We start from the raw sequence: 56,179 nt of genomic DNA on the forward strand, positions 1-56,179 counted from the left end.
GGTGACTGGATTACTTTCTACAACCATCAGAGGCCACATCAGGCCCTTGGTATGAAAACCCCAGCAGCAACCTTTAACAACTACCCGTTAGCAGCGTAACCTGTGCAACTTTCGGTGGGTCATTACACCACCAGAAAGTTGACTCATTTAGTTAAGCGCAGTTGCCCGTTGTGACTTAGCTCGCACATCCTCGTCAAAACTGCGCTCCAGACCGGGTGGCTGCTTTGCCCAGGGGTACCCATTCAGCGCACGAACGTATCCGTATTGGTAGAGTGCTTTCATGTAGTCAGGATCAAATTCAACCTGTCTCTTGGCCTTAAAGTCCGGGCCAATAAATGCCAGATTAAATCCGACATGGTCTTTTTGGGTTGTTTGGTAAATCTGGTAAATGTCGCCCAGCCCCTGTGCCTGAATCAATTGAGAAATTGATCTTTTGACGATGCTGATCGTATTGCGCTCGATATCTTCTTTGTCGGTATCCAGGCGTGAATTCCGAATAATGTAGGCTTCTTTCTTCTTATTTCTGACAAGCCCGACTGCATCAGCCTTTTTGGCAGCAGCGGTCGGGTAAAGAAATACTTGAGCGCTCACGCCGCCATCAACGTGCATCTCATGATAAGTCTTGTTTTCAACGGCGACATCAAACATTACCGGCGGAAATGCGCCGGGGATTGAGGCGGAGGCCAGCATGATCTTACGGAAAAGATCTAATGCTTCTGGTGTACCTATTGAGGCAATTTTTCCCATGTTCCACACAACAGGGATGCCTGCATCGATATTGGTTGTGCCAATTAATAACCATCGACCATTCGTCGTATGCTCGTAAGCGATTTTGCGCATCAACTCAGCATCAACGTACTTGGCAATCAGGTCATATAAGGGTCTGGTATCTGCGATGCCATCATCTGTAAGTACAGAGAGCAGCCATCGCATCTTGTAGATCTGTTCCGGGGTTGTTTCAGTATAGACATACGTAAGCACCGGGTCATATTCGGGGCCAAGATAAGCAAAGGGGGCAAGTAGTGCACCTGTACTAACGCCCGTGACCAAGTCAAATCGGGGGCGATCTCCTCTCTGGCTCCAGCCTACCAGTAGGCCGGCACCAAATGCGCCATTGTCTCCGCCACCAGATAAAGACAGATATTTGCCACTGCCAGGTTCTGTGCCTAAGCGCTTTTGATCTGCCATTAAATCGGCCACCATGTCAGCCACGCCGGCTTTGGTCGAAATGAGATACCGGATGTTGGGCCAATCAGGGATCTGGGCCTGCATGTACTGCTGAGTTGGTGCGGAGCTTTTTCGTTCAAGGGAGCTACAGCCAACGGCAAGCAATGCAATAGTAATTGCGAAGAGGTTTAGTGACTTCATTGGAAGGTAAATGTGGGTGTCATATCTGACTGATTTTAGCCGCAATAAGTAAAAAACCACTAAGGATTTTGACCTTAGTGGTTTTTGTTTTTGGTGGGCCCCCCGAGAGTCGAACTCGGCACCAACGGATTATGAGTCCGCTGCTCTAACCAGGCATGAGCTAGAGGCCCGGTAAGGCTTAGTTGTTGGTATCGACGAAACTGCGCAGCTTGTCAGAACGCGACGGATGGCGCAGCTTGCGCAGTGCCTTGGCTTCGATCTGGCGGATACGTTCGCGGGTGACATCGAACTGCTTGCCGACTTCTTCCAGCGTGTGGTCCGTGTTCATTTCGATACCGAAGCGCATGCGCAGCACCTTGGCTTCTCGCTGGGTGAGGCTATCGAGAATATCCTTGGTGACTTCGTGCAGGCTGGCATTCATCGCGGCTTCTAGCGGCGACAGGGTGGCCGTATCTTCGATGAAATCGCCCAGGTGCGAATCGTCGTCGTCGCCGATCGGTGTTTCCATCGAAATCGGTTCCTTGGCGATCTTCAGGATCTTGCGGATCTTGTCTTCGGGCATTTCCATCTTGATGGCCAGCGTTGCCGGATCCGGTTCGAAACCGGTTTCCTGCAGGATCTGACGCGAGATACGGTTCATCTTGTTGATGGTCTCGATCATGTGCACCGGGATACGGATGGTGCGGGCCTGGTCGGCGATCGAACGCGTGATGGCCTGACGGATCCACCAGGTGGCGTAGGTCGAGAACTTGTAACCTCGGCGGTATTCGAACTTGTCGACGGCCTTCATCAGACCGATGTTGCCTTCCTGAATCAGATCCAGGAATTGCAGACCACGGTTGGTGTACTTTTTGGCGATGGAAATCACCAGGCGTAGGTTCGCCTCGGTCATTTCCTTCTTGGCGGCACGTGCGTGTCGCTCGCCTTTTGTCATCTGCTTGTTGATCTCACGGACTTCGGCCAGGGTAATCCCCAGGCTCTCTTCCATGTCGATCAGTTTCTTTTGCCACTCGTGCACGGCTGGAATATTGCGTTCCAGAACACCCTGGATGTGCTTCGGCGCGTTGGCAACTTCCTTTTCGATCCACGTCAGGTTGACTATGTTCGGCGGGAAGGTCTTGATGAAGTGATCGCGCGGCATATTGCACTTGTCGACACAGATCGATAGCACGGTACGTTCGGCGCGGCGGATCTGATCCATCAGCGCGCGAACCCGATCACACAACTTTTCAATGGTGCGGGAGTTGAAGCGGATGTTGAGCAGTTCTTCAGAGATCTGCTTGCGGGCGCGCTGATACGAAGGATCTGTCGTGCCCTTGGCCTTCAGTGCCTTGATTTCCTTGCTGTGCAGGGCTTCAATTTTGGCGAAGCGCTCCAGCGCGGCATCCTTCAGTTTGGCGAGAGATGCCGCATTGGCTGCTGCCTTGGCTTCACCGCTATCGTCTTCCTCATCATCTTCGATATCGTCATCGTCGTCATTAGCACTGGCATTGGCGGCCATCATGGCCTCCTCGGCTTCGACATCGACCAGACCATCGACCAGTTCGTCAATTTTCATTTCATCGGTGGCGACTTTCTTGGCCATGTCGATGATTTCAGTGACCACTATCGGGCAGGCGCTAATGGCCTGAACCATGTCGCGCAAACCGCCTTCAATTTTTTTGGCGATAACGATTTCGCCTTCGCGAGTCAGCAGCTCGACCGTGCCCATTTCACGCATGTACATACGCACGGGGTCTGTGGTTCGGCCAAATTCAGAATCGACTGTTGCCAAGGCTTGTTCAGCTTGCTCTTCAACGACTTCGTCGTCGGCGACCGGTGCGGTGCCATCGGTCATGAGCATATCTTCAGCGGCCGGGGCTTCATCAAATACACGAATGCCCAGATCGTTGAAGGTGGTGATCATGGCTTCCACTTGCTCGGCTTCCATCACGGTATCCGGCAGGTGGTCATTGATTTCGGCGTGCGTCAGGTAGCCACGTTCCTTACCCATCTTGATAAGGGCGGTAATGCGCGCTTTGCGTTCTTCAGGCGAGATCTGCTGGACGGTGGTCGTACCGAGCAGACGCTTACTATCTTTAGCCTTCGCCTTGGTTTTGCCTTTGGCAGCTGCAGTCGTCTCTTCAACGACCGGTGCTGCTGGCACTAACGCTTCAACAGCCGGTGCCGGCTCAGGTTTTTTTGCCTGTGCCTTGGCGATGGGGGCGGGCGCCTGGGGGGCTGCCTGTTTGGCCGAGGCTTTTGCTACCGGAGTCTTGGCCGGGGCTTTGGCGGGCATCACCGGGGTCTTCGCTGCCCCTTTTTTGGCGGCTGGGGTGGTCGTAGGTTTTGCGGTTGGTTTTGCAGTTGATTTCGGAGCTGGTTTGGCAGCGGATTTGATAGCCGGTTTGGCAGTTGCTTTTGTTGTCGTCGCTTTGGTCACAGTTTTCTTGGATACAGAGGCTTTGACCGGCGCCTTGGCGGTTACCTTCTTGGCGGCCGCTTTGGCAGCTGGTGCAGCAGGTTTAGTTGTTTTTGTCGGTTTTACGGCCGCGGCTTTGGCAACCGGTTTTTTGGCCGATGCGGCAGGCGTGGCTACGGGTTTTTTTACGGTAGGCTTGGTAGCCGCTTTGCTAACGCTTTTGGTTGCAAGGCTCTTGGCCACAGGTTTGCTGGCCTTCACTGCAGGTTTTTTAGCTGGCGCACTCTTCAGAGGGGTCTTGGCAGCGGGTTTGGCAGTTTTCTTGGCAGCAGCAGTCTTGGGTTTGGTAGCCATGGCAGCATCCGTAGCGTCATTGCGGCGCGAAGGTTGAACATGAGGGCGGAGTGTCAGTTTCCAGTTGGACATGGTGCGCACCTCTTGAGTCAGTAGAAATACAGTAAACCTTTAATTATACACGAAAATTACCCAATCTTTTGGGCAAGAACCGTGCCAAATCAGCGTCGGCGACCAGTTCTGCCCAGTTGTTGCAGGCGCTGTAGCAGCCCGGCATAGCGGGTTTTTTCATCAGAATTCAGCGCCCCGCGTTGTGCAAGCTGTTGTAGCGAAGCCAGTTCGCTGTCGAGCTGGTCCCGCTCCATCTGCGCCACAATGCCTTCCAGTTCTGCGCCCAGGGCGTCTTTTTCAAGAGGCTCGGTGAGTAGACTAGCAAAAATTTCGGCGAGAAGGGTGGCATCTTCCGACCCTCGGAGTCGTTCCAGAAGCTCCGATGGTTGCGGGCAGGCGGTCAGGTGCGGCAACAAACGACGCAAACTGGCCGACAAAGGGTCGTTGGCCGGCAGGCTGTTCAGCAGGGAGGGCTGAATCGTGGGTATCAAATCCGGTGCTTGCACCAAGACACGAAGCAGGCGTCGTAATATCGATGGTGCCTGGCGCGGTGCTCTGGCCGGCGCTTCCTGCTGCGGCATGGCTTGGCGCTTCAGTTCACAGCCGCGCTCCACTTCCGCCGGTTGCAACCCGGTTTTTTCCGCCAGCTGCTTGACGATCTGCAGACGCAGCATGGCCGTGGGGATTTTCTGGAGCAGGGGTTTAGCCTCTGCCAGTAGTTTGGCCCGGCCTTCGGCGCTGGTCAGATCCACGTGACTGGTCAGCGTTTGCAGCAAGAATTCGGAAAGCGGGGTGGCGCGATCTATGGCTGCCTGAAACGCCTCTTTGCCCAGATCCCGAACGTAACTATCCGGGTCGTGCTCGGTCGGTAAAAAGGCGAAAGCCAGGACTTTCTGTTCGGCCAGCGCTTCCAGGCTGTTTTCCAGGGCGCGCCAGGCGGCCTTGCGACCCGCGGCATCGCCATCAAAGCAGAACACCACGCGGTCGACCACGCGCAGCAGTTTGCGGATGTGCGTGGTGGTGGTGGCGGTGCCCAGGGTGGCGACGGCGTTGCCAATGCCATGCTGGGCGAGCGCCACGACATCCATGTAACCTTCAACCACAATGACGGTATCTGTCTGGCGACAGGCTTCGCGGGCCTGCGGCAGGCCGAAGACTTCGCGGCCTTTTTCGAAAAGCGGTGTTTCCGGTGAGTTCAGATATTTGGGTTCGCCCTGGTCCAGAATGCGGCCACCAAAAGCAATGACCTGCCCCCTCTGATCCAGAATCGGGAACATGACCCGGTCACGGAATCGATCATAACGGCGCTTCTGCTCGTTTTCAATGACGAGACCGGCCTTAATCAGCGCCTGAAAAGCGGGGGTGTCATAGTCGGGAAAAAGCGGGCGCAGATTCTGCCAGCCTTCTGGAGCGTAGCCAATGCCAAAGCGGGCGGCGATTTCACCGGTGAGTCCACGGCCTTTAAGATAGGCAATGGCCCTCGGTGATTTCTTCAGCGCATCCCGATACAGCTTGTGGGCTTTGAGCATCACCTCATAGAGTGATGGGCCCTCGTCATTCTGGCTGGCCGGTTTACGGAAGGCGCGGTCGTTATCTTCTTGCGGGACCGTCAGGCCGCAATGTCGGGCCAGCTCCTCAATCGCATCGGGGAAGCTAAGCCCCTGGTGCTCCATCAGAAAGCCGATGGCCGTGCCATGGGCACCGCAGCCAAAGCAGTGATAAAACTGTTTGGCCGGGCTGACGGTGAAAGAAGGTGACTTCTCTTTGTGGAACGGGCAACACGCCGCGTAATTGGCGCCCGCCTTTTTGAGGGGCACCACGCGGTCGATGATTTCGATGATATCCGTCCGGGCTAACAGCTCCTGGATAAAGGATTCCGGAATCATGGTGGGGCCCGGTCGCTACGCAAGTCAGCCCTGTAGGGCGGCTTTGACCTGTTGCGACACCACGGCCAGGTCGGTTTTGCCGGCGAGTTGGGGTTTCAGAATGCCCATGACCTTGCCCATATCGGCCGGGCCGCTGGCACCCGTTTGGGCGATGGCGGTCTGCACAGCAGCAGCCACATCCGCTGCCGACATCTGGGCCGGTAGGTACGGGGTGAGCACGTCAATCTCGGCGCGCTCCAGTGCTGCCAGCTCTTCGCGGCCAGCCTGTTCGTATTGGGAGATGCTGTCGCGGCGCTGCTTGATCAGCTTGTCGACGACGGTTACGACGGCGGCATCATCGAGGCTGATGCGTTCATCGACCTCGCGCTGTTTGATGGCAGCCAGCAGCAGGCGGATCGCCGCCAGCCGTTCGGTCTCGCGCGCTTTCATGGCGGTTTTCATGTCTTCGGTGATGCGGTCTTTGAGGCTCATCGTCATGATGCATAAATCCGTGGCTGATAAAACGGCAAAAGCCGCCGGAGGCCGGCGGCTTTCGAGAATCGGCGCTAGGCGGCGATTAGTAGAGCTTGCGCGGCAGTTGCTGGCTGCGCAGACGCTTGTGCAGGCGCTTCACGGCAGCAGCCAGTTTGCGCTTACGCTCAGCCGTCGGCTTTTCGTAGAACTCACGGGCACGCAGCTCGGTCAGCAGACCGGTTTTTTCGACAGTGCGCTTGAAGCGGCGCATGGCGACTTCGAACGGCTCGTTTTCTTTTACGCGAACGCTAGGCATTCAATCAACTCCAATTGTTTGGTGTACTGAACCGGCAAAATCAGGTGCCAGGACAGGGAATGAAATCTTGAGAACTGACTATATTACGACAAAAACCAGAAAATTCCAAATATTCATTTGATGCCTTGGTTGGCGGTGGGGAGTCGTTACAATAGCGAGCTATGAACGACCATCTTTGCAGAGCCAATGCCTTAGGCCCGCCCGTTGTGCTTGGGGTGGAGTCCTCTTGCGACGAAACCGGCATCGCATTGGTGACGCTGGATTCGCTAACCGGTGCGCCCCGTCTGTTGGGTCAGGCGCTGCATACCCAGGTGGCCATGCATGCGGCCTATGGGGGCGTGGTACCGGAGCTGGCCTCAAGGGACCACATTCGCCGGGTGGTGCCCCTGTTGCGACAGACGCTGGCCGATGCCGACATGGCTCTGGCGGATGTGGATGCCATTGCCTATACCGCCGGGCCGGGCCTGGCCGGCGCCTTACTGGTTGGTAGTGCCTTTGCTGAATCGCTGGCCTTTGCACTGGAGAAGCCGGTATTGCCTGTCCACCATCTGGAAGGTCACTTGCTCTCGCCGCTGCTGGCGGAAGAACCCCCGGCCTTTCCGTTTGTGGCCTTGCTGGTCTCAGGCGGCCATACGCAGCTGATGCGGGTCACGCGCGTCGGGGAATACGAATTACTGGGCGAAACGCTGGATGACGCGGCCGGTGAGGCCTTCGATAAAACCGCCAAGCTGCTGGGCTTGGGCTACCCCGGGGGGCCGGCGCTTGCCAAATTGGCCGAAACCGCAGATCCGGCGCTCGTGGCCGAGATCAAGCTACCCCGTCCCATGCTGCATTCCGGCGATCTGGAGTTCAGCTTTGCCGGCCTGAAAACGGCCGTGTTAACGCGGGTCAAAGCGGCTGAAGCGGCCGGAGGTTTAAATGAGGCGATGCGTGCGGCATTGGCTGCCGCTGTCGAGCAGGCTATTACGGATGTGCTGGTCGCCAAGTCGGTGCAGGCGTTAAAAGCAACCGGGCTCAATCGGTTGGTCGTAGCCGGGGGGGTCGGTGCTAATCGGCATCTGCGCGAAACGCTGGTTACGACCTGCCGGCGACGTCAGGCGGACGTGTATTTTCCGGCGTTGAGTCTCTGTACCGATAACGGTGCCATGATCGCGCTGGCCGGGCTATTACGCTGGGTAGGCGGTTCCGAGAAGAAAACGGCCGGCGGTTTTGCGGTCAGGCCGCGTTGGCCCTTAATCGACGCCTAGTGTTTTTTTTTGCTGCCGATTTTGCTTTCCTGTCCCGCCAGTAAACGACGCAGGTTGCCGGCGTGCTTGATCAGCAGCATGGAGGCCATCAATGTCACCGGCACGATCACGGGAGTGGGTAAGCCCATCAGGACGGCATAGGCGGGCGCCAGCAGTGCCGCAGTGATGGCCGACAATGACGAATAGCGTAGTGTGAATGCCATGAACAGCCAGGTGGCCAGCGTGGCCAGGCCGAGGGGCCAGTACAGCGCTAGCAGGACGCCGGCCGAGGTCGAGACACCTTTACCACCCTTGAAGCCGAGGGTCGCTGGAAATACATGGCCCAGAAACGCCACCAGACCGATCCAGCCCAGCAAATCTGCGGGCAGTCCCATTAGCGCGGCAACGCCGATGGCGATGGCGCCCTTGGCGGCATCACCGAACAGCGTTAGAAAGGCCGCCAGCTTATTGCCGGTACGCAGCACATTGGTTGCGCCGGGATTGCCCGAGCCAAAGCTGCGCGGATCGGCCAGGCCAAAGGCCTTGGATACGACCACGGCAAAGGGAATACAGCCAATCAGATAGGCCAGAACGGCTGTGCCGATCAGTAACGACAGGTGGCCGTCTATCGGCAGAATCCGGGCAATCAAATCTGGTGTCATAGGGTTTGTGGGTATAGAGTCCATCTGTCAGCTACAATGCGGCCGCAGCGCAGGCATTGTAGCGTGCCCGCCCGTCAAAAACGACTGTGTGCCATGGACATCATTTTTATCGAATCCTTTCGTGTCGAGACTCTGATCGGTATTTATCCCCGTGAGCGGATTGTGCCGCAGCCGGTGGTCTTTGATCTCAGGATCGGCCATTCGACTGCAACGGCCGGTGCCAGTGACGACATCCATGACACCATTGATTACGCCGAAGTTGTGGCCCGTCTGCGTCAGGAACTGGCGATCAAGCACTTCCAGTTATTGGAAAAGCTGGCCGAGTATGTGGCGACGTTACTCCTGGAAGATTTTGGTGCCCAGTGGGTGCAGGTGTCCGTGGCCAAACTGGGCATGATGCCGGGCGTGGCGCGGGTTGGCGTGGTGATTGAACGCAGCGCATAGCGCATAGGGTCGGGGTACGGGCCAAGTCTGGTTCGATTTGCGACGAGGTTGTCGATGAGAGCCGGGCTTGGCCCGTATCTCGATTAGCCTCTGGGGTGATGTTTCTCGTGCAGCGACTTTAATCGCTCGCGGGCCACATGCGTGTAAATCTGTGTGGTGGTAATGCTGGCGTGGCCCAGCAAGAGCTGCACGACCCGCAAATCAGCGCCGTGGTTAATCAGATGTGTAGCGAAGGCATGGCGTAGCACGTGTGGGGATAAGCGTTCACGCGGAATGCCTGCTTTGACGCCATAGCGTTTGATAATCTGCCAGAAACCCTGGCGCGTCAGTGGCTTGGTTTTTTGCCCAATGAAGATGACATCCGCCGGTTGTCCTTCGGTCAGTTCCAGGCGGGCGCTTTCCATGTACCGTTGAACGGCATCGAGCGCAGCTTGGCCCATGGGGACGAGTCGCTCCTTATCGCCTTTCCCCATGACTCGCACGACACCCATGTCGCGGTTTAGATCCGTCAGACGCAGGTTGACCAGTTCCGAGACGCGCAATCCGGTCGCGTAAAGCACTTCCAGCATCGCCAGATCACGTAGTCCTCGTGGCGTATGCGTATCCGGCGCCTGCAGTAACGCATCGACATGCGCTTCACTCAGGGTCTTGGGTAAGCGTCCTGGCCGGATCGGCATGACCAGTGCTCGCGTCGGATCGTCTGCCCGTTCGCCGCGTGCCACAGACCATCGGTAGTAGCGGCGTAGGGTCGAGATAGCGCGGGCCTGCGAGCTCTGTTTGTGATGCTGGGACAGATGCGCGATGTAGCGGTTCAGATCCACCTCGCTGGCCGCCCGCAGGGTACTGTGATGTTTTATCAACCAGTGCGCCAGTGCAGTCAGATCTCGCCGGTAACTGGCGAGCGAGTTGGCGGAAAGCCCCGCTTCCAGCCAGAGGCTGTCGCAGAAGATATCGACGACCTGCTGGGTATCGGCCGGGAGCGGTGGATGCACCGGGGCTCTAGGCATGGCTAATGATGCTGGGGTTTTCCCGGTCGAGCAGCCAGGCTTTCAGTGTCAGCATGGGGCCGTCGCTGGCATGGTTAAAGCCAGTGAGTCGGTTTCTGCCGGCTGAGATGATGCGATGGCAAGGCACGATCAGTGGCAGCGTATTGCTGCCAAGCGCCTGGCCGACGGCGCGCGGGGCGCTCTGCAACTGCGTTGACAGTTCGGCGTATGTCAACAGATCGCCAGCTTGGGTGGCACACAGCGCTTGGCGTAAGCGTTTCTGAAACGCCGTGCGTGGCAAGCCTAATGGCAGCGTAAAGACATAGGCCGGATCGATAAACCAATGGGTTAACTGCCGACGAATGTCTTCCAGTAAGGGGTCTCGAATACCACAAACCGTCGCATATGCCGTACGCCTGGATGGCGGATCCGTCAGAAAGACCAGGGCATCCAGCGCATCACCTTCTGGTGTCAGTCGGATGCCCAGCTGGATGGTTTGGCGTAGGCTGGTCGGTGCCTGCAGCGCGACATCGCCGAGCGGCAGAATGGCGTCAAAGCCATCGGGTGTTTTAGCCGCGGACTTCACCGTGCCCCAGCACGATCCATTTCTGCGAAGTCAGGCCTTCCAGACCCACCGGCCCGCGGGCATGAATCTTGTCGGTGGAGATACCGATTTCGGCACCCAGACCGTACTCGAAACCATCCGCAAAGCGCGTTGAGGCATTGACCATCACCGAGCTGGAATCCACTTCACGCAAAAAGCGCATCGCGTTACCGTAGTGGTCAGTCACAATGGCTTCTGTGTGTTGCGACGAATACGTGTTGATATGGGTAATGGCTTCATCCAGACCGGCGACTACTTTGACGGCAATCAACGGCGCCAGGTATTCCGTGACCCAGTCTTCGGCAGTCGCTGCTTCGGCAAACGGCAACAGGGCCTGGGTTTCGGCACAACCGCGAACGACCACGTTTTTGTCTTTCAGCATGGCGCCAATACGCGGCAGCAGGCTGCCGGCAATGCTGCGAGCAATCAGCAAGGATTCGGTCGTGTTGCAGGTGCCGTAGCGCTGGGTCTTGGCATTCTCAACAATACGCAGGGCCATCTCCGGGTCGGCATTATCGTCGACATAGACGTGACAGTTGCCATCCAGGTGTTTGATCATCGGTACGCGGGATTCCCTGATCAGGCGCTCAATGAGGCCTTTGCCGCCACGCGGTACGATTACGTCGATATCGTCACGCAGAGTAATCAGAATGCCGACGGCGGCGCGATCGGTGGTGTCAATGCACTGCACGCCCTGGGCGGGCAGGCCGGACTCTGACAGGCTCTGTTGTAGCAGCGCGGCAATCGCCCGGTTGCTGTTCAGCGCTTCGGAACCACCCCGCAGAATGGTGGCGTTGCCGGATTTGATGCAAAGCGCTGCGGCATCCGCCGTTACGTTCGGGCGGGCTTCATAAATAATGCCGATCACGCCGAGCGGCACGCGCATCTTGCCCACCTGAATGCCAGAAGGCCGGGTGCTCATATCGGTGATGCTGCCCACCGGGTCAGGTAAGGCGGCAATTTGCTCGACCCCTTGCGCCATGGCTTCAATGCCCTTGTCGCTGAGTGTCAGGCGGTCCAGCATCGCGGCTTCCAGACCGTTCTTGCGGGCGGCGTCCAGGTCCAGCTCATTGGCGGTGCGCAAGGCGGATGCCTGGGCACGGATGAGGCGGGCCAGCGCGAACAGCGCATTATTTTTCTGTTCAGTCGAGGCGCGTGCCATGCCGCGGGACGCCGTGCGGGCGTCCTTGGCAAGTTGGCGGATGGCCTGATCCAGCGAGGTGTTGTTTTCTGTCGTCATGATGGAATGATGCGGTTAGCAGAGTTCTAAAGCAAGTGCGGCCAGTTCGGTCCAGGGATCACCCTGGCCGATGCCCTTGGAGAGCCGGTCAATCCGGGCGATGTGCTCCAGCGCCGTGCGCCAGGAAATTTTGGTGCTGCGGTTGGCCGCATTGCGAAGTTGCTGGGCACGTTGGGGTGCCAGCCGCATGGAACGTAGACGGTTATCGGGCGAATCACCGGGGGCGGTGAGCTGCACCAGTGCACGGGTATCTTCGGCCAGCCAGTACAGAATCAGCGGTAAGGCTTCACCCTGTTCCCGCAAACCGGCCAGTGTGCGCGAGAAGCGCGCCAGATCACCATCCAGCAACGCGCCGCGCAGCATATCCATATCCAGGCGAGCGACGTCGGCCACGGCACCCTTGATCTGGTCCAGCGTCAGCGGGCCAGCCGGGTAAAGCAGTGCCAGTTTTAGCACTTCCTGGTTGGCGGCTAGTAGGTTACCTTCGACGTGATGGGCAATGTATTCCAGCGCATCCGGCGGTGCGGATTGCTGTTGCCGGGCCAGACGTTCGCCTAGCCAGCGCGGCAAGGCTTTAATGCCGGGCGGTACACACGGGATGACGATGGTGTTTTTGCTACTCAGAAAGTTCTGGAACCAGCTGGCTTTCTGTTCGCGCCAACCGAATTCGTGCAAGGTCATCAGGATCAGCGCATCGCTGGCCGTCGGGCCAGATCGCTCCAGGAGTGCCTGTAGGGCCTCTGGGCCGCCGCGGCCCAGTTTGCCGGTGGGAACACGCAGTTCAACGATCTTGCTGCCGCCGAATAATGACCCGCCCTGGGTGGCATAGGCCAGTTGTTTCCAGTCGAAGGGATGGCTCACCGTGAGGACTTCCCGCTCATCAAAGCCTTTGGCACGCGCTGCCATGCGAATGGCGTCGGCGGCTTCAATGACCAGGAGCGGGTCATCGCCATGAATGGCGTAAATCGGCGCCAGTGGGCCATTCAGATGGGCAGCCAGACGACCTGTGCCATCCGTGCCGCCCAGATTCACTGCATGCCTCCTAGGGGTTGCATGCCGGTGGGGGTGGTCAGTACCTGGTTGGTGTTCACGGCGGGAGTTTTGTTGGCGTTGCCTGATTTTCTGGGCGCGGTGAGTACAGTGCCGGCTGGCACGCGAATCGTGGCCAGACGTTGCATCACCTGAATCGCCGCATCGTTCTGCATATCACGAATCAGCAGCGCATCTTCCTGCTCTTTCGACAGTACTTCCTGGGCTGTCTGCGGGTTGAAAGAAATCTCGCGGCTCAGTTCGATGGTCGTCGGCGGATAGAGCTCGATTCCGGAGCCGGAATCTACTTTAAAGCCCAGGCGGTAGTTCAGACGGTACTCACGGGCCAGACCGCTCGGGTTAACGGCAACAACGGTTTTGGTTTGCTGATCCCCTAGGACGCGCAGAATCACCTCGGTCCGGTCCTTGTACTCATCCGGCACGACGCCAATGCCGTTGGCACGCAGCTGTGCCTTTAGCACCTGGGCAAAAGGTGAGGTATCGGGCACGCCTGAAACGTAGACCGTCTTGAACGGCAGATCGACGCTGATGGCACCGCGTAGTTTGAAACCGCAGCCCACTAGAATGGCTAGCCCCAGAACGGCCAGCAACATGCTGCGCAGGGTGTGGCGCAAGGTCATAACTACGGTCAGGTGCATCATGAGCGGGCCTCGTTTCGATGGCATCACTTAGGCAACAATGTTAACCAGACGGCCAGGCACCACCACGACTTTTTTCGGTGCGGCACCGTTAAGCTGTTTCTGAGCAGCTTCACTGGCCAGCGCCGTGGCTTCAATCGTGGCTTTATCGGCTTCAGCCGCAACCTTAATGCTGCCACGGTGTTTGCCATTGATCTGCAGGACCAGCTCGATTTCCGACTGGATCAGGGCTGCCGGGTCACAGACGGGGAAGCGTTGCGTGGCGACGTTTTGACCTGGCTTCAATTCGGTATAGATCGCTTCGCCAATGTGCGGCACTATCGGGAACAGCATCAGCACGGCGGCTTCCAGCAGTTCCTGGCGCAACGCACGGCCAGCATCATCGTCCAGTGGTGTTTTGTCGGCGGCGTTGAGTAGCTCCATCACGGCAGCAATCACCGTATTGAACTGCTGCCGGCGACCGTAGTCGTCCGATACCTTCTGAATGGTCTGATGCAGTTTGCGGCGCAGATCCTTCTGCGCGTCACTCAGTGCCGTGGTGTTATCGGCAGCGGTCACGATGCCGGCCGAGACATGCTCAAAGGCCAGTTTCCACAAACGACGCAGGAAGCGGTGGGCCCCTTCCACGCCGGCATCCGACCACTCCAGTGACTGATCGGGCGGGCTCGCGAACATCATAAACAGACGCGCCGTATCGGCACCGTACTGATCAATCAGAATCTGCGGATCAACGCCGTTGTTCTTCGATTTCGACATCTTTTCCGTACCACCGATGATCACCGGCTGGCCGTCGGCTTTGAGCACGGCACCCGTGGGGCGGCCACGCTCATCGATGGCGACATCCACGTCGGCCGGGTTGAACCACAGCTTCTTACCGTTCTCAGCTTCGCGGTAGAAGGTAGGTGCCACCACCATGCCCTGCGTCAGCAGATTTTTGAACGGTTCGTTCAGTGTCAAGCCGTTGTCCTTGAACAGATCCACATCGCGCATCAGCTTGGTAAAGAAGCGGGCGTAGAGCAAATGCAGAATGGCGTGTTCGATGCCGCCGATGTACTGATCAACGCCACCCTGCAACCAGTAGGCCGCGCGTTCATCCACCATTTTCTGGGGGTTGTTGGCACAGGCGTAACGCACGAAGTACCACGACGACTCGACGAAGGTATCCATCGTGTCGGTTTCGCGTTTAGCCGCTTTGCCGCACTTCGGGCAGGTGGTTTCGTAAAATTCGGGCATGCGGGCTAGCGGTGAACCTGCGCCGGTGATTTCCACATTCTCAGGCAGCACGACCGGCAGCTGATCATCCGGCACCGGCACGTCGCCGCAATCGGCACAGTGGATGATCGGAATCGGGCAGCCCCAGTAGCGCTGACGGGAGATACCCCAGTCGCGCAAGCGGAACTGCGTTTTCTTCTCGCCCAGGTCTTTAGCCACAAGATCAGCAGCAATTTTGTCGACGGCCTGACTGTAGTTCAAGCCATCATAAACGCCGGAATTAATGCAAAGACCACGTTGCTTATCGCCATACCACTCCTGCCAGGCGGTGGTGTCGAAGGTCTCGCCTTCCACGGCAATGACTTGCGTCATCGGCAGATGGTATTTTTTGGCGAAAGCAAAGTCGCGTTCGTCATGGGCCGGCACGGCCATCACGGCGCCATCGCCATAGCCCATCAATACGTAGTTGCCTACCCACACCGGTACCTGAGCACCGGTGATCGGGTGGGTCACGGTGACACCGGTATCCACACCGGATTTCTCCATGGTGGCCAGATCCGCTTCGGCCACGCCGCCCTGCTTGCAGTCGGCAATAAAGGCGGCCACGGCCGGGTTTTGTGCGGCAGCTTTCTGAGACAGCGGGTGTTCCGGGGCAACGGCTACATAGGTCACGCCCATGATGGTGTCGGCGCGGGTCGTGAAGACCCACAGCTTTTCTTCCTGGCCATCCAGCGTGTACGGGAATGCGAAGCGCACACCCACACTCTTGCCGATCCAGTTTTTCTGCATCAGGCGCACCTGTTCGGGCCAACCGGTCAGCGTGTCCAGGTCGTTGAGCAGTTCGTCGGCGTATTTCGTAATCGCCATGTAGTACATGGGAATCTCGCGCTTCTCGATGAGCGCGCCGGAACGCCAGCCGCGGCCATCAATGACCTGTTCGTTCGCCAGCACGGTCTGGTCCACCGGATCCCAGTTTACCGTCCCCAGTTTTTTGTAGATCAGGCCTTTTTCATACAGACGGGTGAAGAGCCATTGTTCCCAGCGGTAGTACTCCGGGGTACAAGTGGCCAGTTCGCGTGACCAGTCAAAAGCAAAGCCCAGGCGCTGCAATTGTGCGCGCATGGCGTCGATGTTGGCATAAGTCCAGTTGGCGGGCGGGACATTGTTCTGTAGGGCAGCGTTTTCGGCAGGCATGCCGAAGGCATCCCAGCCCATCGGCTGCAGCACATTGAAACCCTGCATGCCGTGATAACGCGCCAGCACATCACCGATCGTGTAGTTGCGCACGTGTCCCATGTGCAGCTTGCCGCTGGGGTAGGGAAACATCGACAGGCAGTAATACTTGGGCCGGTCGGGGTTTTCCACGGCAAGATCGGTACGGGCGTTTTGCCAGTGGGTTTGTGCGGCCGTTTCAATGTCGGCGGGCAGATATTTTTCCTGCATGGCGTTTTGTCGTTCTGAATGCGTCAAAACGCCAGATTATACTGGGTGGCGAGCCGAAATCTGCCTGATTCTGCAGGCTATTGTGGCGTGCCGCCTCGTTCAGACGGCGCTGCGCGCCGATTCACTCCGCAGCGCACCACAACAGCCCAGGGGACTACCCATCGCTTTATCTGTGTTGCGGGTAGCACTGTAGAACGAATCGGCGCGTAGCGCCGTCTGAGTGACACACGCATACCCGCATCACAGGGAAAAGCCGTTTATTACGAGATCAGCGCGCCAGCTGTGGTGGCGTCATCGCCTGTTGCCAGAATTTGGCAATGGCACCGCTAGCAATCAGTGCCATATCTCCTAGGCGCGCCTGATGGCGGCACAGCCAGGCAAATTGGTCCGGCTGTTCGGTGTATTCCGGGGTCAGCGGCAGGCCGGCTTCCTGGCCGATACGCTCAATAAATAGCGCCATGCGGGCTTTGGCCAAGGCGGCGGCATCGCTACCGACTTCCGGGAGCTCTAGGCAGGTCAGATCCCAGAGCGCCTTGGCGCGGGTTTCGCTGATGCCGGACTTGCTGGCAAACCAAGGGAGTACCTCAGGATAAGGCGGTTTGTTGCTAACGTGATGATTATTCGTGTTTTTCATGCTTTTTTCTCCAGGGGCGGGCGCTGATGGCGACCGGGTTTTATGCAAACCGCCTTTTTGTGAAAGACGGTTTTGTTGCACTGCACAACATTATGGAGGGTATAACGATGAAATTCAAGAAAAGTTGACGATCAGTATAAAAATCTTTTGTTTCAGTGCGTTATAAAACGCAATCCTTTAGCCGGATAATACGGGTATGACTTTGCCGACCCAGCCCCCTTTGTCTGACAGTGTAATTCCGGATGCCTTTGGTGGGCCGGTGGGCTCGCCGCCGACAGGGCGTGCCGCTGCGAGCGGGCAGGAGAATCCGTTATTACAGGGTTTGAATGCGCCGCAACGGCAGGCGGTCTGTCTGCCGGCTGAGCATGGTCTGATTCTGGCCGGTGCCGGCTCGGGTAAAACCCGGGTGCTGACCACGCGCATTGCCTGGCTGATGCAGACGGGGCAGGTTTCGCCGCAGGGCATTCTGGCGGTGACCTTTACCAACAAAGCGGCGCGCGAGATGCTGACGCGGCTGTCGGCGATGGTGCCGATTAACGTGCGCAGTCTATGGGTGGGCACCTTTCACGGTTTGTGCCACCGCCTGTTGCGGACGCACTGGCGCGCCGCGCGTTTGCCGGAAACTTTTCAGATTCTCGATACGGGCGATCAGCAGGCAGCGCTCAAGCGCCTGATCAAGGCCATGGGCGTCGATGAAGAGCGCTTTCCTGCCCGCGACATGATGCATTACATCAATGCCCTCAAGGAGCAGGGTATTCGCGCTGGTCAGGCCGAGGCCCACGATGCGCATACGCGCCGCAAGGTGGAGATCTACGCCGAGTATGAGGCGCAGTGCCAGCGGGAAGGCGCGGTCGATTTTGCGGAGTTGCTGTTGCGTGCCTATGAGCTGCTGCAACAGGATGAAGGCTTGCGCACGCATTATCAGCTGCGCTTCCGCCATATTCTGGTGGATGAGTTTCAGGATACCAACCCGCTGCAGTACGCCTGGTTGCGGCTGTTGTGCGGGCCTCAGACCTGCATTTTTGCGGTGGGTGATGACGATCAGTCGATCTATGCCTTCCGTGGGGCCGATGTGGCCAATATGCGGGCTTTCGAGCGGGATTACGCCAAGGGCAATGTGATTCGTCTGGAGCAGAACTATCGTTCCCACGGCAACATTCTGTCGGCGGCCAATGCCTTGATTACGAACAATGCAGATCGTCTGGGCAAGAACCTGTGGACGGATGCCGGCGACGGCGAGTTGATCCGGGTGTTTCAGGGGGTGTCGGATCTGGATGAGGCCCGCTACATTGTTGAAGAAATTGGCGAGCTGAGCCGCGAAGGCATGCCGCGCCATCAGATGGCGTTGCTCTATCGCTCCAACGCGCAATCACGGGTGCTGGAACACGCGTTGTTCCAGGCGGGTATTGCGTATCGCGTGTACGGAGGATTGCGCTTCTTCGAACGACAGGAAGTGAAACATGCGCTGGCCTATCTGCGCCTGATTGCCAACCCGGAAGACGACACGGCCTTTTTGCGCGTGGTGAACTTCCCGACGCGCGGCATTGGTGCGCGCAGTCTGGAGGCCTTGCAGGTCGAGGCGCGTCAGCTCAACTGCAGCATGTACAACGCAGCGGCCAGCCTGACCGGTAAAGCCGGGACGGCCGTTGGCCAGTTCATTCGGCTGATGGAAGGGCTGCGAGCGGAAACCGCCGGCCTGACGCTGCCGGAAGTGATTGATCATCTGCTGGATCGTTCTGGCTTGCGTCAGCATTATCAGGCAGAGCGCGAAGGGCAGGATCGACTGGAGAACCTGGAAGAGCTGGTCAACGCGGCGGCCACCTTTGCCGAGGATCCCGAGGCGTCGCGCAATATCGATGCCGAGACCGGCGAAGCGACCAGTCTGTTGGCGGATTTTCTGGCGCATGCAGCGCTGGAAGCAGGGGAGCATCAGGCCGGCGATTCGGATGATGCCGTGCAGTTGATGACGGTGCATTCGGCCAAGGGCCTGGAGTTTTCGACGGTCTTTATTGTGGGGCTGGAGCAGGGGCTCTTCCCCCATGAAAACGCGATGATGGCGCGTGATGGGCTCGAAGAAGAGCGCCGCCTGATGTACGTGGCGATTACGCGGGCACGCCAGCGCCTCTACCTGTGTCATGCGCAAACGCGCATGTTGCATGGGCAGACCCGCTACTGTCTGCCGTCGTCGTTTCTGGATGAATTACCGGAGGCGCTGTTACAACGGCTGAATGCCGTGCCGGCCTGGGCCACAGGCATGGGGGCGAACAGCGGTGGTGGCAATGGCTCGTGGCGCAACGGCTCCTGGTCGAAAGCGCCGGAGGTAGATATGGGCACCCGCGTGGCCGCTCGTGCGGCAGCCGGCAGTTCCCGTGAGAGCGCGGGGGGCTTTCATGTGGGGCAGAGCGTGGTGCACGCCAAGTTTGGTGCCGGGGTGATTCTGGCCGCCGAAGGCCGCGGCGACGAAGCACGTGTGCAGGTTCGATTTGGTCAGGCGGGCACCAAGTGGCTGGCCCTTGCGTTCGCTAAACTGGAGGCAGCATGATGACCCCTCAGGAGCGCTGGCTCAAACTGCTGTCGCCGGAGCGCCTGGGTGCCCCCGCCGAACATGTGACCGGCCATTCGCCGGATCGAAGCCGTTTTCAGCAGGATTACGACCGCATTGTCTTTACCTCGGCGCTGCGTCGTCTGAAAGACAAGACCCAGGTTTTTCCGCTGGCGCAAAGTGATTATGTCCGTACGCGTCTGACGCATAGTCTGGAAGCCTCCTGTGTGGGGCGCTCGCTCGGTGCGATGGTGGGCCGGGCCATTGTGGATCGACACGGTCTGGCACCCGAGGTACACCCCTCCGATTTCGGTGCGGTAGTTGCGGCGGCTTGTCTGGCGCATGACATTGGTAACCCGCCGTTTGGCCACGCGGGTGAGGATGCTATGCGGGCCTGGTTTGCAACCCATGACGCCTATCTGCAAGGGCTGAACGCGCAGCAACAAGCCGATCTGCTCAACTACGAAGGTAATGCCCAGGGGTTTCGTATCCTCACGCATTTGCAGAACCCGACCAATCCGGGTGGGCTGCAACTGACCTGTGCCGTGCTTGCCACGTTTGCCAAATATCCGCGGGGCGCTTATCTGGCTGAACCGCTGTCAGGCAAGAGTGCCCGCAAGTTTGGTTACTTTGCTGCCGAGGCAGAACTGTTTGCCCAGGTGGCCGAAACCGTGGGCTTAATACCACGGGCACCCGGTGCCTGGTTCCGCCACCCGCTCACCTTTCTGGTCGAGGCGGCGGACGATACCTGCTATCTGGTGGTCGATATCGAAGACGGCGTCCAGCAGGGTTGCGTGACCGCAGAACAGGCCGAGTCGCTATTGCTGGATCTTGCCGGTGGTCCGGCGTCCGCCACGCGGCTGAAGCATCTGAATGATTCCAAGCGTCGCATCGAGTACCTGCGCGCGCGCGCGATTGGCCGTCTGGTCGATGAAGCCGCACGGATCTTTCTGGAGAACGAGGTCGCCATTCTCGACGGTAGTTTTGATCAGGCGCTGTTGGATGTGTCGCCGGTCAGCGCCAGTTTGCAGAAGGTGCGTCAGGTGGCTGAAGAGCAGATCTATAACGCCCGTCAGGTGATGGAAGTGATGGCGGCCGGTTACGAGGTGATCAGCGGCCTGCTCGATGGCTATGTGATTGGTGCGTGTGATCCGGCGAACAGTCGTTATCGTGTGTGGCGCAATCTGCTGCCTGCCGATTTCGATCAGACAGCCGGTGACGGCAACTATCTGCGTTTGCTGCAGGTAGCGGATATTGTGGCCGGGATGACGGATTCGTATGCCGTGTCGGCCTATCGTCGTTTGAAGGGTATTGAACTGCCGGGTTAACCGTGTGGTCGTGATGTATGTTGCCTGATTTTGTTCACCTCCGTCTTCATTCCGAATACTCCATTTCGGACGGTATTGTCCGACTCGACAAGGCCGTGGCGCGGGCGCGTGATGATGGCCAGCCGGCGCTGGCGCTGACGGATCTGGGTAACGCCTTCGGTTTGGTCAAGTTTTATCAGGCGGCGCGCAAAGCGGGTGTGAAGCCATTGCTGGGTGCCGATGTCTGGGTGGGGGATCCGCAGGCACCGGAGTCGGCCTCGCGCTTGCTGTTGCTCTGCCGTAACAACCTCGGTTATCGCCAGTTGTGTGAATTGCTGAGCCGTGGCGCCTTGCATCCGGGACGCCGGGAGCGGGTGGTGCTGGATCCTAACTGGTTCAGCGAGATTGGCTGTGACGGATTGATTGCCCTGTCCGGTGCGGCCGAGGGCGATGTGGGGCAGGCCATTCTGCAAGGTCGTCTGGATGAGGCGGCGCAACGTGCGACGTTCTGGAAGCGCCTGTTCGGCGATGGCTTTTATCTGGAGGTGCAGCGTTACGGGCACCCCGATGAAGACCTCTTGGTGACGCAGACCGCCATCCTGTCACTGGATGTGGATGTACCACTGGTGGCCACGCATCCGGTACAGTTTGTCGATCGTGATGATTTCCGGGCGCATGATGCGCGGGTTTGTATTGCTACGGGTTATACGCTGGCGGATAAACGCCGACCACGCGTATTTACAGAGCAGCAGTACTTCCAGACGCGCGCCGATATGGCCGAGCGTTTCTCCGATATGCCGCAAGCACTGACGAACGCGTACGAAGTGGCGCGTCGCTGTAATGTGACGTTGACACTGGGCAAGAGTTTTCTGCCGGATTTTCCGACGCCCCATGGCGAAGGGCTGGATGAGTTTCTGGTGGCAGAGGCGCGCCGTGGCCTCGCCGAACGCCTGAAACAGTTATACCCGGATGAGGCAGAGCGTGCCTCACGCCAGGCGGAATACGATGAGCGGCTCGACTTCGAATGCCAGACCATTGTTCAGATGGGCTTTCCCGGTTACTTCCTCATCGTGGCCGACTTCATCAACTGGGCCAAGAACAATGGCGTGCCGGTCGGTCCGGGGCGGGGTTCGGGGGCCGGTTCGCTGGTGGCGTATTCGCTGGGCATTACCGACCTGGATCCGCTGGCCTATGCACTGCTGTTCGAACGTTTTCTGAACCCGGAGCGGGTGTCGATGCCTGACTTCGATATCGACTTCTGTCAGGACAATCGCTGGAAGGTAATCGAGTACGTACGAGATAAATACGGCGCGGACGCGGTGTCGCAGATTGCGACCTTCGGCACGATGTCATCCAAGGCCGTGATCCGTGATGCGGGACGCGTGCTGGATCTGCCGTATAACTTCTGTGATCAGCTATCGAAGCTTATTCCGGTGGTGCAGAACCGACCGGTCTCGCTGGCGGAAGCCCTCTCTGCTGAGCCGCAGTTGCAGGAACGCTACGAACGCGAAGAAGAGGTGAAAGAACTCTTTACGCTGGCCAACAAGCTCGAAGATCTGACGCGTAACGTCGGTATGCATGCCGGGGGGGTGCTCATTGCCCCGGGCAAACTGACGGATTTCTGCCCGCTCTACGTGCAGCCGGGCAGTGAATCCGCGGTGAGTCAGTACGATAAGGACGACGTGGAAAAAATCGGCCTGGTGAAGTTTGACTTCCTGGGGCTGCGTAACCTGACGATTATCGAGCTGGCGCTGGATTACGTGCAGCGTCTGACCGGTGAGCGGCCGGATCTGAATGCCCTGGCGTTTGATGACCCGGCGGCTTACCAGATTCTGAAAGATGCCAATACAACGGCGATCTTCCAGGTGGAATCGGAGGGCATGAAGAAGCTGCTCAAGAAGCTGGCCCCCGACCGCTTTGAAGACATCATCGCGGTGCTCGCACTCTATCGACCGGGCCCGCTGGGATCGGGGATGGTGGACGATTTCATTCTGCGTAAGAAGGGCCTGCAGAAGATCGACTATTTCCACGAATCGCTTAAAGGTTGTTTGACACCGACCTATGGCGTGATTGTGTATCAGGAACAGGTGATGCAGATCTCGCAGCTGATTGGCGGCTATACGCTGGGTGCGGCCGATATGCTGCGCCGGGCGATGGGTAAGAAGAAACCCGAGGAGATGGCCGAGCACCGTGGCATCTTTAGCGAAGGTGCTAAAAAAGATGGCATCGACGAAAAGCTGGCCATGCAGCTCTTCGATCTGATGGAGAAGTTTGCCGAGTACGGCTTTAACAAATCCCACACGGCCGCCTATGCGGTGGTGACGTATCACACGGCCTGGTTGAAGGCGCATCATGCGGCTGCGTTTATGGCAGCGACTTTATCGTCGGATATGGACAACACCGATACGGTGAAGATTTTCCACGACGATGCCAAGGCGAATGGTCTGACGATTCTGGGGCCGGATGTGAATGCTTCCGAGTTCCGTTTTGCGCCGGTGGATGCGAAGACCATTCGTTATGGGCTGGGTGCGATCAAGGGCACAGGCGAGAACGCCGTGAATGCGATTGTGGCCGCCCGTCAGACGGGTGGGCCGTTCAAGGATATTTTTGATTTCTGCCATCGGGTTGATCGTAAGATCGTTAACCGTCGTGCGATGGAAGCGCTGGTGCGCGCCGGGGCCTTTGATGCGATCGATCCGGAACGCTCACGCGTGTTGTCGCAGGTCTCTCTGGCGGTGGAAACCGCCGATCAGGCGGCGGCGAATGCCCATCAGAACAGTCTGTTCGGGATGGATGATTTCGCAGCCCCCGCGCGAGCACCGGTCAGCCCGGAGGGAAATACGAGTTACCCGCGCTGGACAGACCGACAGCGCCTCATCGAAGAAAAAACGGCACTGGGCTTCTTTTTCTCTAGCCATCCTTTTGACATCGTGCGCGCCGAAGTGCGCCCCATGTGTTCGACACCGATTGGTCGGCTGGAGGCCGGCCGTGACGCCACGCTGGTGGCCGGCATTGTGACCGATGTGCGTACGCAGATGACGCGCCGGGGCAAGATGGCGTTCGTGACGCTGGACGATGGCGAGGGTCGAATTGAGGCGGCCGTGTTCAGCGAGTTGTTCGACGCGCAGCGTCACAAGCTGCGGATGGATGAATTGCTGCTCGTTGAGGGCAAGGTGAGTCGTGACGAATTTCGTGATGCATTGAAGCTGGGTGTTGATCGTCTGATGACTTTTAACGAAGCTCGAGCACAGTGGGCGCAAGGCTTAGAGCTGGATCTGCGCGGTGTCGATATTCGAGCGCTCGGCGGTGTTCGTCGCTTGTACGATTTGATGCAGCCGTTTGCCCAGTTAGCAGAATCGGCAACGGGTGGTCGTGGCTGCCCCGTGACGCTGCTGTATAGCAATGGCAAGGCCGAAGCCGTGCTGGAAATCGGCAACGGGCTGCGTGTGCGCCCTGATACCGATCTGATTGACAGCTTACGCAGCCTGCTCGGCTGCGACCGGGTCCGACTGGATTATCAGTTGGGCACGCAGCAGCGCGTCCGTCAGGCTATGACTGATGCCCCGTGGGCCTAAGGCCTCGGAGAAGCCCGAACGTTCGATCATCGATGCCGGCTGATCGTTCAGACTGCAGATGATGAGCTGACCGCCCTGTTTGTTCAGGGTGCGGTTCAGCGTTTGCAGAATATCGAGGCCGGTGGTGTCGAGCGATACGGTTTTCGACATGTCCAGAATCAGAATCTGGGTGTGGTGCGTCGGGTCGGCGATCAGCGCTTCCAGTTTGCCGATGGACGCAAAGAACAGGGAACCATAAATCTTGTAGGCCGCGATGCGGGAGACACCATCGTCGCCACTCAGCGCGCCAGACCCGTAGTAGGCTTCCAGCGGAATGCGTTCAATCTGAGTCAGGTCAGACATACGGTAGAGATAGAACAGACAGGCCAGAATCATGCCCAGTTCTACGGCCAGCGTCAGGTCAAAGACCACGGTGACGATGAAGGTCGAGACCAGGATGATGCGGTAGGGCATCGGATAGCGTTTCAGAATCACAAATTCGTGCCATTCGCCCATGTTCCAGGCCACCAGCATCAGAATGGCCGACAGGGCCGGTAGCGGCACGTACACGGCAGCCGGTGCAGCGACGACAACGACCAGCAGCAGGGTCAGCGCATGAAAGATACCGGAGAATGGGCTGCGCCCACCGGCGCGTACGTTCGTGGAGGTACGGGCGATGGCACCGGTGGCGGCAAAGCCACCAAACAACGGCGCGACGATGTTGGCCAGACCCTGCGCCATGAGCTCCTGATTCGGATCATGGCGATCGTCAATCGCCGCATCGGCGACGCGGGCCGAGAGGAGTGATTCAATAGCGCCGAGCAGCGCAATGGCAATCGCCGGTTGAATCAGCTGGTTCAGCGTCGAGAGCGACAGCGTCGGCAGCGCCAGGGCCGGAATGTCACGCGGGATGCCACCGAATTTTGAGCCAATGGTTTCAACGGGGAAAGAAAACGCTGCTTGCAGGCCGGTGGCCACCAGCAGCAGGGCGAGCGGCCCCGGGATTTTGCCGAGGGCCGGAATCCACCGGCCAGCCCGTTTGTTCCAGAGGATGAGGGCCACCAGTGAGATGGCCGACATGGTGACCGTGGGCATTTGCATGGTGCCGGCAAAATGCCAGAGCGTCTCCATGCGCTCGAAGAACTCGGCTGGCATGCTGGGAATCTGCAGACCGAAAAAGTCCTTGATCTGGCTCATGAAGATGACCACGGCAATACCGTTGGTGAAGCCGATGACCACACTGATCGGGATAAAGCGGATCAGCACGCCCATTTTGGTGATGCCCATGACAAAGAGCAGGACGCCGGCGATCATCGTGGCGACCATGAGATTCTGGAAACCGTAGATGCTGACAATCCCAAAGACAATGGGAATAAAGGCGCCGGTCGGGCCACCGATCTGAACGCGTGAGCCGCCGAGCAGCGAAATAATGAAGCCGGCAACGATGGCCGTCCAGATGCCTGCGGTAGGCGAACAACCGGAAGCAATGGCAAATGCAATGGCCAGAGGCAGGGCCAGCACACCGACGGTCACGCCGGCGGCCATATCCTTGGCCAGCAGTTCCGGCGTGTAATCCTTCAGGCAATCAAGGAGTTTGGGGCGAAAACGCGCCAGCGGTAATTTGCCGCTGGATTTGCCGGACATAGACGACGCCGGCGGAAAAGATCCATTGATCTCTGCCTCACTCATAACACCCTCCCCAGGTGCAGTGTTGACTGCTCCCGGGTTTTTATTTTTGGAGGGAGCCTGTTGATTCCCTATAGTGTAACCGGTTATTTAACGCGCATGCCAGCCTGAGCGCCAGAATCCGGGCTCAGAATGTAGAGGCCTGGCTGGTTGCCATCGGTATCCGAAGCTGCCAGTACCATACCCTCAGACATGCCGAACTTCATTTTGCGCGGTGCCAGGTTGGCTACCATCACGGTGAGGCGGCCGACCAGTAGTGCCGGGTCGTAGGCCGATTTGATACCGGCAAAGACCTGGCGATATTTGGGCTGGTCGTTATCTGTTTCGCCAATATCCAGCTGCAGACGGATGAGCTTGTCGGCACCATCGACGTGTTCGGCATTGACGATCTTGGCGATCCGCAGATCGACCTTGGCGAAGTCGTCAATGCTGATGGGTGCGTTATCTTCCGCGGGTGCGGCATCGGGTTTCTTGTCCATTTTTTTCTCGGTCTTCTGATCGGTCTTGCTGGCTGGGGTCGTGTCGGTGGCCTGCAGCGATTGCGCATTGGCGGCGATCAGCGCATCGACCATGGGTCGCTCAATCCGGTTCATCAGGTGCGCGTATTCGTTGATACGGTGACCAGCCGGCAACGGCTGACGGGCATCCGCCCAGGTGAGTGGTGCGCCGTTGAAAAAGCGTTCAACCTGGAGGGCTAATGCAGGCAGTACCGGTTTGAGCAAGACCGTCAGGCTGCGGAACAGATTCAGCGCGGTGGTGGCCACGATGTGGAGTTGATCACGCTGCTCGGGGTCTTTGGCCAGCAGCCAGGGCTGTTTATCGTTGACGTACAGGTTGGCTTCATCGGCCAGACACATGATCTGACGCATGGCGCGGGCGCTGTCGCGCGCCTCCATGGCTGCGGCAATTTCAGTCAGCGCTTCATCGGTCATGATGCGATCAAACACGGCACGATCGGTGTCGCCGAGTAAGCCATCGAACTGTTTCTTGATAAAGCCGGCGCAACGGCTGGCAATGTTGACGTATTTGCCGACCAGGTCGCTGTTCACCTTGGCGATGAAGTCGTCGAGGCTGAGGTCGATGTCTTCCATCGTGCCGTTGAGCTTGCTGGCGAAGTAGTAGCGCAGCCATTCCGGGTTTAGTTTCTGTTGCAGGTAACTTTCGGCGGTGATGAAGGTGCCGCGCGATTTCGACATCTTGGCGCCATCGACCGTCAGGAAGCCATGGGCGCAGATGCGGGTCGGGACGCGGAAGCCGCCTTCATGCAGCATCGCTGGCCAGAACAGCGCGTGGAAATAGAGGATGTCTTTGCCGATGAAGTGAATCAGCTCGGTCTTGGCATCCGGCTTCCAGTAGGCGTCGAAATCCAGCCCTTCTTTTTTAGCCAGGGCCTTGAAGGCGCCCATGTAGCCGATCGGGGCGTCGAGCCAGACATAGAAATACTTGCCCGGCGCATCGGGAATGGCGAAGCCGAAGTACGGCGCATCGCGCGAGATGTCCCAGTCGCTGAGCTTGTTCTCGCCGGCGGCACCGAGCCATTCCTGCATCTTGTTGGCGGCTTCATGCTGCAGCACCGGGATGCCATCCGGGGCGCTGCGCGTGAAATCGCGCAGAAACTGCTGGCAGCGCGGGTCCGAGAGTTTGAAGAAGTAGTGTTGCGAAGGACGCAGCACCGGGACGCTGCCCGACACGGCGGAACGCGGATTCTTCAGTTCGGCAGGCGTATAGGCCGCACCGCAGGATTCGCAGTTATCCCCGTACTGATCAGCGGCGCCACACTTTGGGCACTCGCCTTTGATAAAGCGGTCGGGTAGGAACATACCCTTTTCTTCATCGTAATACTGCTCGATTTCTCGGACTTCGATGAGGCCGGCATCACGCAGATTGCGGTATATGGTTTCGGCGCACTCACGGTTTTCATCGCTGTGTGTCGAATGATAGAGATCAAAAGCAATATTGAAGCCGGTGAAGTCGCGCAGGTGCTCCTGATGCACGCGGGCGATGAGCGCCTCGGGCGTGATGCCTTCCTTTTCGGCGCGCAGCATGATGGGCGTGCCGTGCGTGTCGTCGGCGCAGACATAGGTCGCGTTGTTGCCGATGAGTTTCTGGAAGCGGACCCACATATCGGTCTGGATGTATTCAACCAGATGGCCGAGATGGATGGCGCCGTTGGCGTAGGGCAGAGCGGAAGTGACGAGTAGCGTACGTTTCATGGCCGCAATTTTAGCCGATCAGGCGCTGTTGGCAGGTGTTTTTAAGGAATTAACCGGTTGATAGGGCGTAAAATTAGCGTAAACAAGTGTTTTCGTCCCAAGTAGGCGAAAGCCGAGTGTTCCCCTTAAACAACGGAGTTTTTATGAGCACTTCTGATCAACATGCATTGCTGGCCCGTGCCGGCGAAATTCTGACTGGCCTGGTGGATCCGGCCACGGCGCTGCCTTACTGGTCGGCAAATCAGGTGGCGAGTGCGCTGACGCTGGCGGATGACGTTTTGCAGGTGCGGGTGACGGTCGGTTATCCGGTGGCCTTGGCAGCTCAGGCGATTGAAGCGCGGGTGCGTAGCGCATTGGCGGTGTTGGGTTCTCAACCGGTGCAGGTTGATGTGCGTGCTCAGATTGAATCGCACGTCGTGCAGCGTAATCTACCGCTGCTCAAAGGCGTCAAGAATCTGATTGCCGTCGCTTCAGGCAAAGGGGGCGTTGGTAAAAGCAGCACGGCCGTGAATCTGGCCTTGGCGCTCTCGCGCCATGGAGCGAAAGTCGGTCTGCTCGATGCGGATATTTATGGCCCCTCCATCCCCCAGATGCTGGGCATTGGTGGAGAGCAGCCGCACTCACCGGATGGCAAACATATTGAAGCCCTGCGGGCGCATGGCATTGCGCTGATGTCGATCGGTTTCCTGGTGGACGCTGAGTCGCCGATGGTGTGGCGTGGCCCGATGGTGACCTCGGCGCTGGAGCAGCTGCTGCGCGATACGCTATGGGGTGAACTGGATTATCTGGTGGTGGATATGCCGCCGGGCACGGGGGATATCCAGTTGACGCTGGCGCAGAAGGTGCCTGTCACAGGGTCGGTGATTGTCACGACACCGCAGGATATTGCCTTGCTCGACGCGCGAAAAGGCATTCGTATGTTCGAAAAGGTCGGCGTGCCGATTCTGGGTGTTGTGGAGAATATGTCCATGCATATTTGCACGAACTGCGGTCATGCCGAGCCGATTTTCGGCGAAGGCGGTGGTGAGGCGCTGGGTGCCGATTATCACGTGCCGCTGCTAGGCAAGCTGCCGCTGGATCGGCGCATCCGGGCAGGTCTGGATGCTGGTCAGCCGATGGTGGCGACTGATCCCGAGTCGCCAATCAGCCAGGAATATCTGGCAATTGCCCTCAAAGTGGCCGGTGCTGTGGCGGCAAAAGCCCGCGATACCAGCCATAAATTCCCGAAAATTGTGATTGAGTAGAACTGGCCGACACTGAAACTATGGCGGTTAAGTTGTGATTTGCAACAAAGTGAGATCCATAGCCCTGCTTCGAATCGGCAGAAGCGCTTGATATTCCGGGCTGTTAGCCCAGCGATCCGCATCATATGATGTGGGGAATGTCAGTTCAACAAAGGCATTGCATTCGCCGCAGGGCAATTCGTTCCAGTAGGTTTTTGCATAGCTGCCCCGAGCCGTAACGGTGCCGTTATAGCGCTCGACCGTAATGCCAACTTGGCTACGATAAACCTCAAAAGCTGCAGGGTCTCTGAGTCGGATTAATCCGATGAGTTTTATGGTCATATGTCTTCCTTGTGAAAATCAATGTGATGCGTCTTACCAGTATTTCGGATAGCGTGCGGTGCGGGTGAGATTCAGATATATCAAGGCGACCAGCACGAGGATGGGGCTTCCTGTGAGCGTTGGAAATAGCAGAAAACTCCAGGAGGGTGCGGTGAGAAATACAATAACCGGATTAGATCCCGCGGGTGGGTGAACCGTTCGGGTCCACATCATGGCGGATATGGCGAGGCCGACGGCTAACGCGAGTGCCCACCAATGTGGACCCAAGAAGGTTAAGCAAGCAAGACCGATGACTGTGCTCAGGCAGTGGCCCAACACCACGTTTCGCGGTTGAGAAAATGGTACGTCCGGGAATCCGAATACGAGCACGCACGTCGCGCCAAAAGAGCCGAGTATCAAAACAGCTTCGAGTGATTGCGCGAGAAACGCAATGAGACCGATAGCGAGCATACCGCCCACCCCGGCAAGGCAAATGAGTTTTTTGTCCAGCGGTGGTGGTAGTGCTGCACCTTCCCCATAGAATTTGTGTAAAAACACGGCGACACTCCTAGGTTAAGTTTGGAGTAGACAGATCTGTCTACGTTCGAATATTAACAAAGTGGACAGATTTGTCTACACTTCCGAAATGGTCGATAAAAACTCCAAGCATTCCGCTCGTGATCGCATTCTGTTGACTGCGCACGATCTCTTTTATCGTGACGGTATCCGTGCGACGGGCATCGATCGGATTATTAAGGAAGCGGGCGTTACAAAAGTCACCTTTTATCGGCACTATCCCAGCAAAAACGAACTCATTCTTGCTTATCTTGAATACCGCCATGCATACTGGATGGATTGGTTTGAAACTGCTGTACAGCGACACGCAGAAAGCCCATCGCATACGCCTGGTTCCTTGATTGTTAGCGTGCTTCGGGAGTGGTTCGAGAGCCAGACTTTCCGCGGCTGCGCTTTTATTAATACAACGGCAGAATTTGATGGTGCTATAGCGGGGGTCGGTGACACCATTCGTCGTCATAAAGCGGGCATGAATGAAGCCTTGCGAAAGCTCTTTAAAGACACGAAGTTGGCGGGCAAGGAAATTGCCGTTGGCTTGGCTGTGGATGGTGCAATCGTTCGCGCACAGATTGACGGCATGCCGGATGCAGCATTGCAAGCACTGACAGAAATTCTGATAGTTTTGCAAAAATAACGCCGAAGTAGCGAATTCTTGTGTTTTTGCCCGATCATGGCCGGCTCGCGGTACAATTTCCGCCAATTTTGTTGATTTCGAGACCCCGCTGGGGCACCTGGAGCCGGTATGAGCATCAAGTCTGACAAGTGGATTCGCCGTATGGCCGAGCAGCACGGCATGATCGAGCCGTTTTCGCCCGAGCTCGTTCGTGAAGTGAATGGTCAGAAGATCGTTTCGTACGGTACGTCGAGCTACGGTTACGACATCCGCTGCGCTCGTGAGTTCAAGGTGTTCACCAATATCAACAGCACCGTGGTGGATCCGAAGGCGTTTGATCCCAAGTCCTTTGTTGAAGTTGAATCGGATGTCTGCATTATTCCCCCCAACTCGTTTGCGCTGGCCCGTACGGTGGAGTACTTCCGTATCCCCCGTAGTGTGCTGACGGTCTGTCTGGGCAAAAGCACGTATGCCCGCTGCGGCATCATCGTGAACGTGACGCCGTTCGAACCGGAGTGGGAAGGCTACGTGACGCTGGAGTTCTCGAATACAACGCCGTTACCTGCCAAGATCTATGCAGGCGAGGGCTGTGCCCAGGTGCTGTTCTTTGAATCGGATGAAGTGTGCGAAACCTCGTACAAAGATCGTGGTGGCAAATACCAGGGTCAGGTCGGTGTCACACTCCCGAAAATTTAAACCGTTAGACTCGTTGGGTCGGCAGTATTCGCGCCGCGTGTTCTGGCTTTGGCCGACACGCGGTGTTTCCTTTCTGGCTGAGGAGCCATTGCTATGAAGTTCCATTTTCCGATCATCATCATTGATGAAGACTTCCGTTCCGAGAACGCGTCTGGTTTAGGTATTCGCGCGTTGGCAGAAGCCATCGAGAAGGAAGGCATGGAAGTGCTGGGTGTCACCAGCTACGGTGACCTGAGCTCGTTTGCCCAACAGCAGAGCCGTGCCTCGGCATTTATTCTGTCGGTGGATGACGAAGAGTTGTTGAACGATGAAGAGCAGACCATTGCCGATCTGCGTGCATTCGTTGAAGAGATCCGTTACAAGAATGCGGATATCCCGATCTTCCTGCACGGTGAAACACGAACCTCGCGTCATATTCCGAATGACATCCTACGCGAGCTGCATGGCTTTATTCACATGTACGAAGATACGCCGGAGTTTATGGCGCGTAACGTCGTGCGTGAGTCCAAGGCCTACCTAGACTCGTTGCCACCGCCGTTCTTCCGTGCCCTGACGCACTATGCTGCTGATGGCTCTTATTCGTGGCACTGCCCGGGGCACTCCGGTGGCGTGGCCTTCCTGAAGAGCCCGGTCGGCCAGATGTTCCACCAGTTCTTTGGTGAAAACATGCTGCGTGCCGACGTCTGTAATGCCGTAGAAGAACTTGGTCAGCTGCTGGACCATACTGGGCCGGTGGCGGCTTCGGAGCGCAACGCTGCACGGATCTTCAACTGCGACCATCTGTACTTTGTTACGAACGGTACATCGACTTCGAACAAGATCGTCTGGCATTCGACCGTGGCGCCGGGAGATATCGTGGTGGTGGATCGTAACTGTCACAAGTCGATCCTGCACGCGATCATGATGACGGGTGCCATACCTGTATTCCTGATGCCGACGCGTAATAACTTCGGCATCATTGGGCCGATTCCGAAGAGCGAGTTTTCCTGGGAAAGTATCCAGAAGAAGATCGCGGCTAATCCGTTCATCACCGATAAGAACGCTAAGCCGCGCGTGCTGACGATTACGCAGTCGACTTATGACGGCATTCTCTACAACGTCGAAGAGATCAAAGAGATGCTCGACGGCAAGATTGATACGCTGCACTTTGACGAGGCCTGGCTACCGCACGCGGCCTTCCACGATTTCTATGGCGATTACCACGCCATCGGTGCAGATCGCCCACGTTGTAAAGAATCGATGGTGTTCTCGACGCAGTCGACACACAAGCTGTTGGCCGGCCTGAGCCAGGCCTCGCAGATTCTGGTGCAGGATTCGGATGATCGTAAGCTGGATCGCGATGTCTTCAACGAAGCCTATCTGATGCACACTTCGACGTCACCGCAGTACGCGATTATCGCATCGTGCGATGTGGCCGCGGCCATGATGGAAGAGCCGGGTGGCCCGGCGCTGGTGGAAGAATCTATTGCCGAAGCCCTTGATTTCCGCCGCGCCATGCGCAAGGTGGATGAAGAGTGGGGCGCTGACTGGTGGTTCAAGGTCTGGGGACCGGATGATCTCTCGGAAGAAGGTATTGAAGAGCGTGAAAGCTGGATGCTCAAGCCGGGCGAGCGCTGGCATGGTTTTGATCAGTTGGCCGAAGGTTTCAACATGCTGGATCCGATCAAAGCGACGATCATTACGCCGGGGCTGGATGTGGACGGCTCGTTCTCGGAAGATATTGGTATTCCGGCGGCCATTGTGACCAAGTATCTGGCCGAGCATGGGGTAATTGTCGAGAAGTGTGGTCTGTATTCCTTTTTCATCATGTTCACGATCGGTATTACCAAGGGCCGCTGGAACACGATGGTGACCGAGCTGCAGCAGTTCAAGGATGACTACGACAAGAACCAGCCGCTGTGGAAGGTATTGCCTGAGTTTTGCCAGAAGTACCCGCGCTACGAGCGGGTGGGGCTGCGCGATCTGTGTCAGCAGATCCATGACGTTTACAAAAAGAACAACGTTGCCCGTCTGACGACTGAGATGTATTTGTCGGATATGGTGCCTGCCATGCGCCCGGCCGATGCATTTGCCAAGATGGCCCACCGAGAAATCGAACGTGTGGCGATTGATGATCTGGAAGGCCGCATCACGGCGATGCTGGTGACGCCCTACCCACCGGGCATTCCGCTGCTGATTCCGGGTGAGCGGTTTAACAAATCGATCGTGAACTATCTGCAGTTCGCGCGCGAGTTCAACGAGCGCTTCCCGGGCTTTGAGACGGATGTCCATGGCCTGGTGAAGGGCGAAAAAGACGGTAAGACGGCCTACTACGTCGACTGCGTCCGTTAATCCGTGCCTCGGTCAGGAGTCTCATATGGGTGCTAAGCCAGATGCTCAGCCACCGACCAAGAGTCGTTTAACCCAGTTCATTCTCGGCGCCCTGGTGCTGGGTGTGGCATCTGGTGCTGCAGTCCATCATCTGGGTGCTGGCAGTGATTTTTCGCAGGCTTACGCGGATAATATTTCGCTGCTGACGGATGTGTTTCTGCGCATGATCAAGATGATCATCGCGCCGTTGGTGTTTGCGACGCTGGCGGTTGGTATTGCCAGCATGGGGGACAGCAAAACCATTGGTCGGGTCGGTGCCAAGACTTTTGGCTGGTTTCTGACGATGTCGTTTCTTTCGCTGCTGCTGGGGTTGTTCATGGTCCAGTTACTGCAACCCGGTGCGGGGGTGCATCTGGAGATGCCGGCCGCCTCTGCAGCCACTGGGCTGACGGCACCGGGTAACCCGCTGGCCAATTTTCTGCATCACGTGTTTCCGGTAAGCATTATAGATGCCATGGCCAAGAATGAAATTCTGCAGATCGTGGTGTTCGCGGTGTTCTTTGGGCTGGCAGGCGCAAATCTGGGGGCGCGGGCGGACGAGTTCTTCCGTAACCTGGATATGCTGTCGCACCTGATGCTACGCATCACCACGATGGTGATGAACTTCGCACCGGTCGCCGTATTTGCCGCGGTGTCGGCGGTGATTGCCAAGAGTGGCCTGGGCATCCTGATGACCTACGCGCAGTTCATGCTGTCGTTCTATGCCGCGATTGCCGTACTGTGGGTGGTGATTGTGCTGGCGGGTTTTCTGGTGCTCGGTAAGCCAGTGTTTACGCTCGTGGGCATGTTGCGCCAGCCCCTGGTGCTGGCCTTTACGACGGCGAGTTCCGAGGCGGCTTATCCGAAGACGCTGGAACAGGTGGAACGCTTCGGTGCACCGAACCGTATTGCGTCGTTTGTGCTGCCGGTGGGTTATTCATTTAATCTTGATGGCTCGATGATCTACTGCACCTTTGCCACGCTGTTCATTGCGCAGGTCTATGGTATTGAAATGAGCCTGGGACAGCAGTTCCTGATGCTGTTAATGCTGATGGTGACCTCCAAGGGCATTGCCGGTGTGCCACGGGCGTCCCTGGTGGTGATTGCTGCCACGCTGGCTCACTTCAATATTCCGGAAGCCGGCGTACTGCTCATTCTGGGCGTGGATCACTTCCTGGATATGGCCCGCTCAGCCACCAATGTGCTGGGCAATGGTGTGGCGACCGCCGTGATTGCCAAATGGGAAGGCGTGCTCAAGCACGACGGTAGCGAACCAGTGCATACGGAAGCGACGACGCACTGACGTGCTGGGTGCGGGCTTCTTCGGTCCAGTGGGTACCTATGGCGGGGAACGATGTGTCGCCCACGGCATCGATGCCGACCTCCGTGATGATCAGGGTCGACGCCAGCGGTAAGGCCTGGCGATAGAGCTCGGCCCCCCCGATGACAAAGGCCGCAGCGTCGCCAACGGCCGTCAGAGCCGCAGGCAGACTACCGAACACTTCGGCACCTGTTGCCGCATAGCCGGCCTGCCGCGTGATCACGATGTTGCGGCGATTGGGCAGCGGTCGACCTAAAGACTCCCAGGTTTTACGACCCATGATGATGGGGTGGCCACTGGTGGTGTCCTTGAAGTGCTTCAGATCTTCAGGCAGGTGCCAGGGGAGCGTGCCGACGCCGGCATCGTTCGTGGCACCAATGATCCCGTTGCGAGCGACGGCCACAATGATGGACAGATTCGGGTAGGGCGTGTCAGCCATGCGTTGTTTGCGTCCAGTTGATTAGGCCACAGGTGGAGGCATCCAGCGTCTCCTTCGTGGCATCACCGTTGAGTACAGGGAGCACGCGCGATGCCAGTTGTTTGCCCAGCTCCACGCCCCATTGGTCAAAGGAATTGATGCCCCAGATGACACCCTGCACGAAGACCTTGTGCTCATAGAGCGCTAGCAGCAGGCCGAGATGATACGGATCCAGTCGGGGCAGTAATAAGGTGGTCGATGGCTGGTTGCCAGCAAAGACCTTGTGCGGCAGCAGTGCGTCCCGTTGTGCGGCCGAGAGGCCGGCAGCTTCCAGTTCGCTGCGGGCTTCGGCTTCGGTTTTGCCGAAAGCCAGGGCTGCGCTCTGAGCGAAGCAGTTTGCCAACAAAGGCGCTTGGTGACCCGGCAATGGATAGTCGCTCAGCGCCGTGGCGATGAAATCGCAGGGGACCAGCCAGCCGCCCTGATGCAGCAGCTGGAAGAACGCGTGCTGACCATTGGCGCCGATTTCACCCCAGACAATGGGGTTAGCCGGACAGGTCAGTGGATGACCGTCACGGTTGACCGTTTTGCCGTTGGATTCCATCTCTAGTTGTTGCAGATAGCCTGGGAGATGGCGCAAGGATTCGTTGTAGGGCACGATGGCCGAGGTATGAGCGCCGAGGAAGTTGGTGTTCCAGATCCCGAGTAGCGCCAGCAGAACCGGTAGGTTGTCTTGTAGTGGTGTTGCGCGGAAGTGGCGATCCATCGCCTGTGCGCCGGCCAGCAGACGCTCGAATCCGCTCATGCCGATGCTGACCGCCAGCGGTAGACCCACGGCAGACCACAGTGAGTAACGCCCACCGACCCAGTCCCACATGGGTAACACCTGGGCTGGCGGGATACCGAACTCTGCAGCGCGTTCCGGATGCGCCGAAACGGCGACAAAATGTTTGGACAGCGTTTCTTCAGAGCCCGTGTGTGCGAGCATCCAGTTGCGGGCGCTGGCGGCGTTGATCATCGTTTCCTGTGTCGTGAAGGTCTTGCTGGCGATGATGAACAGGGTCGTGCGCGGATCCAGTGTTTCCAGTAGCGGTGCCAGATGGGCGCCGTCGAGGTTGGAGACGTAATGCACGTGCAGGCCGGGGTGCGCGAAGGCTGATAGCGCACGCGTTGCCATTTTGGGGCCGAGATCCGAGCCGCCGATACCGATGTTGACGACATGACGGATCGTTTCGCCGGTGTAACCCTTCCAGCTCCCGCTGCGGAGGCGCTCAACGATGCCGGCCATCTGTTCTCGTACCAGACGGACATCGGGCATGACATCGTTGTCGGTGGACGGGAAGGGCGTGTCATCCAGGTGGCGCAATGCCGGATGCAGTACGGCACGTTCTTCGCTGACGTTGATCTTCTCACCGGCGAACAGACGTTCGCGCCAGCCGGCCACATCGGCGGCTTCCGCCAGCGCAACGAGATGGTTCAGCGCATCCTGATCCAGGCGCTGTTTGGAAAAGTCCAGCAGCAGACCATCGGCCTGGCGCGAGAAATGTTGAAAGCGGTCGGCGTTTTCGGCAAACAGGGTGCGCAAATGGGTATCTGCCAGGCGCTGATGGGCCGCATTGAGACGCGACCAGGCCGGTGTCTGAGTGATATCGCGGGTCATGGCGATTTAGACGGCGACCGGGGCCGGGATGTGTGGGTGAGGATCGTAGCCTTCGAGGGTAAAGTCTTCGAAGCGGAAGGCAAACAGATCCTTGATCTCGGGGTTGATACGCATCACGGGCAGCGGTCGAGGCTCGCGGCTGAGCTGTAGTTTGGCCTGTGCCAGGTGGTTGCTGTAGAGGTGCGCGTCGCCGAGCGTATGAATGAATTCACCGGGGCGGTAGTTGCAGACCTGGGCAATCATCAGGGTCAGCAATGCGTAGGAGGCAATATTGAACGGCACGCCAAGAAAAATGTCGGCACTGCGCTGGTAGAGCTGGCACGACAGACGTGGCCGTTGATCAGCGTCCGCTGCGGCGGGCGGTGCCACGTAAAACTGAAACAGTGCGTGGCAGGGCGGCAGGGCCATGCGATCCACTTCGCCCGGGTTCCAGGCGCAAACCAGATGGCGGCGCGAATCCGGGTTGTTTTTCAGGCCGTCCACGAGTTGCGTGATCTGGTCGATGGTGCGGATCGTTGGCGGTTCACCTTCTTTACCCGGTGCCACGGTTTCCCAACGTCGCCATTGCTTGCCGTAGACGGGGCCCAGTTCACCGTGCTCGTCGGCCCAGTCATCCCAGATCGAAACGCCGTGTGCCTTGAGGTAGGCGATATTGGTACTGCCTTGGAGGAACCACAGCAGTTCATGAATGATCGAGCGCAGATGCAGCTTTTTGGTGGTGAGTACCGGGAACCCCTGTTCCAGATCAAAACGCATCTGCCAGCCGAAAACAGAACGGGTACCGGTACCGGTACGGTCAGTTTTGACGTGGCCGTGCTCGAGCACATGTTGCATCAGGTTCAGGTAGGTCTGCATACGGAAATCCGTTTTTTGTTTTTCAGTTGATTCCAACTTTATAATCATCGCATACCTTGTAAGAATCAGCCGAAAGCCTACGATCCTATGGTGACTCCGACCGTCTTAAACCGCACAACCCGTCCCCAAGCGAAACCCGCCTCTGCCCGCAAGGGGCGTGCGTTGAACCATCGCTCTTTGCCGCCCAATTGGCAGCCGGTGCTACCCAAGGTGAGCCTGGCCGATGGCAAGCTGAAGGATGGTCTATTCAATAACTTTTCGCATGTGCTGGTGCTCTTTCCTGCGTCACTGCTGGCCGGGGGTGTGCTGCCTTCGGGCTTGCCGGGCGGCGCTTTGCTGAAACAGGTGCTGGACCGCCAGAAGAAGAAAGCCACGAGCCTGCTGCGGACGCACGCGGCTAGCGGCAAAATGCCGACTGAACCGATGATGCCGGAAGCCATGTTGCCCGGTGGCGGTTTGGTGCGCTGGCTGGCTGTGGATCCGGATGCCGCGGTATTTCTGACCCAGCAGCAATTGCGGCAGGCGCTGTCTGGGTTGCTGGCAGAGCAGCCGGTGCAGCTGGATATCGTGTTTCATGGCTCGGCTGGCTTTGTGGCCAGTGTGCTGCCGGAGGCGGCCTATGTGGCAACGGTGAACCGTATTGCCCTGCCTAAAACCGTGGCACCGGAAAAACCCGCCAAAACGCTGGCCGCATCAAAGACCGCTAAACCGGCTGAGATTCGTCTGTGGGCCGGCACCCGGGATCAGGATTTTCTGAAGCAGCAATTGGCGGCGGCGCTGGTGCGGGCCGAGGCTAACATTCTGACGCGTGCCTTGTGCGTGTTGCCACCCAATCAGCTAACGCCGGTTTCGTTTCGTGAACTGATTCCCGGACAAATCAAGGGGCTGGGGATCCGAACTGCCGTCTATGACGTGGCCTGTTTGCAGGAAATGCAAGCAGGTGCCTTTCTGGCCGTTGCTCAGGGGAGCCCTGAGCAGGATGCCGCGATTGTGCATTTGAGCTATGTGCCCCGCGTTAAAGCGGCCAAAGCAAACCCGAAAGACCGGTCACCGGTCTTGCCTTTGCCGGCGGTCGCGCTGGTCGGTAAAGGCATCTGCTTTGATACCGGAGGCCATAATCTGAAACCTGCCCGATATATGGCCGGTATGCATGAAGATATGGCCGGTGCCGCGTTGGTGGTGTCGGTGATCCGGGCCGCAGCCCAGCTCAAGCTGCCTGTGCGTATTGATGCCTGGTTGGCGTTGTCGCGTAATGATATTGCCCCCGGGGCCTATTGCCAGGGGGATGTGGTGACCGCGCTCAATGGTCGAACCATTGAGATCGTGCATACGGATGCCGAAGGCCGCATGGTGTTGGCCGATACCCTGACGCTGGCGGCAGCAAAGAAGCCAGATGTCGTAATCGATTTCGCCACGCTGACAGGCAGTATGACCATGGCGCTGGGTAACCGCATGAGCGGATTTTTTGCATCCGAGCCCTGGTTGGCTGGCCGCCTCGAAGCCGTGGCGGCGACAGCGGGTGAGCGCCTGATGCCGTTTGCGATGCCGGATGACTACGATAGTGCGCTGGAGAGCCAGGTGGCCGATGTGAAGCAGTGCACGCTGGATGGTGAGGCAGACCACATTCTGGCCGCACGGTTCCTCCAGCTATTTGTCGGCGATGCGCCTTGGTTGCACCTAGATTTGTCGGCGGCCTCGTGTAAGGGCGGACTGGGTGCCGTGGGCACCGACACGACCGGTTTTGGTGCTGCACTCACGCTGGCGTTTCTTCAGTCGATTGCGGCCAAGGGGCTTCCTCGGCCGGGTCCCCGCTTTTAAATCTCACTGTCCTCGTCAGGGGTGACCTCAGGGATTGTCGGGTCTTGATCGGCCATGTCCTGATGGGTGCCCGGCTCGTCTAGTGCTTTGAGAAACTGGAAGATCGCCCGGTAGGATTTGGGCGGCTTCTGGGTGGCCTGTTCCTTGAGGGCATTGCGGCGTAACGTCCGCAGCGCAGAAACGTCCATATCGGGGTAGTCGTTCTTTAAGGTGGTGATGATGGCTTCATCCGCCAGGACCTTGTCACGCAGTTTTTCCAGCATGTGAAAGCGGGCGTTGGCTTTGTTCGAAATGCCGTCAATTTCGTCGAGCATTTCCTGAATGGGTGCCGTTTCCACGTCCCGCATCAGTTTGCCGATGTACTGCATCTGCCGGCGCAGGGCACCGTGTGAGGTGATGCGTTTGGCTTCCAGGACGGCATCACGCAGCGATTCCGGAATGTCCAGTTTTTTCAGGCGGTCATTGCCCACACCAACCAGACGATTGCCGAGCGCCTGCAGCGCATCGACTTCTTCCTTGGCTTTGGTTTTGCTGCGCCGGCGAGATTCCGTCAGGGGAGGGGGCTCGGCGTTAACGACGACCTGACCCTGGCGGGTATGAAAGTGACTGGGCGGCTTGCTGGCATGAAAAGGCATGATGACTCGTGACTCGGGTAAACATTACGTGCGGTTGGTTTGCCGCTATCATACCAACCGAGCACCAATCCCACGGATGAATATTTGAATGACCACGCATACACCCGCCCGCCAGGAACCCCTGTTTGCCCATAGCCGTGAGGCCTTGGAGCGCATTGCCGCCGATGTGCTGAGTTTTGCCCGCACGGGTGGGGCTTCAGCATCTGAAGTCGAGATTTCAGAGGGCTTCGGTCAGAGCGTTAATGTCCGGCAGGGCGAAGTCGAGACGATCGAGCATCATCGTGATAAGCAGGTTGGCGTTACGGTCTACCTCGGACAACGCAAAGGATATGCATCGACAAGCGATTTTTCAGGGGAAGCCTTGCAGGCCACGGTGCGTGCGGCACTGGATATTGCCCGTTTTACCGCAGAAGATCCCTGTGCGGGTTTACCTGAAGTCGAACAGCTCATGCTGGGCCCAGTGCCCGATCTGGATCTGTTTCACCCCTGGACGCCCTCAGTAGAAACTGCCGTGAATCTGGCGCGCGAATGTGAAGCCGCCGGATTGGCGTATTCGCCAGCGATTCAGAACTCGGAAGGCGCATCGGTCTCGACGCACCAGGGGCATTTTGTTATGGGGAATAGCCTTGGTTTTCTGGGAGGATACCCGACCAGTCGGCACAGTATCGGCTGCGCTTTAATCGCGGTCGATGCACAAGGGATGCAGCGTGATGATTGGTATGAATCCGTGCGTGCCGCGACACAGTTTCCGCCAGCCGCTGAAATTGGGTTAAAAGCGGCAAAGCGTGCCGTGGCAAGGCTTGGCGGCCGGCAGTGCCCCACCGGCGAAGTGCCGGTGATTTTTGAAGCACCGATAGCGTCAACCATTGTGGGCAGCCTGGTGCATGCGGCTTCTGGCGGCGCGCTCTATCGTAAGAGTTCGTTTCTGGAAGGGGCTTTGGGTACACAGATTCTGCCGGAGTTCGCGGTGCTGGAAGAGCGTCCGCTCTTACGTGGTGGCCAATCGAGTGCGCCGTTTGATGGTGACGGACTGGCAACGCATGACCGGGACGTGGTTCGCCGCGGTGTGCTCGAAGGTTATTTTCTATCGGTTTACAGTGCCCGCAAGCTCGGCATGGCGCCCACTGCCAATGGCGGCGGTAGCCACAATCTGTTCCTGCGCGATACCCGTGCAGCGCATCCGGATCTCCAGTCGCTGATGAAGAGCATGGGTCGCGGGTTATTGGTGACCGAATTGCTGGGGCAAGGGGTCAATTACGTGAACGGCGATTATTCGCGTGGCGCGGCCGGTTTCTGGATTGAAAATGGTGAGATTGCTTACCCCGTAGAAGAAATTACCATCGCAGGCAACCTTAAAGACATGATGCAGGGCATTGTGGCTATTGCCGAAGACCGGTTGAGCCGCAGCGCCAAGCAATCAGGGGCCATTTTGCTTGATCGGATGATGGTGGCGGGCGCTTGATGCGCTGTTGTATCGTCCGTCACGGAGAAACCCCCTGGAATGCGGATCGTCGTTTGCAGGGGCATCAGGATATTCCGTTGAACGCCTTAGGGTTGGTGCAGGCAAAAGCGGCTGGCCAGTATTTGCACCGAAGTCATCAGGCAACACCTTTCTCTGCTGTGGTGAGCAGTGATCTGTTGCGTGCCCGACAAACGGCGGATGCCGTGGCGACAGCTCTGGGGTTGGTGGTGCAGGACGCCCCGGCCTTGCGCGAGCGCCATTATGGACAGTTTGAGGGCAAGACGCCGGCTGAGGCTGAGATCTTTCAAGCAGATGCTTACGCAGCGCTGGTGAGCCGTGCGGATTTGGCGGCAGCCCCTGGGGCGTCCGAACCCTTACAAGCCATGCTTGAGCGCATAGAGCGGTGTTTGTTCGATCTTGCGCGGGTTTATGCCGATCAATCGGTTGTTATTGTTACTCACGGGGGCGTTCTGGATCTCTTGTACCGCCGCGCCATGGGGCGCGCTTTGACAGGGCCTAGAGATGCACCAATCCCCAATGCTGGCCTGAATTGGCTTGATATTGAGGCGGCAGAACAGGGTTTGCGCTGGACAATGGTGGCCTGGGGCCAAACGGAACATCTCACAGACGCCAGTCGCGACGAAATCCTGTAAAATCACGGCCTTGGCTAGAGTCGGCGTTGCCGAAGCCACCGATTTCCGTTTTGTCCGATTTTGATTGAATCCCGAGGTCTCTTATGTTCTCTGCCCGCGACACCCTCCAGCAAGTTGATCCCGAACTGTGGCAAGCCATTCAGGCGGAAGACCGCCGCCAGGAAGATCATATTGAACTGATCGCTTCGGAAAACTACGTTTCCTATGCCGTTATGCAGGCGCAGGGTTCGCAGTTGACCAACAAATATGCCGAAGGCTATCCGGGCAAGCGCTACTACGGCGGTTGTGAACACGTTGACGTGGTTGAGCAGATTGCGATTGATCGTCTGAAGGCATTATTCGGTGCCGATGCCGCCAACGTGCAGCCAAATTCGGGTTCGCAAGCCAACCAGGCTGTGCTGATGGCCTTTGCCAAGCCAGGCGACACCATTATGGGTATGAGCCTGGCCGAAGGTGGCCACCTCACTCATGGTATGCCACTGAATATGTCGGGTAAGTGGTTCAACGTCGTGTCCTACGGTCTGAACGAAAAAGAAGAGATCGATTACGACCAGGTTGAAAAGCTGGCGCGTGAACACAAGCCACGCATCATCGTGGCCGGTGCTTCGGCTTACGCACTGCGTATTGATTTCGAGCGCTTTGCCAAGATCGCCAAAGAAGTCGGCGCCATCATGTGGGTGGATATGGCGCATTACGCCGGTCTGATCGCAGCGGGTTACTATCCGAACCCGGTGCCGCATGCTGACGTCGTCACCACGACCACGCACAAGACGCTGCGCGGTCCGCGTGGTGGTGTGATCCTGATGAAGGCCGAGCACGAAAAGGCCATCAACTCGGCTATTTTCCCGGGCCTGCAGGGTGGTCCGCTGATGCATGTGATTGCTGCCAAGGCCACCGCGTTCAAAGAAGCAGCAACTCAGGGCTTCAAGGATTATCAGGAACAGGTGATCAACAATGCCCGCGTTATGGCGCGTGTGCTGGGTGAAGAGCGTGGTCTGCGTGTGGTGTCGGGTCGTACCGAGAGTCACGTATTCCTGCTCGATTTGCGCAACAAGAACATCACCGGTAAAGAAGCCGAAGCCGCTCTGGGCCGTGCACACATTACCGTGAACAAGAACGGCATCCCGAACGATCCACAGAAGCCGTTTGTCACCTCGGGTATCCGTATCGGTTCGCCAGCGATGACTACGCGTGGTTTCACCGAGATCGAAGCCGAGCAAATCGCGCATCTAATTGCCGATGTGCTCGACGCGCCAAACGACGAAGCCGTTTTGGCCAAGGTGCGTGAGCAAGTCTCGGCATTGTGCAAGCGTTTCCCGGTTTACGGCAAGTAAGCCAGTCTATTAGGACGCGGCGCGATGAAGTGCCCATTCTGTAGCGCGGCCGGTACTACCGTCGTAGAAACGCGCGAGTCGGAAGAGGGTCACATCGTCCGCCGTCGTCGGCGTTGTGGTCAGTGCGAGAAACGTTTTACCACGCATGAGCAGGCAGAGATCCAGTTTCCGTTTATCGTAAAGCGTAACGGATCGCGTACCGAGTTTAGCCATGATAAGTTGGCCGCATCACTGCAACTGGCGCTGCGTAAGCGTCCGGTAACTGCGGAAGCGATTGATGCTGCCATTTCACGTATCGAAGAAAAACTCCTCGCCCTGGGCGAGCGCGAAGTCACCTCGCAACAGGTCGGTGAGCTGGTGATGCGCGAACTTAAAAAGATCGACAAGGTGGCTTACGTGCGATTTGCATCGGTCTATCGCAACTTCACCGATATTGATGAATTCTCCGAAGTGATTCGCGAGATCTCGCCGGTCGCCTGACCGCGTATTCACGATACGGGTTCTCAGAATTGCCCGACACCACGATTCAAACCCCGATGGCCGCTGATGCGGCCTGGATGGCACGTGCATTGCAGCTAGCGGCCAACGGGCTTTACACCACGGGGGTTAACCCACGGGTGGGTTGTGTGCTGGTCAAAGATAGTCAGCTTATTGGTGAGGGTTGGCACGAACGCGCGGGTGAAGGCCACGCCGAAGTGATGGCGTTACGTGACGCCGCTGCGCGTGGACACAGCACGCAGGGTGCAACAGCGTATGTGACGCTAGAGCCTTGCTCGCATCAGGGTAAAACCCCGCCCTGTGCCGAGGCCTTGATTAAAGCCGGAGTCAGCCGCGTGGTTGCGGCGATGGAGGATCCGAACCCTTTAGTGGCAGGTAAGGGCTTTGCGTTATTGCAAGCGGTGGGCATTGCGGTTGCTGCACCGCTAGTGGCCGCTGAAGCAGAAGCCTTGAACGTCGGGTTCATAAAACGTATGCGCCAGCATTTGCCATGGGTGCGACTCAAGATGGCCGGCAGCCTGGATGGCCGCAGTGCGTTGGCCAATGGCCAGAGTCAGTGGATTACGAGCCCGGAGGCCCGGATAGATGGGCATCGTTATCGCGCCCGGGCACAGGCCATCATCACGGGTGTTGGCACACTGATCGCCGATGACCCGTTGCTCACCGTGCGAGATGTGCAGGCACCAATCAGCCAAGCCGGGCAGGTACTGCCGCTGGCATCAGCGTTGCGCGTAGTGGTCGATAGTCACCTGCGTACGCCCATCACGGCAAAAATTCTGCAGGGCGGCTGTTTGGTCGCTACCGCAGAAACTAATCCCGAAAAAACGGCGGCCTTGCAAGCGGCAGGCGCAGAGGTGGTTTGCCTTCCTGATGCCAACGGCCGTGTCGATTTGAAAGCCCTGCTGGAGTTTCTGGCGCAGCGTGGTGTTAATGAAGTCCACGTTGAGGCAGGTCCACGCCTGAGTGGTGTATTCCTCAAAGCTGGGCTCGTTGATGAGTTAGTGGTTTATATGGCACCCAGCATTCTTGGGAGCGACGCCCGCGGTTGGTTCGATGATCTGAATCTGAGTAGATTGGATCAGAAACGGGTGCTCAAATTCCAGGATGTGCGCATGATAGGTTCTAATCTCCGCATCATTGCAAGACCGCTCGATTAACTAAGCTGTTGTTTTAGTTGACGCTGCGGAGAATAAGCTCGATAATCTCCGCATGAATAGCGGAGATTATCGTTACGTTTGGCAACAGCCGGATTGGCCGCATTGGCGCTATGACGCCAAGCGCTTAATGCCGTTGCTTGCTCAAGTGCACCAGGCACAAGGCCGCCTGCAAGGTCGGCTTCAGGATCTAGGGTTGGATCAACAGGGTCAGGCCAACCTGCGCGTACTCACCGAAGACGTATTAAAAACTAGTGAAATCGAAGGAGAAAGCCTCAATCCAGAATCGGTGCGTTCATCCATCGCACGACGACTCGGGGTTGATATCGGCGCACTAGCGCCAGCAGATCGACATGTTGATGGTGTCGTTGATATGGTCTTGGATGCCACGGGTAATCATGAAGCGCCGCTAACGGTGCAACGGCTCTTCGCCTGGCATAGCGGCATGTTTCCCGCTGGACAAAGTGGGCTGCGCAAAATCCGTATCGGCGCATGGCGGGATGATGCGCACGGTCCCATGCAAGTGGTCTCCGGCCCCATGCATCGCCCTAAGGTGCATTTTGAAGCGCCACCTGCACAGCTCCTCAATGCCGAGGTAAATGACTTTTTGCTTTGGTTCAATGTCGATCAGCAAGACGACCTACTCATCAAAGCCGGTTTGGCACATCTCTGGTTTGTCACCATCCACCCGTTTGATGATGGTAACGGCCGCATTGCGCGCGCTGTGGGCGACATGGCCTTGGCTCATGCAGAGAAATCAACACATCGTTTTTATAGTGTGTCGGCACAGATTCAGCGTGAGCGCAAAGACTATTACGCACAGCTTGAACGTGCGCAGAAAGGTGACTTAGATGTTACCGCTTGGCTGGTCTGGTTTTTGGAATGCTTGCTGCGTGCTGTACAGGGCTCAGACGAAACCCTTTCGGCTGTGCTCAATAAAGCCAGCTTTTGGAAGCGTTGGGCTTCCACGCCCATGAACGAACGACAGATCAAATTACTCAACCGAATGTTAGATGGATTCGAGGGCAAGCTAACAACGAGCAAATGGGCAGCGATTGCGAAATGCTCTCAAGATACTGCGCATAGAGACATCAAAGATTTGGTCGAGAAACGTTTGCTGAAACAATCAGAGGCTAGCGGGCGTAGCACGAGCTATTTGTTTGATTAACAGACTAACGAGCGCTAACCGCCAAACGAATTGCGGCGATCCCAAATGCAGTAGCAAAAAGAACTCGCGCAATCTTTTGGCCGGTGTGTGAGCCCGAAAAATGATGAGCAATCTCAGATGAGGCAAGCACGTAAAACACATCGAAGATGGCGCCCACGGTAACGAGAATAGTGCCGAATAATAGATATTGCTCGAACAGGTTGCCCGTTGGTGTAATGAATTGCGGCAGCAGGAGCGCGCAAAACATTAATGCTTTGGGATTTAAAAGGTTGGTCAGGAATCCTTGCCTCAGGGCACGAATACCTATCTGGTGATGGGCCAATAGGGTTGTACTGTTTGCTTTTGGCGTGCGTAGAAGTCGCCAGGCAAGCCAGCATAGATAGGCAGCACCCACCCACCGGACGGCATCAAACAGCAGGGGATGTGCGATGAACAGGGCAGCCAAACCCAGGGCTGCCAGCGTTACGTGAAGTGCGCGCGACATCGCGAGACCAACAGCCACCATGAGTCCGTTATATCGACCTCCAAAAGCAGAGGTAGATAAAATGAGCGCCATATCGGGGCCGGGCAGCAGGTAGACGGCCACCAGCGCGGCGATGAAAATGTAAAGATCAGAAGACGATGCCATCATCTGTGATACCTATCAGGCTTTACAGGCAGGACATGCAGGGTCCGGTTGCACGCGAGCCGAAGACCAGATGCCAGATAAGGCATCGTATCGTTGCAGCAGCCCTGTAGCCGGGTATCCAAAGCCAGCGAGCAACTTGATGGCCTCAACGGCTTGCATGCAGCCGACAACACCGGTGACAGGCGCCAGAATGCCGGTGGTGGCACAACGTAGATCGTCGTCGGCAGTGTCTTCCGGGTAGAGACAAGCGTAGCAGGGGGCTTCAGCCTGCCGCGGATCCATCACAAACAGTTGTCCGGTGAGTTTGATCGCGGCACCTGAAACAAGCGGTGTTTTGGTGGCCAGGCAGGCGCGATTCAGCGCATAGCGCGTGGCGAAGTTGTCGCTGCAATCCAGCACGATATCGGCTGCGATAACCCTCTCCAGCAGTGCAGTCCCTTCGAGTCGGGGCAGGACGATGACGCGGCAGGCCGCGTTGACCTGATGCAGAGCTTCTTTGGCGCTCTGCGCTTTGGGCTGGCCAATACGGGCGTCGGTATGCAGAATCTGCCGTTGCAGGTTGCTGAGGTCAACGGTATCGCCATCGGCGATGCTTAATGTGCCGATGCCGGCGCTGGCCAGATAGATAGCCGCCGGGGAGCCCAGGCCACCCGCGCCAATGATCAGCGCATGGCTGGCCAGGAGTTTTTCCTGGCCTTCGATGCCGATTTCATCAACCAGAATGTGCCGGCTATAGCGCAGCAGCTGCTGGTCATCCATGGGACGCGTTACTGAGCAGGTTTTGCCGTGTTGTCGGTCGCGGGGACGTTCTCTGCCGCTGACTTGGTGTCTTTACTCACCGGTGCCGGCGGTTTGCCACCGAGACGTTTGATGGCTTCGACAAACTGGCGATCCTTGGCGGTGGTGTAGTCGGCAATGGCCAGACCCGAGAACTCGTCGTCCTTGTTGTCCTTATCCTTGCCGTTCGTTTTGCCGTTGGTCTTATCGCTCTTGCGCTCGGCAGTTTCTTTATCCTTCTCCTGATTGTTCACCAGGTGACCACCGAGGTCCGCCTCACGCAGGCCGTTCTTTTTGCTGCCCGGTGTTTCTTCGACTTCGATATCCGGCTCGATGCCCTTGGCCTGGATCGATCGACCCTTCGGTGTGAAGTAACGCGCCGTGGTCAGTTTGATGGCGGTGTTGCCTGGTAGCGGCAATACAGTCTGTACCGACCCCTTGCCGAAGGTTTGTGTACCCAGGATGGTGGCGCGTTTGTAGTCCTGCAGGGCACCAGCCACGATTTCCGAAGCGGAGGCCGAGCCGCCATTGACCAGCACGATGAGCGGCACGGTTTTGATGCCGGCCGGTAGATTGCGTAGTTCATCGTCGCGGCCCGTCTGGTAATCCTCGGGCTTGGCGTAGAGCTTGTTCTTGGCATCTGGTGCTCGGCCATCCGTCGAAACCACCAGTTCGTTCGGCGGCAGGAACACGGCCGATACACCCACGGCACCGTTGAGCAAGCCGCCCGGATCGTTGCGCAGATCCAGAATCAGGCCCTTGAGCGGTCCGTTCTTGTAGAGCTGGTTCACGGCGTTGGCGAGCGCGGCTGTGGTGTTTTCCTGGAACTGGGTAATGCGGATGTAGCCGTAACCCGGCTCGATCATTTTGAACTTGACCGACTGCACCTTGATCACTTCACGGGTGAGGGTGACGATCAGTGGCTTGTTCATGCCTTTGCGGGCAATGGTCAGCGTGACCTGAGTCTTCGGTTTGCCGCGCAGCTTCTTGACGGCTTCGTTCAGTGTCAGCCCTTTGACCGCGGTGTCATCGATTTTGACGATGAGGTCACCGGTTTTCAGCCCGGCACGTGCGGCTGGCGTATCTTCGATCGGCGCGATGACTTTGACGAAGCCATCTTCCATGCCCACTTCGATGCCCAGCCCGCCAAACTCGCCGTGGGTACCGACCTGCAGTTCCTTGAACGCCTCCGCGTCCAGATAGGTCGAGTGCGGATCCAGGTTGGACACCATGCCCGAGATGGCATTGTTGATCAGTTTCTTGTCTTCGACCGGCTCAACATAGCCCTGTTTGATGGCGTTGAAAACTTCGGCGAAGGTCCGCAGGTCCTGGATCGGCAGGCCGGTGGTCTGGCTTTGAGTGGTTGACGCCGGTGCGGAAGCTTTCTCGGCAAATGCCGGGAGCTGAAGAGCAATCAGGACACCGGCCACCACGCCGGCCACACCAACGCCCGTCGTTCGTACCCAGCCATATAGGGCTTTGTGGGTTGGGTGATCGTTTGGCGGTAATGGGGTCGGCATAATGAGGGTCCTGTCGTCCTTGCGTACGATGCAGTGGTTATTTTTTTGCGGCTTGCTGGGCCACGGCGGCGGCAGCAGCGGCGGCGGCATCCTGGTCACCCAGGTAGTAACTGCGGATGGGTTTCAGTGTCTCGTCGTCCAGTTCGTAGACGAGTGGGATGCCCGTCGGAATATTGAGTTCGACGATGTCGGCATCCGAAATGTTATCGAGGTATTTGACCAGCGCACGGATCGAGTTGCCGTGGGCCGCCACGATGACGCTCTTGCCCGACTTGACGGCCGGGGCAATGGTGTCTTCCCAGAACGGGACGAAGCGGGCCACCGTGTCTTTCAGACACTCGGTGAGCGGCAGTTCTTTTTCAGCAAGACCCGAGAATTTTTCGGCATAGCGGGCATCAAAACGCGGGTGACGCGGATCATCAAATTCCAGCGCAGGTGGCGGGGTGTCATAGCTGCGGCGCCAGACCAGTACTTGGTCGTCGCCGTACTTGGCAGCGGTTTCAGCCTTGTTCAGCCCTTGCAGGGCGCCGTAGTGACGTTCGTTGAGACGCCAGTTCCGCTGGATCGGAATCCACAGGCGGTCCATTTCTTCCAGCGCCAGCCACAGAGTGCGCATGGCGCGCTTGAGTACCGACGAGAAGGCCTGGTCGAATTCGAAGCCGGCTTCCTTCATCAGGCGGCCGGCCTGCTTGGCTTCTTCGATGCCTTTTTCGGTCAGATCAACGTCGGTCCAACCCGTGAAGCGGTTTTCCTTGTTCCAGGAGGATTCGCCGTGGCGCAGCAGCACAATTTTTTTCATGGTGAGATTTCCGTTCATCCGATATAAATGAATCAATCCGCTATTCTATAATGCCGGAGGCGCTGACTCTAGCGGCCAAGCCCCTGACTTTGTATTTTCTGGAAAAAACATGGATTTCTTCTTGCAGCCCCTCAATATCGGTTTGTTGCTGATTGCGCTGGTCTCCGGCGCCCTACTGGTGCGCCAGACCATCAATCCCGGTGGTAAAAGCGTGTCGCCGCAGGTGGCTATTGCCCTGAAGGACAAAGAGGGAGGCATCCTTGTGGATGTGCGGGAGGAGCACGAAGTCGCTGTAGAACACATTCAGGGTAGCCTGTTTATTCCGCTCAAGACGCTGCCATCCCAGCTGGCTAAACTGGAAAAATACCGTAAGAAGCCCGTGGTGGTCGTATGCGCAGCGGGTCGCCGTTCGGCCGCCGGTTGCCAGATTCTGAGTAAGGCGGGTTTTGAAGATGTGTCGCAGATTGACGGTGGTATCCAGGCCTGGGAAAAGGCCGGTTTGCCGCTAAAGCGGGGCAAAGCTCCGGTCAAGGCTTAAGGAGTCGTCATGCCCAAGGTTCTGATGTACAGCACCGCCGTCTGCCCGTATTGCGTGCGTGCAGAACAGTTGTTAAATAGCAAAGGGGTGACCGAGATTGAAAAAATCCGCGTTGACCTGAATCCAGAAGCGCGCGAGACGATGATGGTGCGCACAGGTCGTCGCACCGTGCCACAGATTTATATCGGCGATACCCATATCGGCGGGTTTGATGATTTGGCAGCACTAGACCGTGCGGGTGGTCTTGACCCGCTGTTGAAGTAGTTTTGATTGTTTTTTTAAGGGTAAACCATGGCTGACAATGAACAAATGACCGACCAATCTGCTGCTGCCGACCAGGTGCCGGCGCAACCGATGTTCGCAATCGAAAAACTGTACGTTCGCGATATGTCGCTGGAAGTACCGGCGGGTGCCGAAGTATTTCTGCAGCAGCAGGCCCCGGAAGTGGGCGTGCAGTTCAAGACCGGTTTCAACCAGCTCGCCCCGGATGCTTTTGAAGGCATTCTGCAGGTCACCGTGACGGCCAAGGCCGACAACAAGGTGTATTTCCTGATTGAAGTGCAGCAGGCCGGTATTTTCCGTGTGTCCGGTATTCCGGAAGAAGCTCTGCAACCGTTCCTCGGTTCAGCCATTCCGAATGTGCTCTTCCCGTATGCCCGTGAAGCGGTTTCTGACGCTTCGACCCGTGCCGGTTTTCCGCCGGTAGTGTTGCAGCCAGTCAATTTCGATGCCATGGCGCAACAGTCGGCAGAAGCCACGGCCAACGAGGTGAGTGAAGTCGAAGCACCGGCGACGGTGCAGTAATTTTCCGCATCGGTGATTGAGAGTTTCCGCATGAGTCAGACGATGCTAACCGGCCAGAAACTGGCTGTCCTGGCGGCGGGTGCCTGGGGTACGGCGCTGGCCGCCAACTGGGCGCAGCGCCATCAGGTGACGATCTGGGCGCGTGAGCCCGAGGTCGTTGCGGATATCAATACCGATCACATCAATCATCGCTTCCTGCCTAATATTCCGTTGCCGCTGGCGTTACGCGCTACGGGCGATCTGGCAGAGGTGCAGGGAGCCGATGTGCTGGTGCTGGCAACCCCGGTGGCTGGGTTGCGCGTGACACTCGAAGCGCTGAAAGCACGCTACGGTGCGATGCCGTTGCCCCCGCTGGTCTGGGTGTGCAAAGGTTTCGAACCCCGGACCGGCTTGTTGCCGCATCAGGTGGTGCGCGATGTTCTGGGGGGTGTACCGGCCGCCGCCTTATCCGGCCCCAGTTTTGCCCAGGAAGTGGCCAAGGGCTTGCCAGCGGCAGTGACGCTGGGCTCTGCGGATCTGGCATTGGCCGAGCGACTCGCCGAGAGTCTGCACACACCGAGCCTGCGCTTGTATGCGTCCGGCGATGTGGTGGGGGTCGAAGTCGGTGGCGCGGTAAAGAATGTGCTGGCCATTGCGACCGGCATTGCCGATGGCCTGGGCTTGGGGCATAACGCCCGTGCGGCGCTCATGACCCGGGGTCTGGCCGAGATTGGTCGTTTGTGCGAACGGCTCGGTGGTCAGCGTGAAACCTTGATGGGTCTGGCCGGGTTGGGCGATCTGATTTTGACCTGCACCGGGGATTTATCGCGCAATCGTCAGGTAGGTCTGGCGCTGGGTTCGGGCAAAACGCTGGAAGAAACCCTGGAGTCGCTCGGTCATGTTGCCGAAGGCGTGGGTACGGCCAGAGAAGTGGCGCGGCTTGCTACCGAATTGCAGGTGGACATGCCGATTGCCCAAGCCGTGGCAGCCGTGATTCGGGGCGACCTCAAAGCACGCGATGCCGTCGGCCAGCTGATGAACCGGGCCCAACGCGCCGAGTGATTGAACCGCCGAAGGCGGCGGTGCCCCGCGGCTTCAGCCGGCTTTGTCCTACTGCGCGCCGCAGAAGCCGTTCTGCCGCCAGATTTCGAAGGCCACGATGGATGCCGAGTTGGCGAGGTTCAGGCTGCGAATACCTGGCCGCATCGGGATGCGTAGCCGGTGATTCTGGTCAAAGGTCGCCAGTAATTCTGCCGGCAAGCCTTTGGTTTCGCAGCCCATGACGATGACGTCATCCGGTCGAAAGCAGACTTCATGGTACGGCCGACTGCCTTTGGTGGTCATGGCGAAGAAGCGGCGTGGGTGGGTGGCATCGGCCAGGGCCGTCATGCAGGCCGTCCAGTCATTGTGAACGTGCATAAAGGCCTGGTCGTGATAATCCAGACCGGCGCGACGTAATGATCGATCATCCACATCAAATCCGAGCGGTCGTACCAGATGCAACTCAAAGCCGGTTGCGGCAGACACGCGAATCAGATTACCCGTGTTGGGGGGGATTTCCGGGTTGACCAGGATGATGGCAGGGCGGCGAGTTGGTGGTGTCATGGGATAGGCGTCTCAGGATTCGGGCGTGCGGGCCAGTACGGCAACATCAATCTGGCGTGCGCCAGCGTAACGCAGTGCGTCGGCACAGGCCGACAGACTGGCACCGGTGGTCAGCACATCGTCGATCAGCAGAATGCGCTGACCGTTCAATGCGCGGGTGCAAGCAAAGGCACCCCGTAAATTGGCCCAGCGGGCTTCCCGCCCCAGACCGGCCTGGGATGGGGTGTCGTGAATCCGCATCAGATGCGCCGCGGACCACGGGCGCCGGAGCGCTTTTGCTGTGTGTCGTGCAATTTCTGCTGCCTGGTTGAAGCCGCGTGCCTTGAGCCGGCTAGGATGCAGCGGCATAGGGAGTATCAGATCCGGTATGCCATCCCCCGTTGCTTCCCAGCGGGCTTGCAGGGTTGCCGCAAGATGGTTGCCGAAGAAGGCACCAAGGTACAGATGGTGTCCGTATTTGAAATCACGAATCAGGCTATCAATGGGAAACGCATAAGACCAGACTGCCGTGGCGGTATCAAAACGTGGTTGGTGATGCTGGCAATCGGGGCATTTCGAGGGGACTGGGGCGTGAGCGCGCTCTGTGTCACGAGGCTCGAGCGGGAGCGCGCAGCGCGGACATGTTTGACCGGTTAGCCGGGGAAGCCCGGCTGCACAGGCCTGACAGACCGGAGCGTTACCGCTGGGCAGACTGCACAGCACACAATTCTGGGGCAGTACGGTGTTTGCCAGATGACGGCCGGCTAAGCGCAGCCATTCCCACAGGCCGCGGGGCGGTTGGGTATTCTGGTCTGGCGCGAAGGCATTCATGGGGTGGCGTCGGTTAGTCAGGCGAGGATTAAAGGCTTCGGGCATAATTATGCCTTTACAAAGCAATTAACCTCCATGTGTGGGGTCCCCTATGCAAACTGAGCAAACAGAGACGATTCCCCTGAATTTTGTACCGCCGCGCCAAAAAAATCATAATACAGCGGCCGCTTCAGGTACGGGCCGCTGGTCCACCGACGCGGTACTCGAACTGATCGAGCTGCCTTTCATGAGCCTGCTGGCCAAGGCGCATGCCGTTCATGCCGAACACTTTGACGAAAATGCCGTACAGCGTTCGACCCTATTGTCGATCAAGACGGGTGGCTGTTCCGAAGACTGCGGTTACTGTTCGCAGTCGGCACGGTACGACACAGAGGTTGGCCGTGAAGCGCTGATGTCCAAAGAGGATGTGATGACTGCCGCCAGAGCGGCCAAAGCGGCCGGTTCGTCGCGCTTCTGTATGGGCGCTGCCTGGCGTGGTCCGAAAGACAAGGATCTCGATCAGGTCGTCGATATGGTGCAGGAAGTCAAATCCCTGGGCCTGGAAACCTGCGTCACGCTCGGCATGCTGAAGCCGGGACAGGCTGAAAAGCTGGCGACTGCCGGGCTAGACTATTACAACCACAATCTGGATACGGACTCAGCCTACTATAGCGAAGTGATCAGCACGCATACGCATGAAGATCGGCTGGATACGCTGGATCGTGTGCGCCAGGCAGGGATTCATGTGTGTTCCGGTGGCATCGTTGGCATGGGTGAGAACCGTAAGAATCGCGCGGCACTCATTGCCCAGTTGGCCAATCTAGACCCGGTGCCGGATTCGGTGCCGATCAATAATCTGGTGCCGATTCCCGGAACGCCCATGGCGGGCGTGGATCCCGTCGATGGTATCGAGTTTGTGCGCATGATTGCCGCTGCCCGCATTACGATGCCGACGTCTTGGGTGCGTTTGTCGGCCGGCCGTCAGGAAATGTCGGATGAGTTGCAGGCACTGTGCTTCTTCGCTGGTGCCAATTCCATTTTCTACGGGGAACAACTGCTGACAACAGGCAACCCTGACACCTCGCGCGATCAGATGCTGTTCGCCACCTTGGGTCTGAAAGGCGTCTGATGCCAATGGGGGCTGCTCCCCCTGCTTTGTCTGCCGCCCGGTTCCGCAAAAACCGGATCAGACACGCCTTTGACCGGGTGGCACCCGCGCTGCCCGGCAATGACTTTCTCTACCGGGAAATGGCCCGGCGGATGTCGGAACGCCTGGATATGGTGCGGCTAGAGCCGCAATGCATTCTGGATGCCGGCTGCGGTCTGGGCGCGGATCGCCTGACGCTCGCCCAGCGTTACCCGGATGCCCTCTGGCTGGGCGTGGATCATAGCCTGGGCATGCTGCATGCCGGGGCGGCAACGGATCGGGCAGCGACAGGTTTCCTGCAGCGCTTGCTCAGTCCGGTGCGTCCATCCAGAGCGCTGCGGGTTGCCGGTGATCTGAATGCCTTGCCGCTGGCGGCACAGCAGGTAGATCTGGTCTGGTCCAATGCCGCGTTGCACTGGCTGGATGATCTCCCGGGTGCCATGCAGGAATTCAATCGTGTCCTGCGTGTGGGTGGGCTGCTCATGTTCAGCCTATTCGGTCCGGATACCCTGAAGGAATTACGGGTTGCCGTGCAGGCGACCGCGGCGGCGGCTGATGCAGGACGCGTG

General features: G+C 57.9%; 52 protein-coding genes and 1 tRNA gene (1 of these 53 cut by a window edge). 25 read left to right on the plus strand and 28 right to left on the minus strand.

The genetic code is table 11. The features are described 5' to 3' along the window. Positions 1–99 (plus strand): integrase core domain-containing protein (locus AC3GOJ_RS05290; RefSeq protein ID WP_488236505.1); only part of this gene is annotated, 99 nt, incomplete at its 5' end. Between the two features lie 48 nt (positions 100–147). Here the strand turns inward: AC3GOJ_RS05290 and AC3GOJ_RS05295 are convergent. The 3 genes from AC3GOJ_RS05295 to rpoD all read right to left on the minus strand — a co-directional run bounded on the left by AC3GOJ_RS05295 (position 148) and on the right by rpoD (position 3,646). Next, positions 148–1,272 (minus strand): patatin-like phospholipase family protein, encoded by a 1,125-nt coding sequence (locus AC3GOJ_RS05295; RefSeq protein WP_488236425.1) that lies wholly within the window; start codon positions 1,270–1,272, stop codon positions 148–150. 187 nt (positions 1,273–1,459) lie between these two features. Further along, positions 1,460–1,538, minus strand: a tRNA-Ile gene (locus tag AC3GOJ_RS05300). 8 nt (positions 1,539–1,546) lie between these two features. Further along, positions 1,547–3,646, minus strand: coding sequence for an RNA polymerase sigma factor RpoD (rpoD, locus tag AC3GOJ_RS05305; RefSeq protein ID WP_488236426.1), 2,100 nt, complete (start codon positions 3,644–3,646; stop codon positions 1,547–1,549). On the opposite strand from rpoD, the gene AC3GOJ_RS05310 reads away from it, so the two are divergent. Next, on the plus strand, positions 3,636–4,160 hold the full coding sequence (locus AC3GOJ_RS05310) for a hypothetical protein (protein WP_488236427.1): 525 nt from the start codon (positions 3,636–3,638) through the stop codon (positions 4,158–4,160). The genes rpoD and AC3GOJ_RS05310 overlap by 11 nt on opposite strands. 124 nt (positions 4,161–4,284) lie before the next feature. Here AC3GOJ_RS05310 and dnaG read toward each other — a convergent pair whose 3' ends face one another. The 3 genes from dnaG to rpsU form a co-directional block, all read right to left on the minus strand. Then, positions 4,285–6,060, minus strand: a complete 1,776-nt coding sequence (gene dnaG / locus AC3GOJ_RS05315) for a DNA primase (RefSeq protein ID WP_488236428.1) — start codon at positions 6,058–6,060, stop codon at positions 4,285–4,287. 24 nt (positions 6,061–6,084) lie between these two features. Beyond that, complete coding sequence (locus AC3GOJ_RS05320; RefSeq protein ID WP_488236429.1) at positions 6,085–6,537, minus strand: GatB/YqeY domain-containing protein; 453 nt, start codon at positions 6,535–6,537, stop codon at positions 6,085–6,087. A 79-nt stretch (positions 6,538–6,616) separates the two neighbouring features. Then, a complete protein-coding gene (gene rpsU, locus AC3GOJ_RS05325; RefSeq protein ID WP_162050624.1) occupies positions 6,617–6,829 on the minus strand; it encodes a 30S ribosomal protein S21 in 213 nt (70 codons plus the stop codon). 161 nt (positions 6,830–6,990) lie between these two features. Here rpsU and tsaD point away from each other — a divergent pair, with 161 nt between their 5' ends. After that, positions 6,991–8,076, plus strand: coding sequence for a tRNA (adenosine(37)-N6)-threonylcarbamoyltransferase complex transferase subunit TsaD (gene tsaD, locus AC3GOJ_RS05330; RefSeq protein ID WP_488236430.1), 1,086 nt, complete (start codon positions 6,991–6,993; stop codon positions 8,074–8,076). Here tsaD and plsY read toward each other — a convergent pair. Beyond that, entirely contained in the window at positions 8,073–8,717 is a 645-nt protein-coding gene (gene plsY, locus AC3GOJ_RS05335; RefSeq protein WP_488236431.1) for a glycerol-3-phosphate 1-O-acyltransferase PlsY, read from the minus strand. The two genes, tsaD and plsY, sit on opposite strands and share 4 nt — an antisense overlap. A gap of 63 nt (positions 8,718–8,780) precedes the next feature. On the opposite strand from plsY, the gene AC3GOJ_RS05340 reads away from it, so the two are divergent. Continuing rightward, a complete protein-coding gene (locus AC3GOJ_RS05340) occupies positions 8,781–9,161 on the plus strand; it encodes a dihydroneopterin aldolase (RefSeq protein ID WP_488236432.1) in 381 nt (126 codons plus the stop codon). Between the two features lie 83 nt (positions 9,162–9,244). On the opposite strand, the gene xerD is transcribed toward AC3GOJ_RS05340, so the two are convergent. From xerD to AC3GOJ_RS05375, 7 genes are all read right to left on the minus strand, one after another. After that, a complete protein-coding gene (gene xerD, locus AC3GOJ_RS05345; RefSeq protein ID WP_488236433.1) occupies positions 9,245–10,168 on the minus strand; it encodes a site-specific tyrosine recombinase XerD in 924 nt (307 codons plus the stop codon). After that, positions 10,161–10,733, minus strand: a complete 573-nt coding sequence (locus AC3GOJ_RS05350) for a methylated-DNA--[protein]-cysteine S-methyltransferase (protein ID WP_488236434.1) — start codon at positions 10,731–10,733, stop codon at positions 10,161–10,163. The genes xerD and AC3GOJ_RS05350 overlap by 8 nt, the downstream gene beginning before the upstream one ends. Next, positions 10,717–11,991 (minus strand): glutamate-5-semialdehyde dehydrogenase, encoded by a 1,275-nt coding sequence (locus AC3GOJ_RS05355; RefSeq protein WP_488236435.1) that lies wholly within the window; start codon positions 11,989–11,991, stop codon positions 10,717–10,719. Before AC3GOJ_RS05355 ends, AC3GOJ_RS05350 begins: the two co-directional genes overlap by 17 nt. A gap of 15 nt (positions 11,992–12,006) precedes the next feature. Then, positions 12,007–13,023: a DNA polymerase III subunit delta gene (holA, locus tag AC3GOJ_RS05360; protein WP_488236436.1), complete on the minus strand. Its 1,017-nt coding sequence runs from the start codon at positions 13,021–13,023 to the stop codon at positions 12,007–12,009. Then, positions 13,020–13,682 carry an LPS-assembly lipoprotein LptE gene (locus tag AC3GOJ_RS05365; protein WP_488236437.1) on the minus strand — a complete coding sequence of 221 codons (663 nt, stop codon included), beginning with the start codon at positions 13,680–13,682 and terminating at the stop codon, positions 13,020–13,022. The genes holA and AC3GOJ_RS05365 overlap by 4 nt, the downstream gene beginning before the upstream one ends. Before the next feature lie 27 nt (positions 13,683–13,709). Next, complete coding sequence (gene leuS, locus AC3GOJ_RS05370) at positions 13,710–16,334, minus strand: leucine--tRNA ligase (RefSeq protein WP_488236438.1); 2,625 nt, start codon at positions 16,332–16,334, stop codon at positions 13,710–13,712. Positions 16,335–16,602: 268 nt separating this feature from the next. Beyond that, positions 16,603–16,968 carry a hypothetical protein gene (locus tag AC3GOJ_RS05375; protein ID WP_488236439.1) on the minus strand — a complete coding sequence of 122 codons (366 nt, stop codon included), beginning with the start codon at positions 16,966–16,968 and terminating at the stop codon, positions 16,603–16,605. 196 nt (positions 16,969–17,164) lie between these two features. Between AC3GOJ_RS05375 and AC3GOJ_RS05380 the strand changes: the two genes are divergently transcribed. The 3 genes from AC3GOJ_RS05380 to dnaE are packed head-to-tail and all read left to right on the plus strand — an operon-like array spanning position 17,165 to position 24,392. Then, positions 17,165–19,510 (plus strand): UvrD-helicase domain-containing protein, encoded by a 2,346-nt coding sequence (locus AC3GOJ_RS05380; protein WP_488236440.1) that lies wholly within the window; start codon positions 17,165–17,167, stop codon positions 19,508–19,510. Continuing rightward, positions 19,507–20,838 carry a deoxyguanosinetriphosphate triphosphohydrolase gene (locus AC3GOJ_RS05385; RefSeq protein WP_488236441.1) on the plus strand — a complete coding sequence of 444 codons (1,332 nt, stop codon included), beginning with the start codon at positions 19,507–19,509 and terminating at the stop codon, positions 20,836–20,838. The genes AC3GOJ_RS05380 and AC3GOJ_RS05385 overlap by 4 nt, the downstream gene beginning before the upstream one ends. A gap of 17 nt (positions 20,839–20,855) precedes the next feature. After that, positions 20,856–24,392 carry a DNA polymerase III subunit alpha gene (dnaE, locus tag AC3GOJ_RS05390; protein WP_488236442.1) on the plus strand — a complete coding sequence of 1,179 codons (3,537 nt, stop codon included), beginning with the start codon at positions 20,856–20,858 and terminating at the stop codon, positions 24,390–24,392. On the opposite strand, the gene AC3GOJ_RS05395 is transcribed toward dnaE, so the two are convergent. Both AC3GOJ_RS05395 and metG read right to left on the minus strand, forming a co-directional pair. Further along, a complete protein-coding gene (locus AC3GOJ_RS05395; protein ID WP_488236443.1) occupies positions 24,294–26,015 on the minus strand; it encodes a SulP family inorganic anion transporter in 1,722 nt (573 codons plus the stop codon). The two genes, dnaE and AC3GOJ_RS05395, sit on opposite strands and share 99 nt — an antisense overlap. A gap of 128 nt (positions 26,016–26,143) precedes the next feature. Then, positions 26,144–28,270, minus strand: a complete 2,127-nt coding sequence (metG, locus tag AC3GOJ_RS05400; protein WP_488236444.1) for a methionine--tRNA ligase — start codon at positions 28,268–28,270, stop codon at positions 26,144–26,146. A 143-nt stretch (positions 28,271–28,413) separates the two neighbouring features. On the opposite strand from metG, the gene apbC reads away from it, so the two are divergent. Then, positions 28,414–29,514, plus strand: a complete 1,101-nt coding sequence (apbC, locus tag AC3GOJ_RS05405) for an iron-sulfur cluster carrier protein ApbC (RefSeq protein ID WP_488236445.1) — start codon at positions 28,414–28,416, stop codon at positions 29,512–29,514. A gap of 27 nt (positions 29,515–29,541) precedes the next feature. Here apbC and AC3GOJ_RS05410 read toward each other — a convergent pair whose 3' ends face one another. Continuing rightward, positions 29,542–29,835 (minus strand): DUF1330 domain-containing protein, encoded by a 294-nt coding sequence (locus tag AC3GOJ_RS05410; RefSeq protein WP_488236446.1) that lies wholly within the window; start codon positions 29,833–29,835, stop codon positions 29,542–29,544. Positions 29,836–29,868: 33 nt separating this feature from the next. After that, positions 29,869–30,372, minus strand: a complete 504-nt coding sequence (locus AC3GOJ_RS05415) for an HPP family protein (RefSeq protein WP_488236447.1) — start codon at positions 30,370–30,372, stop codon at positions 29,869–29,871. Positions 30,373–30,433: 61 nt separating this feature from the next. Between AC3GOJ_RS05415 and AC3GOJ_RS05420 the strand changes: the two genes are divergently transcribed. From AC3GOJ_RS05420 to AC3GOJ_RS05435, 4 genes are all read left to right on the plus strand, one after another. Further along, a complete protein-coding gene (locus tag AC3GOJ_RS05420) occupies positions 30,434–31,024 on the plus strand; it encodes a TetR/AcrR family transcriptional regulator (RefSeq protein WP_488236448.1) in 591 nt (196 codons plus the stop codon). A gap of 108 nt (positions 31,025–31,132) precedes the next feature. Then, positions 31,133–31,699 carry a dCTP deaminase gene (gene dcd / locus AC3GOJ_RS05425; protein WP_488236449.1) on the plus strand — a complete coding sequence of 189 codons (567 nt, stop codon included), beginning with the start codon at positions 31,133–31,135 and terminating at the stop codon, positions 31,697–31,699. Between the two features lie 93 nt (positions 31,700–31,792). Continuing rightward, entirely contained in the window at positions 31,793–34,030 is a 2,238-nt protein-coding gene (locus AC3GOJ_RS05430) for an Orn/Lys/Arg family decarboxylase (RefSeq protein WP_488236450.1), read from the plus strand. 25 nt (positions 34,031–34,055) lie between these two features. Further along, complete coding sequence (locus AC3GOJ_RS05435) at positions 34,056–35,351, plus strand: dicarboxylate/amino acid:cation symporter (protein WP_488236451.1); 1,296 nt, start codon at positions 34,056–34,058, stop codon at positions 35,349–35,351. Here AC3GOJ_RS05435 and AC3GOJ_RS05440 read toward each other — a convergent pair. From AC3GOJ_RS05440 to AC3GOJ_RS05450, 3 genes are read right to left on the minus strand one after another with little or no spacing between them, the layout of a single operon-like run. Continuing rightward, positions 35,302–35,808, minus strand: coding sequence for a dihydrofolate reductase (locus tag AC3GOJ_RS05440; RefSeq protein ID WP_488236452.1), 507 nt, complete (start codon positions 35,806–35,808; stop codon positions 35,302–35,304). The genes AC3GOJ_RS05435 and AC3GOJ_RS05440 overlap by 50 nt on opposite strands. Beyond that, positions 35,801–37,447 (minus strand): glucose-6-phosphate isomerase, encoded by a 1,647-nt coding sequence (pgi, locus tag AC3GOJ_RS05445; RefSeq protein ID WP_488236453.1) that lies wholly within the window; start codon positions 37,445–37,447, stop codon positions 35,801–35,803. The genes AC3GOJ_RS05440 and pgi overlap by 8 nt, the downstream gene beginning before the upstream one ends. A 6-nt stretch (positions 37,448–37,453) precedes the next feature. Then, entirely contained in the window at positions 37,454–38,302 is an 849-nt protein-coding gene (locus tag AC3GOJ_RS05450; RefSeq protein ID WP_488236454.1) for a thymidylate synthase, read from the minus strand. 162 nt (positions 38,303–38,464) lie between these two features. Here AC3GOJ_RS05450 and AC3GOJ_RS05455 point away from each other — a divergent pair, with 162 nt between their 5' ends. Beyond that, a complete protein-coding gene (locus AC3GOJ_RS05455) occupies positions 38,465–40,120 on the plus strand; it encodes a M17 family metallopeptidase (RefSeq protein ID WP_488236455.1) in 1,656 nt (551 codons plus the stop codon). Here AC3GOJ_RS05455 and yjgA read toward each other — a convergent pair. Further along, the gene (yjgA, locus tag AC3GOJ_RS05460) at positions 40,117–40,755 is read right to left on the minus strand and encodes a ribosome biogenesis factor YjgA (protein WP_488236456.1); all 639 of its coding nucleotides are present in this window, start codon (positions 40,753–40,755) and stop codon (positions 40,117–40,119) included. The genes AC3GOJ_RS05455 and yjgA overlap by 4 nt on opposite strands. 88 nt (positions 40,756–40,843) lie before the next feature. On the opposite strand from yjgA, the gene pmbA reads away from it, so the two are divergent. The 6 genes from pmbA (at position 40,844) to AC3GOJ_RS05490 (ending at position 47,024) form a co-directional block, all read left to right on the plus strand. Further along, positions 40,844–42,217 carry a metalloprotease PmbA gene (pmbA, locus tag AC3GOJ_RS05465; protein WP_488236457.1) on the plus strand — a complete coding sequence of 458 codons (1,374 nt, stop codon included), beginning with the start codon at positions 40,844–40,846 and terminating at the stop codon, positions 42,215–42,217. Further along, entirely contained in the window at positions 42,217–42,870 is a 654-nt protein-coding gene (locus AC3GOJ_RS05470) for a histidine phosphatase family protein (RefSeq protein ID WP_488236458.1), read from the plus strand. The genes pmbA and AC3GOJ_RS05470 overlap by 1 nt, the downstream gene beginning before the upstream one ends. Positions 42,871–42,953: 83 nt before the next feature. Then, complete coding sequence (gene glyA, locus AC3GOJ_RS05475) at positions 42,954–44,204, plus strand: serine hydroxymethyltransferase (RefSeq protein ID WP_488236459.1); 1,251 nt, start codon at positions 42,954–42,956, stop codon at positions 44,202–44,204. Positions 44,205–44,228: 24 nt separating this feature from the next. Continuing rightward, positions 44,229–44,684: a transcriptional regulator NrdR gene (gene nrdR / locus AC3GOJ_RS05480; protein WP_488236460.1), complete on the plus strand. Its 456-nt coding sequence runs from the start codon at positions 44,229–44,231 to the stop codon at positions 44,682–44,684. A 56-nt stretch (positions 44,685–44,740) separates the two neighbouring features. After that, positions 44,741–45,859 carry a bifunctional diaminohydroxyphosphoribosylaminopyrimidine deaminase/5-amino-6-(5-phosphoribosylamino)uracil reductase RibD gene (gene ribD, locus AC3GOJ_RS05485; protein WP_488236506.1) on the plus strand — a complete coding sequence of 373 codons (1,119 nt, stop codon included), beginning with the start codon at positions 44,741–44,743 and terminating at the stop codon, positions 45,857–45,859. Positions 45,860–45,911: 52 nt separating this feature from the next. Further along, the gene (locus tag AC3GOJ_RS05490; protein WP_488236461.1) at positions 45,912–47,024 is read left to right on the plus strand and encodes a Fic family protein; all 1,113 of its coding nucleotides are present in this window, start codon (positions 45,912–45,914) and stop codon (positions 47,022–47,024) included. Between the two features lie 4 nt (positions 47,025–47,028). On the opposite strand, the gene AC3GOJ_RS05495 is transcribed toward AC3GOJ_RS05490, so the two are convergent. From AC3GOJ_RS05495 to gpmA, 4 genes are read right to left on the minus strand one after another with little or no spacing between them, the layout of a single operon-like run. Then, positions 47,029–47,655, minus strand: coding sequence for a LysE family translocator (locus tag AC3GOJ_RS05495; protein WP_488236462.1), 627 nt, complete (start codon positions 47,653–47,655; stop codon positions 47,029–47,031). Between the two features lie 12 nt (positions 47,656–47,667). Further along, positions 47,668–48,411, minus strand: coding sequence for a HesA/MoeB/ThiF family protein (locus AC3GOJ_RS05500; protein ID WP_488236463.1), 744 nt, complete (start codon positions 48,409–48,411; stop codon positions 47,668–47,670). Between the two features lie 8 nt (positions 48,412–48,419). Continuing rightward, positions 48,420–49,949 (minus strand): S41 family peptidase, encoded by a 1,530-nt coding sequence (locus AC3GOJ_RS05505; protein ID WP_488236464.1) that lies wholly within the window; start codon positions 49,947–49,949, stop codon positions 48,420–48,422. Between the two features lie 37 nt (positions 49,950–49,986). Then, positions 49,987–50,748, minus strand: a complete 762-nt coding sequence (gpmA, locus tag AC3GOJ_RS05510) for a 2,3-diphosphoglycerate-dependent phosphoglycerate mutase (protein ID WP_488236465.1) — start codon at positions 50,746–50,748, stop codon at positions 49,987–49,989. A 109-nt stretch (positions 50,749–50,857) separates the two neighbouring features. On the opposite strand from gpmA, the gene AC3GOJ_RS05515 reads away from it, so the two are divergent. From AC3GOJ_RS05515 to AC3GOJ_RS05530, 4 genes are read left to right on the plus strand one after another with little or no spacing between them, the layout of a single operon-like run. Further along, positions 50,858–51,286: a rhodanese-like domain-containing protein gene (locus AC3GOJ_RS05515; RefSeq protein WP_488236466.1), complete on the plus strand. Its 429-nt coding sequence runs from the start codon at positions 50,858–50,860 to the stop codon at positions 51,284–51,286. A 9-nt stretch (positions 51,287–51,295) separates the two neighbouring features. Next, positions 51,296–51,550 carry a glutaredoxin 3 gene (grxC, locus tag AC3GOJ_RS05520; protein ID WP_488236467.1) on the plus strand — a complete coding sequence of 85 codons (255 nt, stop codon included), beginning with the start codon at positions 51,296–51,298 and terminating at the stop codon, positions 51,548–51,550. A gap of 27 nt (positions 51,551–51,577) precedes the next feature. Continuing rightward, positions 51,578–52,090 carry a protein-export chaperone SecB gene (secB, locus tag AC3GOJ_RS05525; RefSeq protein ID WP_488236468.1) on the plus strand — a complete coding sequence of 171 codons (513 nt, stop codon included), beginning with the start codon at positions 51,578–51,580 and terminating at the stop codon, positions 52,088–52,090. A gap of 30 nt (positions 52,091–52,120) precedes the next feature. Next, a complete protein-coding gene (locus AC3GOJ_RS05530) occupies positions 52,121–53,131 on the plus strand; it encodes an NAD(P)H-dependent glycerol-3-phosphate dehydrogenase (protein ID WP_488236469.1) in 1,011 nt (336 codons plus the stop codon). A 48-nt stretch (positions 53,132–53,179) separates the two neighbouring features. On the opposite strand, the gene AC3GOJ_RS05535 is transcribed toward AC3GOJ_RS05530, so the two are convergent. Together AC3GOJ_RS05535 and AC3GOJ_RS05540 are read right to left on the minus strand one after the other, a co-directional pair. Beyond that, entirely contained in the window at positions 53,180–53,674 is a 495-nt protein-coding gene (locus AC3GOJ_RS05535) for a tRNA (cytidine(34)-2'-O)-methyltransferase (protein ID WP_488236470.1), read from the minus strand. Positions 53,675–53,686: 12 nt separating this feature from the next. Then, positions 53,687–54,529: a double zinc ribbon domain-containing protein gene (locus AC3GOJ_RS05540; protein WP_488236471.1), complete on the minus strand. Its 843-nt coding sequence runs from the start codon at positions 54,527–54,529 to the stop codon at positions 53,687–53,689. 46 nt (positions 54,530–54,575) lie between these two features. On the opposite strand from AC3GOJ_RS05540, the gene bioB reads away from it, so the two are divergent. Both bioB and AC3GOJ_RS05550 read left to right on the plus strand, forming a co-directional pair. Further along, positions 54,576–55,592 carry a biotin synthase BioB gene (gene bioB / locus AC3GOJ_RS05545; RefSeq protein WP_488236472.1) on the plus strand — a complete coding sequence of 339 codons (1,017 nt, stop codon included), beginning with the start codon at positions 54,576–54,578 and terminating at the stop codon, positions 55,590–55,592. Between the two features lie 5 nt (positions 55,593–55,597). Next, a protein-coding gene (locus AC3GOJ_RS05550) for a methyltransferase domain-containing protein (protein WP_488236473.1) crosses the window boundary here: on the plus strand, positions 55,598–56,179 show its 5' portion. It continues 351 nt past the right edge of the window; only the first 582 of its 933 coding nucleotides appear in the window; it begins with the start codon at positions 55,598–55,600; its stop codon lies off the right edge, out of view.

Source organism: Fluviibacter sp. (assembly GCF_057744235.1).

Bases quoted from the DNA above. Each gene is read 5' to 3' on its own strand.
- AC3GOJ_RS05295 (WP_488236425.1), bottom strand. From the start codon at position 1,272: ATGCAGGCCCAGATCCCTGATTGGCCCAACATCCGGTATCTCATTTCG.
- rpoD (WP_488236426.1), bottom strand. From the start codon at position 3,646: ATGCCCGCCAAAGCCCCGGCCAAGACTCCGGTAGCAAAAGCCTCGGCC.
- dnaG (WP_488236428.1), bottom strand. From the start codon at position 6,060: ATGATTCCGGAATCCTTTATCCAGGAGCTGTTAGCCCGGACGGATATC.
- AC3GOJ_RS05320 (WP_488236429.1), bottom strand. From the start codon at position 6,537: ATGACGATGAGCCTCAAAGACCGCATCACCGAAGACATGAAAACCGCC.
- rpsU (WP_162050624.1), bottom strand. From the start codon at position 6,829: ATGCCTAGCGTTCGCGTAAAAGAAAACGAGCCGTTCGAAGTCGCCATG.
- tsaD (WP_488236430.1), top strand. From the start codon at position 6,991: ATGAACGACCATCTTTGCAGAGCCAATGCCTTAGGCCCGCCCGTTGTG.
- plsY (WP_488236431.1), bottom strand. From the start codon at position 8,717: ATGACACCAGATTTGATTGCCCGGATTCTGCCGATAGACGGCCACCTG.
- xerD (WP_488236433.1), bottom strand. From the start codon at position 10,168: ATGCCTAGAGCCCCGGTGCATCCACCGCTCCCGGCCGATACCCAGCAG.
- AC3GOJ_RS05355 (WP_488236435.1), bottom strand. From the start codon at position 11,991: ATGACGACAGAAAACAACACCTCGCTGGATCAGGCCATCCGCCAACTT.
- AC3GOJ_RS05365 (WP_488236437.1), bottom strand. From the start codon at position 13,682: ATGATGCACCTGACCGTAGTTATGACCTTGCGCCACACCCTGCGCAGC.
- leuS (WP_488236438.1), bottom strand. From the start codon at position 16,334: ATGCAGGAAAAATATCTGCCCGCCGACATTGAAACGGCCGCACAAACC.
- AC3GOJ_RS05375 (WP_488236439.1), bottom strand. From the start codon at position 16,968: ATGAAAAACACGAATAATCATCACGTTAGCAACAAACCGCCTTATCCT.
- AC3GOJ_RS05380 (WP_488236440.1), top strand. From the start codon at position 17,165: ATGACTTTGCCGACCCAGCCCCCTTTGTCTGACAGTGTAATTCCGGAT.
- AC3GOJ_RS05385 (WP_488236441.1), top strand. From the start codon at position 19,507: ATGATGACCCCTCAGGAGCGCTGGCTCAAACTGCTGTCGCCGGAGCGC.
- dnaE (WP_488236442.1), top strand. From the start codon at position 20,856: ATGTTGCCTGATTTTGTTCACCTCCGTCTTCATTCCGAATACTCCATT.
- AC3GOJ_RS05395 (WP_488236443.1), bottom strand. From the start codon at position 26,015: ATGTCCGGCAAATCCAGCGGCAAATTACCGCTGGCGCGTTTTCGCCCC.
- metG (WP_488236444.1), bottom strand. From the start codon at position 28,270: ATGAAACGTACGCTACTCGTCACTTCCGCTCTGCCCTACGCCAACGGC.
- apbC (WP_488236445.1), top strand. From the start codon at position 28,414: ATGAGCACTTCTGATCAACATGCATTGCTGGCCCGTGCCGGCGAAATT.
- AC3GOJ_RS05410 (WP_488236446.1), bottom strand. From the start codon at position 29,835: ATGACCATAAAACTCATCGGATTAATCCGACTCAGAGACCCTGCAGCT.
- dcd (WP_488236449.1), top strand. From the start codon at position 31,133: ATGAGCATCAAGTCTGACAAGTGGATTCGCCGTATGGCCGAGCAGCAC.
- AC3GOJ_RS05430 (WP_488236450.1), top strand. From the start codon at position 31,793: ATGAAGTTCCATTTTCCGATCATCATCATTGATGAAGACTTCCGTTCC.
- AC3GOJ_RS05435 (WP_488236451.1), top strand. From the start codon at position 34,056: ATGGGTGCTAAGCCAGATGCTCAGCCACCGACCAAGAGTCGTTTAACC.
- AC3GOJ_RS05440 (WP_488236452.1), bottom strand. From the start codon at position 35,808: ATGGCTGACACGCCCTACCCGAATCTGTCCATCATTGTGGCCGTCGCT.
- pgi (WP_488236453.1), bottom strand. From the start codon at position 37,447: ATGACCCGCGATATCACTCAGACACCGGCCTGGTCGCGTCTCAATGCG.
- AC3GOJ_RS05450 (WP_488236454.1), bottom strand. From the start codon at position 38,302: ATGCAGACCTACCTGAACCTGATGCAACATGTGCTCGAGCACGGCCAC.
- yjgA (WP_488236456.1), bottom strand. From the start codon at position 40,755: ATGCCTTTTCATGCCAGCAAGCCGCCCAGTCACTTTCATACCCGCCAG.
- pmbA (WP_488236457.1), top strand. From the start codon at position 40,844: ATGACCACGCATACACCCGCCCGCCAGGAACCCCTGTTTGCCCATAGC.
- AC3GOJ_RS05470 (WP_488236458.1), top strand. From the start codon at position 42,217: ATGCGCTGTTGTATCGTCCGTCACGGAGAAACCCCCTGGAATGCGGAT.
- glyA (WP_488236459.1), top strand. From the start codon at position 42,954: ATGTTCTCTGCCCGCGACACCCTCCAGCAAGTTGATCCCGAACTGTGG.
- nrdR (WP_488236460.1), top strand. From the start codon at position 44,229: ATGAAGTGCCCATTCTGTAGCGCGGCCGGTACTACCGTCGTAGAAACG.
- ribD (WP_488236506.1), top strand. From the start codon at position 44,741: ATGGCCGCTGATGCGGCCTGGATGGCACGTGCATTGCAGCTAGCGGCC.
- AC3GOJ_RS05490 (WP_488236461.1), top strand. From the start codon at position 45,912: ATGAATAGCGGAGATTATCGTTACGTTTGGCAACAGCCGGATTGGCCG.
- AC3GOJ_RS05495 (WP_488236462.1), bottom strand. From the start codon at position 47,655: ATGATGGCATCGTCTTCTGATCTTTACATTTTCATCGCCGCGCTGGTG.
- AC3GOJ_RS05500 (WP_488236463.1), bottom strand. From the start codon at position 48,411: ATGGATGACCAGCAGCTGCTGCGCTATAGCCGGCACATTCTGGTTGAT.
- AC3GOJ_RS05505 (WP_488236464.1), bottom strand. From the start codon at position 49,949: ATGCCGACCCCATTACCGCCAAACGATCACCCAACCCACAAAGCCCTA.
- gpmA (WP_488236465.1), bottom strand. From the start codon at position 50,748: ATGAAAAAAATTGTGCTGCTGCGCCACGGCGAATCCTCCTGGAACAAG.
- AC3GOJ_RS05515 (WP_488236466.1), top strand. From the start codon at position 50,858: ATGGATTTCTTCTTGCAGCCCCTCAATATCGGTTTGTTGCTGATTGCG.
- grxC (WP_488236467.1), top strand. From the start codon at position 51,296: ATGCCCAAGGTTCTGATGTACAGCACCGCCGTCTGCCCGTATTGCGTG.
- secB (WP_488236468.1), top strand. From the start codon at position 51,578: ATGGCTGACAATGAACAAATGACCGACCAATCTGCTGCTGCCGACCAG.
- AC3GOJ_RS05530 (WP_488236469.1), top strand. From the start codon at position 52,121: ATGAGTCAGACGATGCTAACCGGCCAGAAACTGGCTGTCCTGGCGGCG.
- AC3GOJ_RS05535 (WP_488236470.1), bottom strand. From the start codon at position 53,674: ATGACACCACCAACTCGCCGCCCTGCCATCATCCTGGTCAACCCGGAA.
- AC3GOJ_RS05540 (WP_488236471.1), bottom strand. From the start codon at position 54,529: ATGCCCGAAGCCTTTAATCCTCGCCTGACTAACCGACGCCACCCCATG.
- bioB (WP_488236472.1), top strand. From the start codon at position 54,576: ATGCAAACTGAGCAAACAGAGACGATTCCCCTGAATTTTGTACCGCCG.